A 41,977-nucleotide genomic window follows, 5' to 3' on the forward strand; every position below is an offset into this window, starting at 1 on the left:
AGCATCGCCTTGCCAAGGCGAGGGTCGCGAGTTCGAATCTCGTTTTCCGCTCCAAGCGAGCCCTAAGTAATTTTAGGGCTATGTATTTGGCGCCATAGCCAAGCGGTAAGGCAGAGGTCTGCAAAACCTTTACTCCCCAGTTCAAATCTGGGTGGCGCCTCCAGATAAATACACGTTTATAAGGGTTAGGACAGATTGAGAAAAAATCAAATCTGTCCTATTTCTGTCCTAAGGGGAAATATCTGTCCTAAAAAAATAAACTCCCTCTGACCAGGGAATTTATTTATATAAAGATTATTTTGATTGTTCTACTGCTTTGTCGAATAGCTCAGCAGTAGATTTTTTTATTTCTTCTGTAACATGGATGTAGATATCGTCTGTAGTTGATACTCTTGAGTGTCTTAGCCTTTTAGATATTTCTTGGCTATTAGCTCCTATTGAATATAAAATCGTTGCGTGGGAGTGCCTGAGGCCGTGAAAAGTAATTTTGTCTATTCCCTTCTGTTCTGAAAATTGTTTTGCAAACTTTGTAAAAGATTTTGATATATAAGTAGGTCTTAAAGGTCTACCATCTTCCCATCTGCAAACATATTCTACTTCTATTTTTGTTTTTAATTTATGTTTCTTTTGCTCTTTCAGGACAGATTTAAGGACAGACGTTAGTTCCTTAGTTAAAGCTACTTTAGCCTCACTAGCAGGGGTTTTAGTATCTTCTAATACTAAACCTTCGCCTTTCTTTTCAACCATGTTGTGATTCACCATTATATAGCCTTCTTTTAGATTGATATCTTCCCATCTTAGAGCTGAAACTTCACCTTCTCTTAATCCAGTATGAAACGCAATAAACGCAGGCAGATAAGTGGTTGTATCTTTTATATATTTAAGAAATTCTTCAATGAGTTCTATGCTCCAATGTTGTATCTTTCTTTTGTCATCTACAGGTGGACTAGCTAAGGATACAACATTTTTAGAAATCATTTCCCATTTTACAGCCTGATCTATGGCCAACTTAAACATTTTATGAGTTTTAAGAATTGTACCATTTGCATACCTTCTTTGAGTAGTTCCATTTTTAAGCGTAATCATTTCCTTAGACATTTTGTTATAAAACTCATCAACCATTTTAGTTTTCAATTTATTAAGTTTAACTTGTCCTAGGTGAGTTTTTATACAGTCAACAAATACTTTGTATCGTCTTTCTGTATTATAGGCTTTCTTGCCCTCAATAAAGGTTGTAAACCAATCATCTAAGAAGTCATTTAGTAAAGTATTTCCTTTGGCAGTTAGTTCACCATTCATATATTGCTCTTGAATCTTTACTTCCCAGGCCTTAGCTAATTTTAAATTTTCTCTGCTCTTAGGTTTAAAAGTTTTTGTTTTTCTTATTTTTTTACCAGTGACGGGATCTGCACCTAAAAACACTTCTACATAATAACCACCTTCTATTTCTCTTATGGCCATTATATTTTCACCTCCTTTCAAAAACCTATGTTCTTTATTAGCTTTATATTAAAGAGCCTTGATTGGCTCTAAACATCGTTGTTCAAATCTCAATTCAATTAATCTCTCTGGAACTTTGAAATATGAACTTAATTGTTTAGTTGTCATATTTTCTATTTCGCAGATATCTATCTTATCATCATCTGGAATTAAAAAATATGCAGCAAATATATCTGCTTGATTTTCATATCTATCAGTTATGTACAAAGTTTTTTCTAAAAAACATATAGATAGTTCAGGATGGCAAACAACATGTCCTAATTCATGGAAACATACATATTTCTTTTCATTATAATTATCTATATTATTATTTAAGTATATTATTTCTTCTTCCATTATTCTTTGAAAGAACCCTAATATATTATTACCTAAGTTTGTTTCTATAATTTTTATATCAAGGCATCTACAAAGTTCAAAAGGGTTTCTAGTATTATATAGTTCTAATAAACCATCTTTAATTTCTATTATATCTTGGCACATATGTATTCCTCCCCTGTCAACAAAGGATTTTTTATTTCTTCTCCTTTTGTTTTTTATCTAAAACATATTTCATGCCTAGCTGGAGAGCATTGGCTAGCAGTAATTTATCTTCATCTGTTAACATTTCGCCTTTTAACATTAAGCCTTCTTGTGATTCTATAATTTCTAGTGCATCTTCTACTGAATTTATTTCTTTATGTGCTAATTTGTCTAAGTTTTTGATTTTATCTTCTGGGTTTTTTATATCTGTTCTGCCTAGAAGGTAGTCTGTAGATACTCCTAATGCTTCCGCTATTCTAACAATCTCATCATCCCTAACTGGTCTTTCCCCAGATTCAATTCTACTCAATACACTGTTGTTTATTTGAATCATATCAGCAAAATCTCTCTGGTTAATATCTTTTTCTTCTCTTAGAGTTTTAATTCTGTTACTAATGCTCATACAGATGCCTCCTTTATATTTCTATTATAGCAACAATTCAATTATACACTTTTCCATAATAGAAATAAACAATTTTGTTAAAATAGAAAATAAAGCATTGACTTTTCTAAAATAGCAATATATAATGATTGTAAAAGGATTGCTAAAATAGAAAACAAAAAGAGAGGTGAAATTATTGAAAAGATTAAATCATGAATATATAAAAAATAAAAGAATAGAAAACAATTTAACTTTGCAAGAAGTAGCTAAGGAATTAGGATTCAAGAATGCATCTACGTATTTAAAATATGAGGAAGGTGATTATTCATTTAAAGCAGATATGTTGCCCAAATTAGCTAAGGTATTAGATTGTCAAATAGAAAATTTTTTTACAAATTAGTTTGCTAATTTAGCAAATCAAATAAGGTAAATAAGAGTTAATAATTTAAAAGGTATCAATTGAGAGGAGGTGAGAGGGGTGGAAGAAATAAAAGCAAATAATTTATATAAAAAGTTTACTTTGACTATTCCTGTTCCATTATTAGATGAAATAAAAACAAAGGCTAATCTTGAAGATATATCGTTAAATAGATATATTCTATCAATCATTAGCCAAAGAGTTAAAATTATTCAATATTGATTTCACCATGAGCTTTTTCAAAGTTTTCAACATGCTTTTTTATGATTTGCTCGATTTCTTTATTAGCTGATCGACCTTGAAATTCAGCAACATATTTGATTTTATCTAGTAGTTCTTTTGGAATTCTCAATGTATACCTAGGCAAGTTTGCAGACATTAAATATACCTCCTTTATAGAGTCATTGTGATGTCATAAGTATACCATGAAAATAATTTGTAAAAAGCTATTGACGCAAAAGTGACGGCATGATATTATAAAACAAAAAGAGGTGACGCAAATATGACGGCAAAGAAAAGATTAACTTTAAGAATACCAATAAAACTAGATGAAGAATTAAGTAAGAAATCAGACAAGCTTGGCATAAGTAAAAACTCATTAATACTACAAATGTTATGGAATGAAACAAACAACCTATCAATTGAGAGGAGGTGAGAGAGGAGTGGAAAAGCTAGAAACCATAGAAATTGATATTCCCAACAAGGTATATAAAATAAATGGAACGCCATTCTCAGATAAATGTCATGAGTTAGTAATTGTTTTTAAGAATGGCGTATGGGAAATCAATTATAAAAATAAGTTTTATCCCGATGGAAGAGCTTTAAGGAATTAGCTTAGAAATGAAGTCTACAACTTCAATAAGACCATTTTTAAAACGATTTTCCATGTAGACAATGGCAGAATCTTCTAAATCAAAATCAGCACCAATATAAAGACGAATATATTTTGTTCTACCGAGTTCCAACAATGTATCAGAAACATCTGTGCAGTTCCATGAAGATATATTTTTATCCTCAGTATAAAAATTTTTTTCGAATCTTTTAGCTTGAGGTTTTAAATAGCCAGATTTTCTTCTTTCTAAATATTGCTTATATATGCAACATAAAAGTTTATCGGCATCTCTGGTTAGATTTACCATATAATTTCTCCTCTCATAAATACTTGGCTTGGCAGAGCCTGTACTTATATTATAGGAAAATGTTGGGGGAAAGACAATGAAGCAAATTAGAGGAGGTGAGATTAAAAAAGAAAACATGCATTATCGGAATTCATATGTTAATAATGGGGGTGTTAAGATGTTAAAAAAAATAAATATATTTAAGCGAGTGAGAGAGCTAGAAGAGTATAGAGAAGTAACAAATAAAGCTTTTGGAGTACTTGTTTCAGAAATAAATATGCTTAAAAGAAAGGTAGGTAAAACTGAACCAAGTACTCCAGAGCCAAAGAAGTGTGAAACTCCAGAAGAGTTTATGAAGTCATTTATATCTAATTCTTAATAAAAGTATCCATAAAGTCATAAGGATTTGGAAATTGTTTTTTAATAGCATTTAACAATTCAACTAATGCAGAAAGGTATACAGATTCATCAACGGTGAGTATATTCCTAAAGGTAAAAGGAACAATTTTTAAAGTTGGATAATCATCATCCGATGAGCAGTAGATAACTACATTTATATTTTGATCATCTGAAGTAAAACTAAAACTTTCATCCCTGTTGAAAGCATATATATATTCGTGAGGAGTGAATGGATGTTCATCTGCTAAGTCTAAATTATATGCAAGTTGATGTTTATCCTCAAGGTCAAGATATTCCCAAGAGATTTCATTTTTAAGAGTTTTATCAGTTAAAGTTTTGATAAATTGTAAAGTTAATTTTTCATTATTCATTGGACTTTTTCCTCCTTTGATAATCTACCTATGATATAGGCTAAATGTTGACTTATTTTATATGAATCTAATTTATAATAATTTTTTTGTAGATACCTTATTATTACAAAATTAATTTTGAGTTTCTCTGGATAAGACAAGATTTCATCATATTGTTTTTGAAAAGAATGGAAGTCGGCTAATATGTCAGTGACTAAACCTCTGCTTTTACCAGAATTATCAATGGATGCTTTATGACCTTTAAATTTTTCACGATATCTGACCTTGTTTTCATTATAACTTTTAGCAGCTTCAATCTGTGACAATCTTGTATCTATATCTTTAGTTTTAATGGCTACAAAAATAGTCATAATGAAGCCAATAAGCCCAGTGGCAGAGACTATAAAAGTGAATAAGGCACTGCTGTTTAAATAAGTTATTAGACCAATAGAAATCACCTTCTTTAGCAATTATATAATTGAAAAACTAGTATTATATTAAACCAGTGTATTTAACCAAATTATACCATAAGGAGAATAGTGGGACAATCTTAATAAGTAAATACGAAAAATCATAATTAAATATGAGATAGGAAGATGAGAGGAGGTGAGAAGCGTGGGGAAGGGATTAAAAGGGTTGGAATCGGAAGTTAAAATCTACACTACAAAAGATTTAGCAGAAATATTTGGTGCGTCTGATGAAACCATCAGAAGAGAAATAAAAAGAAAAAGATTAAATTGCTTTTATGTAGGTAATGAGGCTAGATTTACCCAGGCTCACTTAGAAGATTATATGAATGTTAGGAATCTAGGAAAGACCACAAGGGAACTTCAACTTGAAGCAGAAAAGGAACAATTATTAGAAGTAATTAAAACTAAGGATCAGGTAATAGAAAGCATTAAAAACGTATTACTAAAAAGTATATAGGAGGTCTAACAATGAATATTAAATACCTAAAGTATTATGTACAAAAATGTCTAAGGAATGGTATTGAACCAACTTGGAAATCCTTAAGGCTTTGGTATGAAACTACAAATATAAGTTTTTAGTGATAGGAGGGACAGGCTTGAAAATAATATTTGATAAAAAGCTTTTTAAAAGACATGCACCTAAAAAGATACAGAAGGTACTAAGTCATCATGTGGATTTGATAGATGGAAAAGAAGTTAGCTTTGAAGGAGAAGAAGGCTTTGGAACTGTTGAATATGAGGATGAAGGAGAAAAGCTTGAATTATATCCAATTTATTCTGATTGGTGTAGGGAGGAGGTGTAACAGTGGAACACACAGGAATAGTTAGAAGAGTAGATGAATTAGGTAGAGTTGTAATTCCTAAAGAGATTAGAAGAACTCTAAGAATTAGAGAAGGAGATCCTTTAGAGGTTTCTACTAATTCAAAAGATGGAACAGTAACTTTAAAAAAATATCATCCTGAGAAAGTATTTGATTTTGAGGATGAAGAATTGGAGGAAATTATAGCAGGACTTAAAGAAAGGATAAAAGATAGAGACATTATTATAAGACAACACGATTTAACTGAATCATCACAGATAACTGAAGATGAAATTTTAAAATACAAGCAATCAAGATACTTATGTAGAACAATAATCAATAAAATTAATGAAATAGTTGAAAGGGGAGTTAACTATGTGGATTAGAAACCAAAGCAGAACGGGATTAGTAGACGTTAGTTTGCTTGATGTAGAAGATAAAAAAGTCATGTGTAGAAATTGGATTTTAGGAGAATACGAAAAAGAGCAATGGAAGTATTAGATGAAATACAAGACCATCTAAATGATTATAAAAATGGATATAGAGAAACATTTGAAATGCCAGAAAAATAAGGAGGTTGGCTAAATGAAAATAACTGAAAAATTGATGCAGTTAGGATTTGAATTAAAAAAATACTATGGAAATATGGCTTATGTTTTTAGCACACCAAGGGTACCCAATATGAGGTTTGAGCATGACTTTGTATATTATCCAGATGAAAATCAGTTCTATATTAATTGCCATAAAACCAGTCATACAGAAACTATAAAAGAAAAAGAATTAATAGACAATCATAATAATCTAAATGCACCTGCAAAAGATAAATGGCTTGAAATAAGAAAAGAACTCGAAAATTATAAATTTGATGTTTTTGGAGGAATATAAGTGAAATGTTTTGCAGACATCAATGGAATAGCTTGTGTAGTTTTAGTAGACAAAAAAGAAGAGCTATCAAGCGGCAACTTGAAAAGCTCAGTACACTAAAAAAATATTTAATAAATAAATTATACCATAGATTGGAGGAAATTTAAATGGCAGATTTTTGTTTAAGATGCGGAAGGGCTTTAAAAAATAAAGAATCGGTTGAAAGAGGATACGGTTCTGGTTGTTATAAAAAAATAAAAGCAGAAGAGAAAAAGCGTGATGAAGTTCAGAAATTTAATGAAGTAATGGAAGAAATAGAAGGACAAATTAACTTTGTAGATGAACTTAAAAGGAAGTGTTCATAATGAACTGTCCTAAATGTAAAAGACCAGTAACAACTAAAAAGTATGAGTTATTCTATTGTCTATGTGGAAAAGTTTTAATGATAATTGAAGTTAATAAAACAAAGATGGTTGTGGATCATACACCGAAAGAGGAGGAAAAATAATAGATATGCACGTGAATGATATGGATAGAGAAGAACTTTTAATGGAACTATGTAATTATGGATTTGCACCAGGACATGGTCCTAATTATGAAAAGATGTCAGATGATGAACTAAGAACATTGTTAGAGCGATTTAGAAAGTTATTTGAGGAGGAATAAACATGTCAAATGAGATGATGATTCAAGAAGTTAATACAATGATGATTATAGATGGATTAAAGCTAGATAGAGTTCAAAATTCTATGGAGAAAATACAACAATTTCAAAAAATAGTTCAAGGTGCTTTATCAGAAGGACATGACTATGGAGCAGCTTTCCATGGATCCAGTAAGCCAAGCCTATTAAAACCAGGAGCAGAAAAGATATTAATGCTTTTAGGACTAGCCAGTGAATATGAAATTATAGAAAAGATACAAAATTATGAAGATGGGTTCTTTGCTTATACAGTTAGATGTGTATTGACTAAAGCTGGACAAGTCATAACGGAAGGACTGGGGCACTGTAATAGCAAAGAGAAAAAGTATGAGGGTGATAAGCAAGATAAATATATGTTAGGAAACACATGTCTTAAAATGGCCAAGAAAAGAGCACAAGTAGATGCAGCTCTTACAGTAGGAAGCCTATCCAATATATTCACTCAGGACTTGGAGGATATGGCTCAATTTAATAATAATGAGAGAATTGAAACAATGAACCAAAATGATGCAGAAAACATAAAAATTAATTTTGGTAAGTATGGCAAGAATGGTGGGAAAACACTAGGGGAAATTCTTGCTATAGATAGAGGATATATAGAGTGGTTAAAAGACAATGCAAGAGATGAAGTGGTAAAAAAAGCTGCAGTAATGTTGCTGAACTCTAAAGAAGAAGCAAAAGGAAAAGTAAACAATGAAACTGGTGAAATACACGATGATATACCACTTGAATTTATGGACAACCCATTTGTTGATAGTGAAGATATACCATTTTAGATTAGGGGGAGCAATCCCCCTTGGCTATAAAAGAAGGTGATAGATTGAGTAGTTGGATTAGTAAAGAAAAAAGGTTAAGAATTTATAAAAGAGATAATTTTCGATGCAGATATTGTGGAAAGAGATTAGTTCAAGGTCAATTAAGTATAGATCATATAGTTCCTAGAAGTAAAAGAGGAACAAATAACGAAGATAATTGAATTGTGAAAGCTAGGTGATTAAATGCCTAATGATAAAGAGATATTAAAAGCTGAATTAGATGATGGATATGGAAGAGTGGCAAATTTATTACTTGAAGCTCTTTCAATATCCAAGTTAAATGGGAAACAAATGAGTATATGTCTATTTATTATTAGAAGGACCTATTCATGGAGGAAAAAGTCGGATGAAATAACTTTAAATGAATTTGCTTTAGCCTGTGATAGTTCTGAAACATATATGTCAAAGCAGATAAAACAATTAATATCTTGGGGAGTAATAAGGAGAAATAATTACTCTCCAGGTAAAACACCAGAGTATGAAATAAATACAAGGGTTGAAGAATGGGACAAGGGTTGTCTGAACAGACAAGGGTTAGTAGAAAATATAGTAAATAAGCTATATGTAGAATCTGACCTTGAACAAAAAGACAGGGGTTATCCGAACAGACAAGGGTTGAACGAAAAGACAAGACAACCCTTGAACAAAAGGACAAGGGTTGTCATGCCTTTAGATATTGAAAACACAAGGATAGAGGGGTCTCTTAAAGAAAGTAGTAAAGAAATTACTACTACTGCTATAGGGGAAATGGAGTCCCCAAAAAATAATCTTGTCGCCGATACAGATGCCGACTCTGTACAACAAGATAAAGATGATGAAAAGAGAATTAAAGATTTACAAAGAATAGAAAATTACTACAAACGTGAAATTAGGGGAAAAGCAGTCTGTGGAGGTACTGATTTAGTTAATATAACTAATACCTATGAAAAATACAAAGATGTAGACTTCATCATATCTGTAATGGAAAAAGCTAAACAAGATTATATAAGCAGATATGGAAAACTTGAAATAAATTCATTTAGTTATTTTGACTCTATTTTTGAAGAAAGATGGAGGCTTTTACATGCAAAAAAAGATGAAGTAAAAGATAAAATACCAACTAACAAAAACTATAATAAGAAAAGAGTTCAAGCAAAAAAGACCAAGTTTCATAACTTTGAAGGAAGAACTGAAAAATACACAGCTGAACAATTAGATGATATAGCAGAGAGAAAAAGAAGAGAATACTCTGAAAGACTAAAAAAGCAGAACGAAGCTCTATAAATAAGAAAAACAAAAATCGAGGATAAACCTCGATTAATGTAGAGACTAACATCTTCCGCCAAAGAAACCATCACAGTTACAGAAAATAACCACTAAAAGCAAGAAAAAGAATAGTAAAGAATTATTATTATCACAATCTTTGCCACCTAATAAACCAACCATACAAATACCTCCTATTTAGTATTTGGTCTAAGTAAATAACCTAGTAACAATATATGAAGAGCATTGATAAAGTGTTAATTATTATTTATAGAGGAGTGATAAAGTGAATAAAACTCAAATAATAACAATATCAGAAGAAGCAGCAAGATTACTAAGAGAAAACCCAGCATGGACATATAAGAAAGCTATAGATAAGGCTAAGGAGATGATCAGCAATGAAAAGGTTAGTAATGAAGAAACTAAAACTATGGAAAAAACTAATTAAAGGCACATTACTTAAAGAATATATAGCAAATAGTATTTTAAAATAAGGAGTGTATTTATGGGATATCACAAAGGAGATGCATTTGAAAAAATAATAAATATATCAAATAAAGTTTATCAAAGAAAAGGAATAGCATTAGTACAGAAAATACCTACACCAATGAAACCTATTAGAAGAGGAAAACAAATAACATCAGCTTACTACGAAGAAAAAAGCACACTAGATTATATTGGAGTATATGAAGGAGTACCAATAGCCTTTGATGCAAAAGAAACCAAAGAAGAAAATAGATTTCCTCTTAGCAATATACAGGACCATCAGATTGAATTTATGAAAAACTGGTACAACCATGGAGGACTAGCTTTCCTTTTAATCCATTTCACCAAGCTAGATGCAGTATATAGGCTAGATTGGTTAACTATAAGCTGGTACTGGAAGCAGTATCAAGAAAATAGAGGGAAAAGAGGATTTGGAAGCATAGCCTTTAACGAATTTGAATGTAACTGTAAAAAACTAAGGTCTAGAGACGGCATAATGCTAGACTACCTGGAGGGGATAGAAAGTGAAGAAATTAAGAATAACAGATGATAACACAGGAGAAATAATACTAGAAAAAGAATTCTCAGGAGGATATCACTTTATATATACAAACCTACATGATGCAGGTAAATTACACCATTAGCCAAGCAACTCAATGTATTTAATTTTCATGAATATAGTAAAGTGGATGGAAAAGATAAAAAGGCTTTATAGGAGGGATAACCTTGGACAAGCTAATACAATTATGCTTTAGAAGCATTATTAGGCAAGTCAATGGAGATAAAGATATTTCAGAACAATACAAAGAGCTAGCCATGGAAGAATATAAAGAACATGAAGACACAATAAAACTTATATATGAGAATAAAAGTTACAAAAACCACGAAAACAAAACGTATAAAAGTAAAAGGCATAAAAGCAAATGTACCTATAGAGTAGAGGACATTATTCCAAGGAAAGTAAAGAAAAAACTATATGAGATGGTGAGCTAAAGGTAGGAGATGAATATGAAGAAAATTAGATGTATTAAATGTGGCAAATTACTTCTTGAAGCAGAGGGAAAAGGCGAAACCATATGTCCTAGATGTAAGACTAAGAATACTTATGATACTAAAGAAAAGAACACTTAACATAGTTGACGTTTTAAATTTTCAATTTGTTTTTCCATATCAGATATTTGTTTTTTAAGTTCTTCTTTAGATTGTAAACTTTGTTGTTGTGCAGCTTTAGTAAGTAAACTAGCACCAATTTGTGTAAAAACATTGCCTAAAACATTAAGTTCATCACTAGTTAAATCTTGTGAAATTAAAATAGAAAATAAAGAGCTTATAAGTACTAGGGTATCAGGGCATATATTTGAAGAACTTGACATTTATATCACCTCATAAGTAGTATATGTATATTTATGTAAAATGGCACAATATGTTATTTATGTGAAGTAAGAAAGGAGAATAGTAATGGTTAGAATAATAAGTTTTGAAGATGATTGTGCTCAAGTAGATTGGGCTGATGCTGTTGATGAAGGTATAGCAATTGGGCTTAAAGTTGCAATGGAAAACAGAAACAGAGAAATAGAAAAAATTGATGTAAGGATACCTTGTGGATATGGAGTAGCTACTGATTACACTATTAAAAATGAATGCCTTAAATGTTGGGGAAAACTTATAAAAAAAGGTGTCCATAATGGGTGTTATGATGGAGAATTTACCTATGTAGATAAGTTAACTTGTAAAAATGATTGCTTCTTTTATTATTCAGAATTAAGAGAGCACAATAGAATTAAAGATTAATATATCACTGAATATGATAAGAAAAATATTCACTAAATTAAATAAGTAGAGGCTCTAGAAGCCCAAGGAAATAAAATCCTTGGGTTTTTCTTTTTTGAATAGGAATAATGATGTCAACTAAATGGAGAAAACATAAGATTTTCGTCAACCAAGGAGGGAGGATATGCAGGAACTTATAGGAGAAATAGAAAGACTAAGGAAAGATTTAAACAATACAATAACAGAGCTTAACAAAGTAGGATATACAAAAGCAAAGGCAGAGTATCTATATAGAGTAGCATTAGCAAAAGAAATTCTTTTAAATAAGGATAGAGGATTGCCAGCTACATTAAATAGTGACGTTTCTAGAGGAAATGAGATTGTAGCCAAATGTAAATTTAATAGAGATTCAGCAGAGTCTTTATATGACTCTACATATGAAAGACTAAGAGCAATTAAAGTAGAGATTGGAATAGTAACAGATCAGATGAATGCTATTAGGAAAGGGGAGTAGAACTATGCAGCTGAAAAAAGAAATAGAAATTTGTATAAAGAAAACATCGGAAAAAACAGCTAGGGAAGTTGTAGAATCATTAAAGAAACAAAGAATGATTAAAATCGATATGAATTTTTATAAAAAGACAGAAATAGTATTATATAATTATGAAAAATTAAAGTTAGCAGTAAAGCAAAAAGAAGAAGATATAAAATATATAGAGGAAAATGGATTGCCTGGAAAGTCCAAATCAATAGTATTCTATAGTACATCAGGTGGAAATGTAAGTGCTGGAGATAGATATATAGAATTAATAGAAAAATATAAAGTTGAAAAAACAGAAACTGAAAGAGATATAGCAAGAATAGATAATGCATTAGATAAAGTAAGAGGTGATAAATACTTTGAAATAATAGAATTAAAATATTTGAAGCAAGAAGCAAAAACAGATGAAGAAATAGCAGAGATATTAGAAAAGGATCAATCAACAATAACAAGAAATAGAAATAGACTTATGAACTCCATAAAAACCATATTATTTCCAGAAAGCATAAAAGAAATAATGTAATCAAAATTAATTTTGCATAATTCGCGCATAAAACGTGCCATTGAATGTATGAAAACTTTATAGTAAGATGGTATTGTGGAAAAAATGTAGAATATATACAAATTTTCCAAATCATATGTCTTATAAAATTAAATAAGGATTTACACTAAATCTCACTTGTCCCACTAGTGGGATTTTTATTATGCAAAATTATAATCTAAATAGATATACCCATAAATGATAATAAAACAATGAGGTGAGAAGATAGATTCAAAAGAGTATATAGTTTATAAATGTTTAAATTGCAATAGAAGTTTCATTCTTCTTGCCAGTGAAGTAAAGTATAATGAGAATGAATCTAAATACATAACTTGTCCTTATCATGGAAAACATAGGAAAATTATAGTCACAGGAGCTTATGATTCTGTAAAGGAATGTATGCAGGAGAGAAGTTATAGGAGGGATAAGGGTAAGATGAAGCAGATTAAATAATAGAGGTATAATTCATATTTTGTTAATAAGGAATCTATTATTCTAAATACTTACAAGGTATTTAATTGGTAAGAATAAAAAAGTAGTGACCACCGCCACTACTTTTTATATTTTATTTATTAGCTATAAGGGTGCCTAGGTTTTCTAGGAATCCCTCATAGCTATTAGCATACTTTAATAGGAAACAAAAATAATAAAAGTATGATAATAGCGATAAAGATTGTGAAACGAAGTATCTTTTTCACTATTATTCAATCCTTTCTTTTTATATTCAATTATCTATATAGTAACTTATGTAGCTAAATCAATCTATAGACCAAAATATGGAAATAATGATTGTCATAAAATGTCGAACGATTATTGAAGGGTTTTCTCCTTTCTTGTAGAATAAACAGAGGGAAAGGGGGCTAAATTATGTTTTATTTTTTTGAGAGAAATAAAATTAAGTTTATAACAGTGTTAATAGTCATATTATTAGTATTATTTTTCATCTCTAAAAAAATTACAATGGAAATTTCGAAAACTAATATGTTTGGAGGCAATCCTATTAATTATTCCGAAGAGTATGAATATAATGGGTTTGCTAGAATATCACAATCTGTAGGTGTGTTTGATTTTTTTGATATAGGAGGGATTTCTCCAGAAATGGAAATGCTAAGCTCCGCAAAAGAAATAATAGATGAAGTAAATGATGTTAATGGAAAAGCTGGAAGTTTAAATATTCCAAAAGGAGCATATTATGAAGATTGTGAAATATTAAAAATATACCACTGGAAAGAAACATATAAGAGGTTTTTTATTTTTCCTAATGTTAAAAGCAAATTTTTAGTAATAGTTAATGACATAAATGGTGGAGCTTTATTTATTGAGAATAGTGGAAATATAAAAGATTTTTTTGGGGTATCTACAACATTATACAGATGAAAGAAAGAGAATTTTCACGACTCAACTTTGAGCTGTCAAATTAAGAGCCACCATGATATGATACTTCCAAAGTAGACAGTCTAATTAATTAAAAATTAGATTGTCTACTTGATAAAGGTCAGTTCACCAAGCTCTTTTTTCTTTCAAAAAAACACACAAATAAAACAACTCAAATAAGTAGATGGTGATCATTGGATGAAATCAGGATAAAAGTAAAACTGGTCTATTTAGATTGGATGAAACAGAAGGAAATATGTTAATATGATAGTAAGTAAAGATGTAGATATCTGGAAGTGATGCCTCCTTTATTTTATCGAATTAGCAAAGGGCTTACTGTTATTGTAGATCCTTTGTTGTACATAACAGATATTAATTGTAAAAACCTTTTATATTTTACTTTATACTTTAGAAAGTAGTGTTTGAGCCTATTGCAAATTATAAAATTGTATAAAAATGGAAAATTTAGAGTGTTTTAAAATTCCTTTTATATTTTACTTATTTTTATATTTTACTTATTAGCTGGACTAAGGCCTTGGAAAGCAGCCTTAGTGTCTAGTAATATAAACTAGACAACATGGAATTGAAACAGAAGATATGGATACTATAAAAAATACCAGCCATAGCTTACGTCCTGATCCTATGTTCCAGCTAAATACGAACATATAAATCACTCCTATTAAATTTTAAATTGTATTAATTATATTATATGGCAAACAGTTAGAAAAGAAACTTGTATTTATTACCAAAACTAATTGTCATAATTTGTCGAACGATTACTGAAGGAATTTCTCTTTTTATGTCGAAGTATTTATTAAGGAAAGGGGCGATTCTTTATGAATGAAAAAATAAGAAAATATCAGACGGAATTTGGATTAAATACTTATGTTCGTAAAAATAGATTGATACCAGTCTGGATGTTAGATGAAATAGAAGACAATACTAACTATCATATTTATATGATATTATCTGCACCTAAAACATATATCAAAAATGGAGAAATTATAAAAAAAGATAATAAATTAAATTTTAAATTTATGCAGATAAAAGATGAAGAAGAGGTATTAATAGAGGTGAGGGATTTCCCTTTTAATGAGTTTTTTGCGCATCCAGAAATAGACTATAATAAGGTAAACTATAAATCAGCTCCACCTTATAATATTATAAATGTATATGGTGATGATATTGATTTTAATATACACGTTGATGATATTAAGGTTATTTATGATAATATGCAGTATAAAAAATTTGAAACAGAAATACTATATATTGGTAAGTCATATGGAGTAAAAAAGAAAAGAACTGCTATAGATAGATTAAAATCACATGAAACATTACAAAAAATATTAGCTAAGCAAACGAGTAATTTGAACAATAGCATATATCTATATTTATTAGAAATTATGCCTATTTTAAATACAACAATGGATGGACTAAATAAGAGATTCGATGTAGATGATGAAACAAATGTAACTCATATGAAAGATGTATTAGAATCAGAGATATTATATGATCAAGTTATAAATATTACAGAAGCAGCTATGATTAATTATTTCAAGCCTACTTATAATAAAGAATATATAGAGAATTTTCCTAATCAAGATCATAAAGGCTACACACAATATTTTAATTTAGATTTTAATTCAATAGTTGTAGAGATAGATACATCGGAATTTCCAAATTTAAGATTATATACTGAGCATAATAGTCTAAATTCTCCATTTGAATATATTGAATATAATTTGTTCAATGATAAAAACAGAAAAAATATGTATGATATATTCATCGAAAAAAAGACATTATCAGATGAAAGTATTGTTAATGGACTGCGAATGGATTAATATATTCTAAAAATTTTATAGGTGTAGCAATTTCATAGATTATACACAAATCATTATGTTGAATATAAGAGAATTAAAAATATAAAATGATATTAGATTAGGTTTATACCTAATCTTTTTTCTTGTAAAAAAACTAGGAGGTGGTATTAAGTGAAACTAACACCAAAACAGAAAATATTTGTTGATGAGTACCTGGTAGATCTTAATGCTACCAGGGCATATAAAGCAGCAGGATATAGGGTTAAAAGTGATAATGCTGCAGGAGTAGAAGGACATAAACTACTAAGAAACCCTAAGATTGATTTATATTTAAAAGAAAAGATGAAAGAACGTGAAAAGCGAACTGAAATCACTCAAGACAAGGTACTAAAAGAGTTGGGAAAGATAGGATTTGCAAATGCTACAGACTATGCAAGAGTGGTAGAGAAGGAGTACCTTGAACAAGTAAAAGATGAAAAGGGTAATATAATAAGTGAAATACCCAAAACTTATAAAACAGTTGAGCTTGAGGTAACAGATAACTTAGATATAGATAAACAGGCAGCTATAGCTGGAATAAAACAAGGCGCCAATGGTATTGAAGTTAAATTAAATGATAAGGTTAAAGCTTTAGAACTGATTGGAAGGCATCTAGGAATGTTTACAGAAAAGCTAGAAGTCAAAGGAGAATTAAATACAGAATTAAATAAACTAAATTCCATATTAGAACAGCTAAAGGAATGATAGTATGGAAGAATTGAAATTGCAGAATGAAAGCAACGGAGGAGAAGAGTTTTTACTATCAGAGAAATATAAAGCATTTCTTAAACATAATGCTCCTGTAGAATTTTTGGAAGGCACAACGGCAGCTGGTAAAACTACAGTAGGCGTATTTAAATTTATGCTAAAAGTTGCTCAGTCTCCAAAGAAGATTCATATAATATCTGGATTGGATTTAGGAACTATAGAAAAAAACATCATAAATAAAGATTTAGGGATAGTTGATGTATTTGGAGCATTGGTTGAATATAATGCTAATGGAAAAGGTGAACATTCTTTACCCCATATACTTTATCAAACAGGTTCCGGAGAGAAGGTTATATATGTATTAGGATATGACAACAAAAAACGTTGGAAAAAGGCATTAGGAGGACAGTATGGGTGCCTATATATAGATGAAATTAATATAGCCGATATGGATTATGTAAGGGAGGCTTCTATGAGGTGTGACTATTTATTAGCAACACTTAATCCCGATGATCCTAATTTACCAATATACAAAGAATATATAAATCACTCAAGACCGTTATATGAGTATAAAAATGATGCACCAACTGAAATAAATAATATGTTAAACGAAGAGCCAAAGCCTGGATGGATTCATTGGTTCTTTTCTTTTGCTCATAATGCAGGATTAAGTGAAAAAAAGAAAGAGCAAATTATAATCAGCGTGCCAAAGGGTACCAAACTTTATAAAAACAAAATTCAAGGTCTTAGAGGTAGAGCAACAGGATTAATATTCCCTAACTTTACTAGGAAGCATAATGTAAGGTCTACTGAATGGCTTAAGAAGAGGATGGCTGATAAAAAGGATCCATTGAACTTTATTCACTTCTCATGTGGAGTTGATACAGCTTATTCCCAAGAAAGTCCTGATACTATTAGTTTTATATATCAAGGAATAACTGACAAAGGGCAATTAATTATCCTAGATGAAGAAGTATATAACAATGCTGATTTAGAAATACCTTTAGCTCCTTCTGATATTCCTCCAAGGCTAATAGCCTTTTTAGAGAGGAATAGAAAAAGATGGGGATTTGCAAGAGATGTATTTATAGATAATGCAGACCAAGCAACTATAATAGAATTAAAGAAATATAAAAGGCAGCATGGATGCGTATATAATTTCCTAAATGCTTACAAGAAAGTAGACAATATAGATAGAATTCATTTACAGTTAGGATGGCTTAATGTTAATGAATTTAAGGTAGAAGCCAATTATATAGTATTAGATCATTGCGTTCACCATATAGGAGAATTAGAAAGTTATTCCTGGAAAGAAGATAAATATGAGCCTGAGGATAAGAATGATCATACAATTAATGCATCGCAATATGGGTGGATACCATTTAGAACTAAAATAGGGATAGGGGGTTAAGAATATGGGACTGAAAGAGGTGATAAAAGGAATGGTAGCAAAACTACTAAATATACAACCTGCAACAGACAATTCAATATCAATTAAAGAACCTTTATCTCATGCAGGAACAGTGCTAAGAAATAGAATATGGTATAGAGGGGATCCTTCTGAACTAGACCAATTTTTTAAACAATCTGCAACAGATGATGTAGGAAAGTCTAGATTTTGGGCAGCAGTACCCTCAGCAGATTCAAGTATTAGAAAATTTCATAGTGGTTTACCAGGTGAAATAGTAGACAAGTTAGCTGATATTGTTATTTCTGATTTAGATAGTATTGAATTATCTGAACAGGATCTATGGGATGAAATAAGTCTAGATAATAAATTCAGTGATGAAATATTAGGTGGAGCTATAAAAGATACTCTAATATGTGGTGATGGAGCTTTTAAATTAAGTGTAGATACTGAAATAACAGATTATCCTATAATAGAGTTCTTTAGTGGTTCAGATGTTGACTATAGATATAAAAGAGGAAGACTTCAAGAAATTATATTCTATGCTTACTATACACATGAGAAAGAGACCTATAGACTAGAGGAAATATACGGTAAAGGATATATAGACTACAAGCTATACGATAAAAATAATAAGGAGGTACCTTTATCTAAAGTACCAGAAATTAGTCATCTGAGTAAAGTTACATTTACAGGTGATTTCATCATGGCCGTACCTATGAAATTCTTTAAATCTCCTAAATTTGAGAATAGGGGAAATTCTATATTTGAAAGAAAATCAGACAATTTTGATGCACTAGATGAAGTTATTTCACAATGGATAGATGCAATAAGAGCTGGAAGAGTAAAGAATTATATACCAGAGGACTTGGTGCCTAAAAATCCAGATACAGGGGCAGTAATGAGGCCTAATCCATTTGATAACCAGTTTATAAAAATTGGGACAAATATGGCTGAAGATGCTAAAAACCAGATAGACCAGATTCAAGCAGATATAAATTATACTGCATTTGTAGAAAGTTATGCTAATACTTTAGATATGTGTCTACAAGGGATTATCTCACCAAGTACATTAGGAATTGACCTTAAAAAAACAGATAATGCAGAAGCACAAAGAGAGAAGGAAAAGACTACACTATACACTAGAGGAAAGATAATTGATGTACTTAATGAGGTTATTCCTTTGCTAATAGATACAGTATTAAAAGTATATGACACTATGGAAGGTAAATCTCCAGGAGAATATCAAGAAAATACAACTGTATCTTTTGGCGAATATGCAAGCCCTGATTTTGATAGTACTGTAGAGGTAGTAGGAAAGGCTAAAACCTTTGGTATTATGAGTTTAGAGCAATGTATTGAAGAACTATACGGAGATACATGGACAGAGGAAGAAAAGACCTTAGAAGTTAAAAGAATTAGAGAAGGTGATTCTGTAATAGATGAACCTGGTACATGGGTGGATAGATTCAATAAAGGTAAGCAAGAGGACTCAGATAATGCGGACCCAGATAATGATGTGATAGAAGATGAAGAATAAGAAAGAACAAAGAGACCAGGCCTATGATATTAGAGAAATATATCAGCAAATGGAATTAGATTTAATTAGGTCCATGAAAAGAAATTTATCAAGACATCAAGAGGAAGAGCAAAAGGTAGGGTTTAAGTTTGAACAATGGCAATCTGCTAAGTTAAGAGATTTAGAGAGATTTAGAAAAGAAAATAAAAAGATTATAAGTAAATATAGTGAACAAATAGAAGAAACAATTCACACAACTATAGTAAATACCTACAAAGAATCACAAGATAATGTTAATGAATTTATAAAAGAGATTAAAAATGAATATGTAGATAATGTATTTGTTAAATTACCAGGAGATTTAGAGCCTATAACACCTCCTGTAGAATCAGAAACTATGCAGAATATGGTTGAGGAAGTTTTAGAAAACGTAAGGGTATGGGAAGAGGCTCCTACACCTACAGATGAAGTCTTTTTTAGAATGAATGATGATAAGTTTAATTCACTCATAGAAACAGTCGAAACTGATTTTAATAAAGCCAATGCCGCAGTATTAAGAAGAATGGATGATGTATATAGGCAAACAATATTTAAGGCTCAGGTACATTATAATACTGGTGCTGTAGGTCTTGACCAAGCTATAGATATGGCTACTAAAATTTTTTTAGAAAAAGGTGTAGATGCAATAACGTATAGTGATGGTAAAAAGGTCAATATAGCATCATATGCTGAAATGGCATTAAGAACAGCTAATCATAGAGCATATCTAATGGCAGAGGGGAAGAAAAGGCAAGAGATGGGATTGCATTTAGTCGTAGTGTCAGCTCATGCCACAGCTTGTGAATTGTGTGTACCTTGGCAGGGGAAAACACTTATAGATGATGTCTATAGTGGTGGAAGTAAAGAAGATGGAGACTATCCTTTCTTAAGTGAGGCCATGGAAAAAGGACTACTCCATCCTAATTGCCGTCATAATCTAAGTACTTACTTCCCAGGCATAACTACACTACCAAAGGTACCAGATGAAGAAAAAGCTTTAGAAAACTATAAATATGAACAACAACAAAAATATATTGAGAGACAAATACGAAAATATAAAAGATTGGCTGAAGGATCTATTGATGAGAATAATAAAAAGAAGTACCAGGATAAAGTTAAAGAGTACCAAAAGGTTATGAGAGAGCATTTGAAAGAGAATCCTCAATTAAGGAGAGCTTATAATAGAGAACAAACTAAAGGTGTTCCTTATGACTTTAGTAAGTATGATGAATTAAGTGGATTAATAACCAAAGATAATATCTCCATAAAAGGAATTAGTCAGCACTTAAAAGAGAGGGTAATAGAAAGAGAAATATCAGCTAAAAGCATAGAAGATGCCTTGAAAAACCCTCTGAACATTGGTAAAATTAAATATGATAAGCAAAATAGGCCTAGCGTAGAATATATAGGCAATAATGCTAGGGTTCAGGTCAATCCAGAAACAGGGAATGTTATAACTGTATGGAGAACTTCAAGCAAATTAAGAAATAAGTATATAGGTGATAAGAATGGAAAAGATTAAGCATTTATTTAATGAAGAACAATTGAAGATGTTTGAAAAACTAGGAAAGTCTATTGAAGATAGAGCATATTCTGATGATGAGATATTAGAATTAGAGGATCTAATAGCTGATAGACTTATGTACTCTGGATTTGATGAGGATTATAATCCTAATGAAGAAGGTAAAATATGTGAAAGCATATTAGATGTCTTTGGAGATATGTGATAAGCACTTACTAAGTAAAAATAGTGGGTGCTTTTATTATGCTTAAAAATGGAGGGATAAATATGGCTACAGCTACACAAGTAACATTAATTATATGTTTAACTTTAATATCATTATCATTGATTAATAAGAACGGGGAGAAATAAAATGTTAAAGGATATTTCAACAAAGGATTTAATGGAAGAACTATCAAAAAGACAAGGAGTAAATGCTTATAATGCCGATTATGGTGCAAAGTATAAGATTATTGTTAGAAATCCAGGTTTTGCAGAGGATACAGGAACCACTACTATTAAAGAAGATAATGGACCAGCTATTATATTAGAGGTAATTGATTAAATGGATAAAAGAGAATTTGTAATAGATGAATACAACCAAGCAGAAAAAGCCATTCATGTAGACTATAACAATCTTATTATTATGAGTGTAAAGCTTAGAAATGGCTATATAGCAGTAGAACATTGCATATGTAAGGATCCTAAAGAATTTGATTTAGAAAAAGGCATAGAAATATGCAAAGAGAAAATTATTAATCATTTATTATCAATATATCATTTTAGAACAATAGAAAACCCAGAGAAGATTAAGAAGTTTTCAATGAAGACCAAGTAAGGTCTTTTTTTATTACTCTTTTTAGTATTTATGAGTATAAACTGAAAGAACCTAAGACTGGCACTGACCAGTATAAAAAAGTATGGAGGGATAAATGATGGATTGGATTTTGAAGTTAATTGAAAAACACACAAAAGATGGAGTGTTGGACCAAGAGGCACTAATGAAAGATATTAACAAAGAGTTTCCTAATCATGCAGTACCTAAGGAGCAATACAACTCAGTAGCTGAAGCCAAGACAAAACTAGAAGGTGACATCAAAGATAGGGATAGGCAACTTGAAGACTTAAAGAAAGTAGATGCTGCAGGTCTACAGGCTGAAATTGAAAGACTACAAGGTGAGAATAAAATAGCTAAGGAAACATATGAGAAGGAATTAAAAGATCTTCAATTGTATAATGCTATTAAGTTGGCCATAAATGGTAGGGTCTATGATGAGGATATAGTATCTCAATTAATAGACAAAGAAAAAGTCATAATTGGTGATGATGGAAAGATTGTAGGATTAGATGAACAAATTAATTCATTAAAAGAAAGTAAAACTTTCTTATTTAAAGAAGAAACCCCAGATCCAAATAACCCTAATTCTACACCAGGATTCCAAAAGATAGGTAATGAACCGCCTAACAATCCTCAAGCAATGGATGATGCAATAGCCGCTGCTTTTGGAAATATAGAAACAAAATAATTAAAGAAAGAGGGATGATTAATGAGTATTAATTATGCAGAACGATTTGAAAGACAGATAGAGCAACAATTTGCAAGAGAGTTAACATCTGCAAATATAGCGACAAATAACAGATATAGATTTATTGATGCACAAACAATCAGAATACCTACTGTTGAATTAACAGGATATAAGGACCATGCTAGAGATGGTTCGAAGAATAGGGGGAAGGTAGGAAATACCTATCAAGCACTTACCTTAACCCATGATAGAGATATTGAGTTTTATGTAGATGAAATGGATGTAGATGAGACTAATCAGGTTTTATCTGCAGCTAATATAACATCAGTATTTAACGAAGATCAAGCTATACCAGAGACTGATGCTTATAGATATTCTAAGCTTTATTCAGAGTTTGTGGCGCATGGTGGGACTATAAACACCACAGTATTAACAGAAGGTAATATTCTATCCATATTCGATAAGATGATGGAAGATATGGATGAGGCAGGAGTACCTCAGTCTGGAAGAATCTTAAAAGTAACTCCTACTGTTTACACTATGCTTAAGAATGCAGAGGGAATCCAAAGGACCTTAGATGTTACAGGTGGTTCTAAGGGAATTAATAGAAATGTTAGATCCTTAGATGAAGTTACTATAGATACTGTACCATCTGATAGAATGAAAACAGCTTATGATTTTAGTGAAGGATGGACTCCTGCCGAAGGTGCTAAACAAATAAATATGATTCTATGCCATACATCTGGAATATTAGCTCCTATAAAAGTAAGGGATATATATTTGTGGAATAAAGGACAAACTCCTGAGTCTGCATTTGGATATTTATATCAGAATAGATCCTTCCAAGACCTATTTGTTATAAAGGCTAAGAAGGATGCAGTTGCTATTAATGCACAAGAATAGGAGGGATAGTTAATGTATGCAATAAAAGCTAATAGACAATATAAGATATCAGAAGATGAAAAACAAAAGTTTATAGACCAAGGATATAAGATTGCCAAGTTGGAAAAGGGTAAACTTGTATTTGAGGAAGTAGAAACAGAAGAATCAAAGGAAATTGCTGAATTAAAAGCAAAAGTTAAGGAATTAGAAAAAGAATTAGAAGAAGTAAAAAAGGTTGAAGAAACTGATAAGAAAGCTAAAAAAGGAGAGGGCAAATAGCTCTCTCTTTTGAATTTGAGAGGTGAGTTATTTGGCTTATGTAGATTATAACTATTACAAAGATACCTATAAAGGTACTCTAGATGAAGATACAGCTACTAAACTTCTAGAAGAATCATCAGATCAAGTAGATAGATTAACATATGGAAGAATAAGACGCAAAGGATTTGCTAACCTTACAGAGTACCAACAAGAAATGATTAAAAAAGCAGTATGCTATCAAGCTGATTTTATTAGTAACTATGGAGAGTACCTTAATATGCCTATTGATGGATATAGTGCTGGGGGTATAAGTCTATCCTTTAGTAGGGACAATCAAGGTGCTGGCGGTGTTATAGCAGATAAGAAAACTTTAGATTATCTAAGCCAAACAGGGCTTACAGTTAGGAGGTTATAGCTATGAAACTTCCATTTCCTGATTGGTTGTTGGTTACACCTATTAAGGTTTATGTTGAACTACCTGGTGAAGATGGAGTTACTGATGAACTGATCTTTGATGGTAAATGTAACTTTAATGAAGAGAGTAAAACTGTAATGAATGCAGAAAGGCAATTAGTAACATTGTCAGGTTCTTGTATATTCAAAGGAGATATATATCCTAACAAGCCAATTAAAGGCTATATAACTCTAGTTGATGATGAAGGAAATAAGATTGAGAGCAGACAGATATATCACTATAGAAAGATTCGTAACCCAGATGGCTCAATATATTCTACAGAATTGGACTTGATGTAATGAAGGTTAGAGCAAAACTTAAACTTAATCCTCAAGCTATAAAAAAGATTGAAAATGCTACAATAAAGTCTTTATCTCTTACTATGGAAGCTATGAAAACAGAGGTAGATAATATGCAGGTAGTTCCTAAAGAGACTGGTAATCTTGAAGAATCAGCTGTAGTAGGAGTAGAGGAAGGCAAGGGATATCTAAGTTATCCCGGACCTTATGCTAGAAGATTGTATTATAACCCTGATTATGATTTTCGACAAGATAAAAACCCTAATGCTCAAGGCAGATGGCTAGATTCATTCATCCATGGAGATAAAAAAGACTGGCTAACTAAAACTTATGGGATACTTTTAAAACAAAATTCAGGCGGGGTGATTAAATGACAATAAGTGATTTCAAAGATTGGCTAAAAACTAAAATTGATTGCCCTAATTGGTTTACTGGTGGGCTAAGATCTATAGACCAAAAATCTATAGTAATTTATAATGGCAAGGCTTTTATTAACCCTATGGCTATAGGTGGTATTCAAAATAGTAGCTATGTAGGAAAGGGCATTAGAATATTAATACATTGGAATAAAAACATCAAAGAAAGCGAATTAAAAGCAATAGAAGTATATAACTCTATAAATGGATTAACTAACATAAAAATAGCAAATAAAAGGGTTATACAATTTAGAATGAGAGACACTGAACCTATCTATTTAGGTGTAGATGATTCAGGGATATTTGAATATGTAATTGATTTAGAAATTATACATGAAAGGTAGGTAATGAATATGACTAAAACTAATTTAGGAGTATATCCAGTATTTGATTTGGATTTTAAAATTGGAATAAAAGGAAGAACAAGTACTGAAGAAGATATGAAGGTTATTAAAGATATGGAAACATTCTCGCCTTCAATAGATGGCAATGTGGAAGAATGGACTCCAATGGATACTGAAGGATGGATAAGAAGGTTAATGACAGGGAAAGGATTTGCTATTGCTTTGAATGGTAAAAGACATGTAGGAGATCCTGGTAATGATTATGTAGCAGGATTAGCTTGGAAGAGTGGATTAGCTTGTTCAAGCGTGGCGGAAATAGGATTCCCAGATGGAGATAAACTGAAATTTGATTGTATAGTTAATGTAACTACACCATTTGGTGGAGATAGTACAAATGTATCAGGACTAGAACTTGAACTTCAGAGTGATGGTAAACCTGAATATATACCTGCAGGAGGTGGAGAATAATGAGTAAAATTATAGATATATCTGCTAAACTCACTAATGAAAGACCTAAGTTAAAGCTGGCAGAGGATAAAATATACGATATTGATGATAGAAAAAATACAATAATACTATTAAATCAAAAGATGGAAAAGTTAGATATGAATGATATAAATGCTATTGATGAAATGATATCTGTGGTTCTAGGTGAAGAGGCAGCAAAAGAAATTAATGATATGAATTTATCTATTATGGCTTATCAATCTATTATGATTGCAATTATGGCAGCTGTAACAGGAGAGAAATACGAAGTGATGGAAGCTCGATTTCGGAGAGAAGAGGGTATATAAAGAGGACTGGTATGATATGTACGAAGATTGGGGGTTAATTGAAGCCTCCTTTACCGCTCAATATGGGATTAGGTTAAGAAATGAAAATGATATGTCTTGGAGTGAGTTTAGTACTTTATTATCTGGAATTATGCCCGAAACCCCTCTTGGAAAAGTAGTATCAATTAGATCTGAAAATGATAAAGATGTCCTTAGGAACTTCACTAAAGAACAGCATAAACTTAGAAATGAATGGAGAAACAGGAATATAAAGAAAATAGTTACGATGGATAAAAAAGAAGTTGAAAGACAGATACAAATATTTCAGGATATGTGCAAAAAAGCATTTGGTAAATAAAGGGTTGAAACCTTTGGTTATTTTTGGTATCCTTTAAGCGTGAGATAATATTAACAAGGGGGATGGTTCAAATGGAAAATAAGAAAAAGAAACCTTTATTTAAAAGATGGTGGTTTTGGGTTATAGTCGTAATCATAGCAGTAGGAGCATTAGGGTCTAATGGGGATAAGGACAAAGCACCTACTAAGGAAACATCAAAGGTAGAGGAATCAAACCAAACTGAAGATAATAAAGGAGAAGTGAAGAAAACAGAATTAGAAAAAGTATTAGAAGAGGCAATTGAGGTTGACTATAAAAAACTACATTCAGATTATATGGATAATGCTATAAAAGCAGATGGAGAATATAAAAATAAGATGCTTATACTAACTGGAGAGATAAATGATATTGATAGGGAAATTGCAGGGAATCCTTATGTAATATTTGATGTAGATGGGTTTTTGAATAATGTTAGAATAACTTTTAAAAAGAGTGAAGAAGAGAAAGTAGCTGAATTTGAAAAGGGGCAAACAATAAAAATTGTTGGAAAATGTGAAGGAACTTTGTTAAGTACAACAGTAGCATTAAGTGATTGTTTACTTGTTGAATAATATGTAGAGATTAATAAATGCCATTAAGCACTTAGAGAAATCTAGGTGCTTTTCTTATGCTTAAAAAGGTGGTGAAGGTATGGCAGATAGCACAAGCGTAGGTTCTATACAATTAGATGTAGAGATTAATCAAAATTCCTTAAATATGGAAATAAATAAAATAAGTAAAGTCTTTAATAATAGCTTTAAAAATATGTTTAATGAAATGACAAGTAAAACGAATAAATTTGTTAAAGATTCCATAGGAGGAATTGGTGATAGTTTTAAAAATGTTGCTCAATCTGGAACAAGCTCTAGTGAAAGAGTATCTAAAAGTATAGAGAAGATGAATGCTCAATATAAGAAAACTCAGGAAGAGATAAGGAAGATACAAGAAGAATTAAACAACTTAGATACACAAAGGGACGCTATAATTAATAAATATAAGGATCTCCCAGCGTTTTCAGGTATGAGTAAAGATGAAAGTTTAGAACAAATATTGAAATCTGATACAAAGTTTCAGAAAATCACATCTGAAATAGATAAACTTACAGCTAAAATAGGCCCTTTAACAGATAAAAATAAAAAATTAGCAGATGAGATAAAAAATGCAGGAGATGAGGCACAAAAAACAGGTGGAAAAGTACAGGACTTAGGAAAGAAAACTAATAAAGTAAGTAAAGATATTGAAAAAACTTCTTTAAAAACTAAATTATTTGGTAATGAGATGAAGGAAAGTGGAGTTAAGGCTATTGGGTTTGCTACTATAATAAACAGATCCTTCAAGTCTATCTTAAGAAGACTGTTTATCTACAACCTAATTCTTAAAAGTATCAGAGGAATAATGAGTTATACAGGTGCGGCTTTAAAAACTAATAAGCAGTTTGTAAATTCATTAAATATAATAAAAACTAATTTAATGGTAGCGTTTCAACCTATATATGGCTTTGTTCTTCCTGCTCTTAATGCTCTTATGAAAGGAATTGCAACAGCAACAACTTATATAGCAGCTGCCATATCGGCATTATTTGGTAAGACCTATGAGCAATCTTTTAATGCTGCTAAAAACTTAGATAGCACTAAAAAGGCTATGGCTGGATATGGTAAAGCAGCTAAAAAAGCAGGTAAAGATGCTAAAGGGGCATTAATGGGATTTGATGAAATAAACCAATTAGATTTAAAAGATGATGCCGATGATGCAGGAACCCCTGAATTTGAAATGGAAGTACCTGAACTAGCTACTATAGCAACTCTTGGCGTTAAAGAGAAATTTGAAGAATTATCAAAGTTCGTAAGTGATTTTTACAATAACTGGGGGGTTAAAGATATTTTTGATGGGATTAAAGCAGGTGCTAAGTTAGTTAATTTTGACAGCATAAAAGAAAACTTTAAAATAGCATTTGAAGGTTGGAGCGAAATCGCACAATTTGCTTTTGAGAACCTACAACCTATTTTTCAATCTGGAGGAGAATTACTAGGTACAATATTCAAATACGGTATTGCTATGGCAGGAAATTTATTTGAGCCTATTGCCGAAGGTTTTGCCAATTTCACAGTAAATATGCAAGAACCCATTCAAAATTGGATATCTGAGACAAGCGAGACGATTTCAAGTGGATTAAACAATCTCACAGAGTATTTTGAAATGGTTGGTTCCATGTGGCTATCAAGTATTAATAAATATAAACCTATCATATCTAAAGCCGTAGAAGATACTTTTACTAATGTAGCCAATACTCTAATGCTGATTGGGACGGTTTTTGCAGATACTTTTGAAATAATAACAGGAAGAGTAAAGGATTTTGTTGTCGAAAATCAAGATGAAATACAAAGTTTTATGGATAGCATATTTGGTATATTCACAGACATTTGGGGGTTAATAAATGTTGTTTGGAATGACACTCTTGATGCTCTTTCAGGGTTTTGGGACGAATGGGGACAAGACATAGTAGATAGGGTAATGGGGGTAGCTCTAGATATATATGGTTGGTTTTTATACTTATGGAATGAATTAGTTAAACCCATTTGGGACATGATGTTGGATTGGATGAAAAAAATATGGAATGATAGCTTGAAAGATATCGTTACTGAACTATTAGGTTTTGTTGGTAGAGTAGGAGATTTAATCCTAACGTTATGGGAGAAAATATTTAAGCCTTTATTAGATAAATTGATTAAATACCTTGTACCTATATTTAAAGACTCATTTAAAGAGGTGCTTGATATAATAGGTTCAACCGTTAATGCTATTGGTGGAGTAATAAAAGGTCTTTTAAAGATATTTAACGGATTGATTGATTTTATATTGGGAGTTTTTACAGGTGATTGGAAAAGAGCGTGGGAAGGTGTAAGTAAGGTATTTGAAGGAATATGGGAAGGAATGGCCAATTTATTTAAAATACCATTTAACTTTATAATAAGAGGGATTAATGAATTTATTAAATCTTTAAATAAAATTAAAATTCCAGATTGGGTGCCTGGAGTTGGTGGACTAGGCTTTAATATAGATCTTATTCCCCAATTAGCTAGGGGTGGTATAGTAGATCAACCTACTTTAGCTATGGTAGGAGAGCGAGGAAAAGAGGCTGTGGTTCCCTTGGAAAATACTGCATTTGTAGATACTTTAGCTAATGCCGTAGCAAACTCTATAGGAAATGTTATGGCAGCAATGATGGAATTTAGTGGAGGAATGAATAGTTCCAGGAGTGAAGGAGATTCCGAAGTTGTATTAGAATTAGATGGAATGATTTTAGCTAGGGCTTTATTGCCTTATATAAATGCTGAATTGAAAAGGATGGGCTTTGATCCTATTTTACAAATGGCATAATGGAGGTGGGAGTATATGGAATCAATTAAAATAGAAGGGGAATTACTCCCATCTTTTACGAGTTATGATGTGGGTATCCAGAATATACATGAAGCTGCTGGAAGAAATGCTGAAGGCACAATGCTATTTGATATAGTAGCGACTAAAAGAAAAATAGACTTGCAGTTTCAAATGCTTACCATAGAAGAACAAAGAAAGGTTTTAAAGTTGCTTAATAAACCTTTTTTTTATGTAGAATATCATGATCCACAAGAAGGTATAAGTAATGGAATGTTTTATGTAGGGGATAGAAGTTCATCAGGATTATATATATCAAATGGTCAAATGCTATGGAAATTATTGAAGTTTAATCTAATAGAAGCATAGGGTGGTGAGAAGATGTATCCAGTGACAAACGAATTCCAAGAAAAGATTAAAAGAAAATTTGATAGGAGGGTATTTGGAAGAGTAATTATAGATTATACCAGCGGAGAAATGGATCAAAGTGTAGAAGTTTCAACCAGTGGTAATGCCAATATATCCTATCCAAACCAAGTAACTGACGGTATATCTTCTATATCTGCTAAATTTGCTTCACTTGATGGAAGTTGGAAACTTGGCGATGGATATAGATTAGCCCCTACTGATGGGAAAAGCCAAATGGGTTGGTGGAGTGATGCACTGTCTAATAGTGATGGGAGTATTTCTGTTTGGATTGCTGTAAATTTTCAACCTAGACCTATTCACAGTTTGAAATTATCTGGTGATGATAAAAGAGGAGAGTATCCTGTAGATTTTGATATCATCTTAAAAAATGAAAAAGGAGAAACACTCTTTATTGACACAATCCGAGATAATAATAAAGTCCATTGGGTCAAGCCGTTAGACGAGGTTTTCACCCAAGTAGCTAGTATTGAGTATAAAATCAAATGTTGGAGCCATCCGCATAGACAGGCTAAAATATCTGAAATCTTTACCAATATTCAGGAAATTTATGAGGATAAAGACTTAATATCAATAGATTTATTAGAGGAAGTAGGCATTACTGGTGGCACTGTTTATGAAGGTTCTATAAGTTCTAATGAAATAAGAGTAAGACTAAATAATATTGATGGTAAATTTCATGAAGGTAATAAACAAAGTCCTTTATACCAATTACTTAAACCAGATAGGAGAATAAGGGCTGAATTAGGAGTTCAATTAGATAGTGGGCAAAAGGAATTTGCACCCCTTGGAGTGTTTTGGAGTAAGCAATGGAAGTCCGATAGTAAGAAGATATATGCCGAGGTAATTGGAAGGGATATGCTGGATAAGTTAATGGAAACAGACTTTAAAATGGAGTCACCTTTAAGGAATATTAGCTTATATGATTTAGCCTTAACGGTACTAAAAGATGTCGATATTACAGAGAAATATTATTGGATAGATAATGAACTTAAAGATTATATTGTTCCTTATGTATATCTAGAGGATAAATCGCATAGAGAAGTTTTGAGAATGATAACTGAAGCTTGCTTGGGCAGGACTTATTGTAATAGGCAAGGAGTAATTAGAGTAGAAGGTTCTATAGAGGCATCAAAGCAGTTTGAAGTTGAAGTATCAGAAAGGATAAATATATCAAAGGAATACCAGATTGTTGATGAAATAGAAGAGGCTTCTGGTAAGACCGCATCTTTAGACGGTAGCTGGAAACTAGGTGAATATGAATTAGTAGGTAAGGATGAGGATTACCAATTAGGTTGGTGGGGTAATCAACTATCTAATTCACAAGGAATGTTCAGCTCACCTTATCCAAAAGCAACTATAAGTTTTTTATCTAAATCTATTAGTCAGTTATTAGTAGTTGGCGATGGTAAAAGAACAGAATACCCTGTGGATTATAATGTATATATTTATAACTCAGATGAAGATTTAATTATTACAAAAGAAATAAGGGGAAACGATCAAGTGGTAAGTCAGATAAAGATACTTGAGAACCCTACAGATGTTATTAAGATAGAGTTAGAAATATTAAAATGGAGTCATTCAAATAGGCAAGCTAAGATAATAGAATTTATTGATATACCTTTTGAATTAGAGATTACCAAAGCTGATTATTTTAAGAAACAAAATCCTGCTAAGGAAAAGAATTTTACTAACTATGTTGAGGTGATTGCTTCACCTAGAGATGAAAATGGAGAAGAATTGGATGAAGTAATAACAGTAGCTAAGGATGAAGAAAGCATAAAAAATGATAAACAATGCACTTTAGTATTCCCTAAAAACTATTTTATACAAACTAAGGAAACTGCCCAGGTAATTGCTAATAGGCTGTTAGAAAAATATAGTAATCCAGCGGTAATTAGAGAATTAAAGTTGGATTGGAGAGGTAATCCATCATTAGAACTAAATGATATAATTTCTATAGAAGAATGTGATGAGATAAACAAATATAAAGTGATTAAAAACGATATAAAATACACTGGCGGGCTTAAAGCTAGCTTGCAAGGAAGGAGGCTAATATAATGGTATGGAAACCACCAAAGACAGATTGGAAGGATAATGATGTACCGACATCAATAGATTTTAATAGGATTGAGGAGAATATAAAAGAAAATAACAATATAGCCATAGGAAGTGGAGTGCCTAAAGGAATAATTACTATGTGGTCAGGTTCAATAGCCAGTGTTCCAAGTGGTTGGACTTTATGTGATGGTACAAATGGAGCCCCAGATTTAAGGAATAGGTTTATAGTTGGGGCAGGTAGTGAGTACAATGTAGGAAACACAGGTGGAGAAAAAGGAGTAAAGTTAACAGAGGCACAAATGCCTAGTCATAGTCATAGTAGTGGTTCACTTTATACTACAAGTGCTGGAAGTCACTCCCATGGTTTTAACCTTACAAAATCAGCAGGATATGAACCTTTCGCGGGTGGGGATAATCCTAGGGACTCAGGTTCTACAAGTTCTGCTGGGTCACATACTCATGGTGTATCAGGTTCGACTAGTTCAGCTGGTTCGGGACAACCTCATGAAAATAGACCTCCATACTATGCTCTAGCATTTATTATGAAACTATAAAGAGGTGATAAAATGTTAATAGTTTATAGGAAATCAGATAAAAAAATATTATTTAATTCTGGGAAATCTTATGTTGAACCTCAAGGCATGAGTGATATAAATGGAAAACTAGCAGTAATAGAACGTATAGGTGGCACCTTTGATGATTATGGTACTTTTAGATTACATGATATAGATGATGCAGAAAAAGTTGATGAAATACTAAGATATCAAAATTACGTAAACTTAGTATTTGAAGATGATATTGCAGTTGATTATGAAATTGATTATGAAAAATATGAAGAAGATAAAATTAAAAGAGAGGAACAAGAATTACTTAATAAACTTAATCCTCCTCAAGAAGAAGTCTTAAAAGCTGAAACAGAAATACAAATAATAACTATATTAAAGGAGTGTGAACTGATATGACAATAATTCAGAAGAGATTAGTAAATGCTTATACAATACTGGTAATGGCAAAAAGGATGACACTAGAAGAAGTACCAGCTACACCTGTAAAGTTAGAGGATGATTCAGATAGTACAATTAGAAATGAAGTAGAAATAGAGAAGGCTAAAAGAGAAATAGAAATATTAACACAATAATACTAATAATGGCAATGGGCTAGAGATAGCCATTGCCATTATTAATCTTATCCATACAATATACAAAATTAAGATATTATTATATAATGATGAGAAACAAATAAAGATACTTGCTGTTACTTAGAAGTTACTTCTAATCGTACTGCATTATCCTGATTGTAAACTATAATTAGAGCTGTGTGATTTTCTTTTTCCAGTTGAAGCATGTTTGGTTTTCCATCAAGAGTAGTTTTCCATCCATCTTTATGGAGAATCGTTTCGTATTCAGTAAGTACATTTTCAAGCTCAGCATTTTTAATAGTATAAGTAACTTTTTGTAATTCTGATAATTGCTTTTCATTTTCTTGCCCTTGCTTTTCATTTTTTTCTTCAAGTTCAGCAACCATGTTCTTATAAGATGGAAGATATGGAAATTCTTTAGTATATGAGATTCTAGGGGCACAGGAAGTAAGAAATAAGAATAAAAAACTTAATAATATTAAGAGCTTTTTCATAAGTAAAGCCTCCTTTTATTATTAGTATTTCCAAAATATAAATATATATTTAATTAGGAAGTGATAAAATGAATAGTCATCTGCTTAAAGGAAATAAAGAAAAATTTGATAAATTAAATATAATAAGCTGGCAGAATAAAGGAATAACTGGCAAAGGTGTAAAAATTGGTATAATAGGATATTCACCTAAAAGTCATCATAATGGAGCGGAACTGATTAAACAGGTAGCTCCTGATTCAGAAATAATAGAATACAATGTTATGGACAATGACTCTTTCCGATATACTTGGGAAAGAGCTTTATCTCAAATGTTAGAAGATGATGTACAAGTTATTTGTAGTAGTCTAAGAACTATAAACTGGAGTGAGACTTTAAAAAAATTAACTAAAAGATTATATGATAAAAATGTGATTATGATTGATAGTAGTGATAATGAAGGTAGAGAGATAGATGCTTATCCCGCTTTAGACAAACACTGGTTTGCTATAGGAGCTTATGATGGTAAAGGTAGAGCTGGATACAGTCAATATGGTGAAAATTTATTAGGATTAGGGTATACAGACTACGCTGTTAAAAATCAATATGGGGATTATATACCATTAAGTCATACAAGTGGAGCAGTACAAGTTGTATCTGGAATAGCCGCTATGTTGAAACAAATTAATCCTAATCTAAGACCATTGGAATTTGAAGAGTTTATTATGAAAAATGCCATAAGATTATCAACTGAAAATTGGAATGAGGAAGAAGGTTGGGGATTATTGAGTCTACCTAATAAGGTTCAGACGACAATAGATATTCCTAGTGATAATAGTAATGAGATAGAAAATGACAATGTGGATTTTAAAGATGTTAAGCCTGATAATTGGTTTTATAAAGCAGTAAATTGGGCTACAAAGCAAGGGATAATGAAAGGTTATAAAGATGGGACATTTAGACCAAACCAACCAATGACGAGGGGAGAATATGCTCAAGCAGAGTACAATAAAAAACATAAACAACATTAGAAGGTATTGAATCCTTCTTTTTTTATGCAAATTTTGGAGGTGCGAAATGGAAAATAATTTTACAATATGGACAAAGAGGATTTTATTATTAATAGGAGGTGCAATAACTACAATATTAGGAGGCTGGGACATGCTTTTGAAAACATTAGTAGGCTTAGTAATTGCAGATTATATATTAGGTGTCACAGCGGCAAAAGTAAATAAAGAAGTAGATTCAAGTGTTGGTTATAAAGGGATATTTAAGAAAGCTATGCTATTTATTCCAATTGGAATTTGTTATAGCTTAGATCAACTATTTGGTACAGAAATACTTAGAAATGTATCTATATGGTTTTATATTGGGAATGAAGGAATATCTATAGTTGAAAACTTAGGAAAAGCAGGAGTACCTATACCTAAGTTTTTAGGGGAGGCATTAGTACAGCTAAAGGAATCAAGTGACAAAGGGGAAATGATAAAATGAAATTAATAGCAATAGATAATGGTCATGGACTTAATACTCCTGGTAAAAGAACACCAGTAATGCCAGATGGAAAAGTAATAAAAGAGTGGGAATTTAATTATCCTGCAGCTAAGAAGTTAGGAGAATTACTTAAATTAAATGGATTTAATATACTATTTGTTAGTGATACAGAGGAAGATACTCCTTTAAGAACTAGAACAGATAGAGCCAATAATGCTAAGGCAGATGCCTATGTATCAATTCATTTTAACGCTTTAAATGCAATATGGGGTACTCATGGAGGAATAGAAACATATCATCACCCAAGTTCAATAAAAGGTAAGGAACTGGCAGAATTAGTTCAGGAAGAACTAATTAAAGAAACAGGACTAAGAAATAGGGGAGTTAAAAAATCTAATTTCCAAGTGCTAAGAGAAACGAAGATGATATCTATATTATCAGAATGTGGATTTATGGACAATATAGAAGAAGCTAAATTAATGCTAGATGAAAATTATCAGATGAAATGTGCTAGAGCTATAGCCAAAGGTATATGTAGGTATTTTGGTGTTGATTATAAGGAAGAAATACAAAAGAAAGATGAACCTTCTCAATGGGGTAAAGATGATTGGGAATGGGGAATTAAAGAAGGCATTACTGATGGTAAAAATCCTCAAGGTATACCTACGAGGGAACAAGTAGTATCTATGATAAGAAGAAGTAAGACCTTAGAGTAAAATCTCTGGGGTTTTTGTTTTACTAATAGCATAGGCGCCCAGCATATACAAAGATGGAGCTGGTATACAAAAAATCCTGAACTAATTCATTTTAAATTTTTTAAATACGAATAGTTGTCATAACTATATAGCTTGTAATAAGAAAAAATTATAGTATAATTTATTTGAGAGCCAAATAATTTATTGGACCTTCACAAACATTTCAGGGGGGAATGCTATTTGAAGTTTTTAAAAACAGCTAAAAAAATTAACTTCAGTTATTTATCTTTAATTTTAATAGTTATTATTTCTGTGTTTTTTTATTCAAATAAAACGAAAACTTCTATACTTGAGAACTTTTCATATTCAGCTACGATTATTTCTTTAATATTTATAGCTTTTCAAGTAAGACTAGCTGTAAAGGATTATAAAATTACTAATGATAGATTGCGTAAGGATAAGGCCATTGAATTGGCTAAATATTATGAAGAAACTATTCTTCCTTTATCTACTAAGCTATCTTGGGTTTTTAAAGAAATTGATCTCAATAGACTTTACTCAAATATTGATGAGCAAAAAATGATAGATTTTGATAATGATGAACTAATCGGATTATGTTCTTCTACAGTAATCCAAGATTACATGGAAATACTGCAGAGTAAAGAATGTAAAGATGTTTACAATAAATTCTGTATTATAATTGAAGACTCAATGGATTTTAATACTAGATTTAATTTAGAAATAGATGGTATTGAAGATTGTGATATAGACGAAAGAGAATTATCATCAGCACTAGAGTCATTTACTGATATGAAGACAGGGGTATCCTTAGGTAAAACTATATCGGGTTTACTTAATAAATTAGAATTTTTTGCAATGAACTTTAATTATAATATTGCTGATGAATCTGTTGTTTATCAATCTTTACATCAATCATACAGGGGAGTAATCAAATTATTGTATATACAAATATCTTCTCTAAACAAAGATCCGAAAGACAAATACTATACTAATGTTATCGAACTGTTTAATACTTGGAATAAAAGATATTTAGAAATTGTGGAAAAAGAAAAAAGTAATAAAGTCAACTCTATACATAGAGGAGAAAAGTTAAAAGTATAAAGACCAGCATAAGCTGGTCTTTCTTTATAAATATGTCTAATTAATCTTCTCGCTTTTGGTCATCTTCCTCTTCTTGATCTTCAAGATATTTCCCATCAAGATTTACATATTTGATTACATCGTTCCACATAATATAACCTCCCCTTGTAGTATTATTATACCATATGTAATATAATATTAAACAACACTAATATAGTTTACCATAAATTTATTTCTTTTGTAAACTATATTATGTTACTTTGCATAAAGTTTTATCCCTATTTACTATATTCTCCATAAATCTAATAATTTCTTCTTTATAATAAATTTTTTATTTAATTTATATCAAAACAACGTATGTAAAGTAGATAGTCCCTAAAAAGAAGAAATTTCAAAACAAAGATAAAACTATATAATCAAAATCTCATATAAATGATGATGAGTTATGTTAGAGAATTTATTATTAATATCTAAGGACTTATTACATCTTTTAAGTATTGTAGAATTTACAGAAGATGAAAGAAACTACATAATTAGTGTACTGAAGAAAGTTATAGATGTATCGTTGATGGAAGTCAGTAAGAGTTAAATCAACAAATTCCCTCTTTACACAGAACATTGGTTCATATATAGTAAAGAGGGAACATTTATATGTTAAATGAAAAGGAGTCAGAAATATTAAATGTACTAGTAGACTATATAAAACAAAATGTATATGCTCCAAGTGTTAGGGAAATAGGTAAAATAGTAGGACTCAAATCAACTTCTACAGTACATAAATACTTAAAGGGTTTAGAATTAAAGGGATTTATTGAAAGAAAAGAAAATTTCCCTAGAGCATTAAGAGTTATTAGATCGGGAGCTTAGATCCTGGTCTGTTTTTCTGTCCTAAAATCTGTCCTAACGTATTTTAAAATAATAAAAAATGATATATAATAGTAAAGTACAAAAATAAGAAATAAGCATTTTGCTATATTTAAGACTAGATATTGATTGATAGAGTGCTATGTTTGGAGGTTGTATAGAACTGCAAAACCTTTACTCCCCAGTTCAAATCTGGGTGGCGCCTCCATAGTACTCTAGAATCTTTGATTCTAGAGTTTTTTATATTTGAGTTGAGGTGATTTTGTGAATCCATTTATTCCGTTAAAGGAAGCTAATCTAGCTATAGTAGATGGTAGGATAGATAAAGAAATAGAAAAAAATTTAAAAAAGATGAACTTAAGAATAATTAAAACCATAAAATGTAATGAAGTACATGAAAGTGTTTCATATCATCCAGATATAGTAATTCATCCAATAAATCATAATACACTAATTATTGCACCTAATGTTTTCGAATATTATGAAGAAAACTTAAGGAATGTGGGTATAAATCTAATCAAAGGAGAAAAATATTTAAATAGTAAATATCCAGACGACATTGCATATAATGTAGGAAGACTAAGAGGAATTGCAATTCACAATTTTAAATATACAGATGAAATTTTAAAATTTTATTTAAAAAAGGAAAATATTGATTTTGTAAATGTAAATCAAGGATATACAAAATGCTCCTTGGCTGTAGTAGGAGAAGATTCAGCTATAACAGCTGATTTTCCTATATATAAAAAATTAAGTTCCCTTGGTTATAAGATTTTATTAATACAACCAGGATATGTATCTTTAGAAGGACAAAAGTATGGATTTATAGGCGGTACAAATGGAAATTTATGTAATGGAAGAACTATTATATCAGGAAGTATAAATGAACATCCTAATAAAGATGAGATTTTAAAATTTTTTGCCCAAAATAATACAAATTTAAAATTTTTATCACAAAAAAATATACTAGATATTGGTACTATAATTACTCTATATTGCCATTAGAGTAAGTCTTTATATTGTATATGTCTACTCTCTAGGTACATACTACTAAAAGAAGGGAGTGATACAATGCAAGTTATAAGAATTGGTGGAGATGTAAATAAAGACGAAGTAATAAATTTAATAAATAGGTATTTTTCTAACTCCAAGGTAAGTATTCAAGAGGAAGAATATGAAGGAAGATATGAATTTTCACTTTCTTTAGGGAACAAGAAAAGTTTGGAAGATATTGCTTTTTATAGGGCGATAGCAAATTTAGTGCAGGATATTATTTTAGAAATATATATTAAATCAGTGATAAAGGAAAGAGTAATAAAAATATGTGGGGACTATTCATTAGAGGATAGAGAAGAGATAGTTAGATCAGCTCATTCTACAATAATAAGTGAAAATTATTATGTAAAAGAAAAAAACATTCTTAATGAAGAAATTCTCAATCATTTAATTGAAAATAATATTATATTAATAGATGGATTTATGAATTTCAGATTAAGAAGGTTTATGTATATATTAGATATTTCCATAGAAAAGGCCATAGGTGAGTTTGAAATAGAAAGAGAGTATCTAGAGTTTTTAAATATGCTTCAATATTTTGTAGACATACAAGAACCTAGGTATGAATTAATTAATGTTATAATTAAAGATAATGATTATTTTTTATTAGATGAAGGCAATAATATAATTGAAAATGGTTTGTTAGAGTATGCGCCAGATGATAAATGGTATGAAGATATAAGTAAAGCTGATCTTTTGGTTAGTTCACTAATAGTTCTTTCTCCTATAAAATTAATATTGCATGTAGAGGAAGGAAAAGAGAAAGAACTAGTTAATATTATTTGTCAAGTCTTTAGAGATAAAGTACAAATTTGTGATGGATGTGAAGTTTGTAAACTAAAGACAAAGTTAAAAAAGGGTAAGTAAAGAGAAGTTGATTAAGTCAGCTTCTTTTTTAGTAAATAAGAGATTGGAAAATATTAATATATTTGTTATTATAATATAAAAGGATACATATGGAGGGTTATTATGAGTAAAGATATAGTTAAACCATCAATTTTACCAGGATTTATGGAATTAACACCAACAGATCAAATTTTATTTAATAAGATGTTAGATATTATTAGGAAGAATTATGAGAAATTTGGATTTCTTCCTGTAGATACTCCTGTTATAGAGAAAACAGAGGTGCTTTTGGCTAAAGGTGGAGGAGAAACTGAAAAACAAATTTATAGATTTGAAAAGGGAAGTACGGATATGTCATTGAGATTCGATTTGACTGTACCTTTAGCAAGATATGTAGCGGGGCATTATTCTGAGCTGAATTTTCCATTTAGAAGATATCAAATTGGAAAAGTATATAGGGGAGAGAGAAATCAAAAAGGTAGATTTAGAGAATTCTATCAATGTGATATAGATATAATAGGGAATGGGACACTGGATATAATAAATGATGCGGAGATACCTTCTGTCATTTATTCTACTTTTAAAGAGCTAGGATTTGAAGAATTTACTATAAAGATAAATAATAGAAAGATATTAAATGGGTTTTTCCAAAACATCAATATAGAAGATTCAGCCTCTGTACTTAGAGCAGTAGATAAAATAGATAAAATAGGAATAGAGGGTGTAGAAAGGGAACTTGAGGATTTTGGAATTAGTAAGGATATAGTGGATAAGATTAAAGAGTTTATTAGTATAAAGGGAAACAATCAAGAAATATTATCAAGGCTTAGAGAATTAGAAATTGATAATGAAGTATTTATGGAAGGATTGGAAGAATTAACCACAGTAATTAAATATGTCGGATTATTTGGTGTACCAGAGGATAATTGTGCAATAGATTTAACTATTGCGAGAGGACTTGACTATTACACTGGAACTGTATATGAAACTTTTTTAGATAATCATTTATCAATAGGTTCTATTTGTTCTGGTGGAAGATATGATGATTTAGCTACTCATTATACAAAACAAAAGTTACCGGGAGTGGGTATTTGTATAGGTCTTACTAGACTTTTCTATCAGTTAATGGAAGCTAGTATTATTAAATCTGCTGATAATTCTCTGACTACGGCATTGGTTATTCCAATGAAAGGTTATATGGATAATGGTGTTGAAGTGACTAATGAGTTGAGAAAGGAAGGGATACATACACAAATATACCTAGAATCAGGAAAGATAGGAAAAATATTTAATTATGCAGATAAATTAAATATTCCTTATGTAATAGTAATAGGTCAAGAAGAGGTTGAAAATAAAGCTTATTCTTTTAGAGATATGAAGACTGGAGAACAAAAAAGTCTTTCACTAGAAGAGATAATTAAATGTTTAAAATAATAAAAACTATGGTATAATATGAGTAATTATCTTGACAGATAGATATGATAGTGTTAAAATATATTTTACTTTAATATTATAGGTGTTGATGGGAAGAGTAATATATTATTTCCATTTAGAGAGAGAAGACTGTGGCTGAAAATCTTCTTATGAGAAAGATATATGAAAACTACCCCTGAACCGAATCCAATTGAAGGATTTCCGCTTATTAGCGTTATTTATATATGAGAAGTAATTAGGGTGGAACCACGAATCTTAACCTTTCGTCCCTACATAGAAATATGTAGGGACGAAAGGTTTTTTTATGACCTAACACAACGAGCGTAGCGAGTTGATGTAGGTCAAACGCAACGAACGCCAA

The 41,977-nt window shown here is 30.8% G+C and carries 66 protein-coding genes, 1 tRNA gene, 1 pseudogene and 1 other annotated feature; of the genes and pseudogenes, 59 read left to right on the forward strand and 9 right to left on the reverse strand.

Annotated elements, in window-relative coordinates; translation table 11 throughout:
* Positions 1-88: 88 nt before the first annotated feature.
* Positions 89-163 (forward strand) — tRNA-Cys (locus RT714_RS13910).
* Positions 164-294: 131 nt separating this feature from the next.
* Here RT714_RS13910 and RT714_RS13915 read toward each other — a convergent pair.
* Genes RT714_RS13915 through RT714_RS13925 form a run of 3 tightly spaced genes read right to left on the reverse strand, consistent with a single transcriptional unit; the run spans position 295 to position 2,422 of the window.
* Entirely contained in the window at positions 295-1,461 is a 1,167-nt protein-coding gene (locus RT714_RS13915) for a site-specific integrase (protein WP_313758426.1), read from the reverse strand.
* A 48-nt stretch (positions 1,462-1,509) separates the two neighbouring features.
* Positions 1,510-1,980 (reverse strand): ImmA/IrrE family metallo-endopeptidase, encoded by a 471-nt coding sequence (locus RT714_RS13920; protein WP_072975917.1) that lies wholly within the window; start codon positions 1,978-1,980, stop codon positions 1,510-1,512.
* Positions 1,981-2,011: 31 nt separating this feature from the next.
* On the reverse strand, positions 2,012-2,422 hold the full coding sequence (locus RT714_RS13925) for a helix-turn-helix domain-containing protein (RefSeq protein WP_072975915.1): 411 nt from the start codon (positions 2,420-2,422) through the stop codon (positions 2,012-2,014).
* Between the two features lie 175 nt (positions 2,423-2,597).
* Here RT714_RS13925 and RT714_RS13930 point away from each other — a divergent pair, with 175 nt between their 5' ends.
* Both RT714_RS13930 and RT714_RS13935 read left to right on the forward strand, forming a co-directional pair.
* Positions 2,598-2,801 carry a helix-turn-helix domain-containing protein gene (locus RT714_RS13930; protein WP_072975913.1) on the forward strand — a complete coding sequence of 68 codons (204 nt, stop codon included), beginning with the start codon at positions 2,598-2,600 and terminating at the stop codon, positions 2,799-2,801.
* 78 nt (positions 2,802-2,879) lie between these two features.
* On the forward strand, positions 2,880-3,041 hold the full coding sequence (locus tag RT714_RS13935) for a hypothetical protein (RefSeq protein WP_165920264.1): 162 nt from the start codon (positions 2,880-2,882) through the stop codon (positions 3,039-3,041).
* Here the strand turns inward: RT714_RS13935 and RT714_RS13940 are convergent.
* Entirely contained in the window at positions 3,028-3,198 is a 171-nt protein-coding gene (locus RT714_RS13940; RefSeq protein ID WP_132983620.1) for an Arc family DNA-binding protein, read from the reverse strand. The genes RT714_RS13935 and RT714_RS13940 overlap by 14 nt on opposite strands.
* 123 nt (positions 3,199-3,321) lie before the next feature.
* On the opposite strand from RT714_RS13940, the gene RT714_RS13945 reads away from it, so the two are divergent.
* Both RT714_RS13945 and RT714_RS13950 read left to right on the forward strand, forming a co-directional pair.
* The gene (locus RT714_RS13945; protein ID WP_313758427.1) at positions 3,322-3,474 is read left to right on the forward strand and encodes a hypothetical protein; all 153 of its coding nucleotides are present in this window, start codon (positions 3,322-3,324) and stop codon (positions 3,472-3,474) included.
* Positions 3,475-3,481: 7 nt separating this feature from the next.
* Positions 3,482-3,652 (forward strand): hypothetical protein, encoded by a 171-nt coding sequence (locus RT714_RS13950; RefSeq protein ID WP_159429182.1) that lies wholly within the window; start codon positions 3,482-3,484, stop codon positions 3,650-3,652.
* Here the strand turns inward: RT714_RS13950 and RT714_RS13955 are convergent.
* A complete protein-coding gene (locus tag RT714_RS13955; RefSeq protein ID WP_313758428.1) occupies positions 3,641-3,958 on the reverse strand; it encodes a hypothetical protein in 318 nt (105 codons plus the stop codon). The genes RT714_RS13950 and RT714_RS13955 overlap by 12 nt on opposite strands.
* A 76-nt stretch (positions 3,959-4,034) precedes the next feature.
* Here RT714_RS13955 and RT714_RS13960 point away from each other — a divergent pair, with 76 nt between their 5' ends.
* Positions 4,035-4,316, forward strand: a complete 282-nt coding sequence (locus tag RT714_RS13960) for a hypothetical protein (protein ID WP_313758430.1) — start codon at positions 4,035-4,037, stop codon at positions 4,314-4,316.
* Here the strand turns inward: RT714_RS13960 and RT714_RS13965 are convergent.
* Both RT714_RS13965 and RT714_RS13970 read right to left on the reverse strand, forming a co-directional pair.
* Entirely contained in the window at positions 4,306-4,707 is a 402-nt protein-coding gene (locus RT714_RS13965; RefSeq protein ID WP_313758432.1) for a hypothetical protein, read from the reverse strand. The genes RT714_RS13960 and RT714_RS13965 overlap by 11 nt on opposite strands.
* Positions 4,704-5,057, reverse strand: a complete 354-nt coding sequence (locus RT714_RS13970; RefSeq protein WP_313758434.1) for a hypothetical protein — start codon at positions 5,055-5,057, stop codon at positions 4,704-4,706. Before RT714_RS13970 ends, RT714_RS13965 begins: the two co-directional genes overlap by 4 nt.
* 244 nt (positions 5,058-5,301) lie before the next feature.
* Between RT714_RS13970 and RT714_RS13975 the strand changes: the two genes are divergently transcribed.
* The 15 genes from RT714_RS13975 to RT714_RS14045 all read left to right on the forward strand — a co-directional run bounded on the left by RT714_RS13975 (position 5,302) and on the right by RT714_RS14045 (position 11,196).
* Complete coding sequence (locus RT714_RS13975; protein ID WP_313758435.1) at positions 5,302-5,613, forward strand: helix-turn-helix domain-containing protein; 312 nt, start codon at positions 5,302-5,304, stop codon at positions 5,611-5,613.
* 139 nt (positions 5,614-5,752) lie between these two features.
* Positions 5,753-5,959, forward strand: a complete 207-nt coding sequence (locus RT714_RS13980) for a hypothetical protein (protein WP_313758437.1) — start codon at positions 5,753-5,755, stop codon at positions 5,957-5,959.
* A 2-nt stretch (positions 5,960-5,961) separates the two neighbouring features.
* Positions 5,962-6,342 carry an AbrB/MazE/SpoVT family DNA-binding domain-containing protein gene (locus RT714_RS13985; protein WP_313758438.1) on the forward strand — a complete coding sequence of 127 codons (381 nt, stop codon included), beginning with the start codon at positions 5,962-5,964 and terminating at the stop codon, positions 6,340-6,342.
* Complete coding sequence (locus RT714_RS13990; RefSeq protein WP_313758440.1) at positions 6,332-6,457, forward strand: hypothetical protein; 126 nt, start codon at positions 6,332-6,334, stop codon at positions 6,455-6,457. Before RT714_RS13985 ends, RT714_RS13990 begins: the two co-directional genes overlap by 11 nt.
* Before the next feature lie 84 nt (positions 6,458-6,541).
* Positions 6,542-6,841, forward strand: a complete 300-nt coding sequence (locus RT714_RS13995; RefSeq protein ID WP_313758442.1) for a hypothetical protein — start codon at positions 6,542-6,544, stop codon at positions 6,839-6,841.
* Positions 6,842-6,987: 146 nt separating this feature from the next.
* A complete protein-coding gene (locus RT714_RS14000; protein ID WP_313232489.1) occupies positions 6,988-7,185 on the forward strand; it encodes a DUF6011 domain-containing protein in 198 nt (65 codons plus the stop codon).
* On the forward strand, positions 7,185-7,328 hold the full coding sequence (locus RT714_RS14005) for a hypothetical protein (RefSeq protein ID WP_313758444.1): 144 nt from the start codon (positions 7,185-7,187) through the stop codon (positions 7,326-7,328). Before RT714_RS14000 ends, RT714_RS14005 begins: the two co-directional genes overlap by 1 nt.
* Before the next feature lie 5 nt (positions 7,329-7,333).
* Positions 7,334-7,486, forward strand: a complete 153-nt coding sequence (locus RT714_RS14010) for a hypothetical protein (protein ID WP_313758445.1) — start codon at positions 7,334-7,336, stop codon at positions 7,484-7,486.
* A gap of 2 nt (positions 7,487-7,488) precedes the next feature.
* Complete coding sequence (locus tag RT714_RS14015) at positions 7,489-8,298, forward strand: hypothetical protein (RefSeq protein WP_313758447.1); 810 nt, start codon at positions 7,489-7,491, stop codon at positions 8,296-8,298.
* 20 nt (positions 8,299-8,318) lie between these two features.
* Positions 8,319-8,498 carry an HNH endonuclease signature motif containing protein gene (locus tag RT714_RS14020; RefSeq protein WP_313758448.1) on the forward strand — a complete coding sequence of 60 codons (180 nt, stop codon included), beginning with the start codon at positions 8,319-8,321 and terminating at the stop codon, positions 8,496-8,498.
* A gap of 22 nt (positions 8,499-8,520) precedes the next feature.
* Complete coding sequence (locus RT714_RS14025) at positions 8,521-9,600, forward strand: replication protein (protein WP_313758449.1); 1,080 nt, start codon at positions 8,521-8,523, stop codon at positions 9,598-9,600.
* Positions 9,601-9,865: 265 nt separating this feature from the next.
* Complete coding sequence (locus tag RT714_RS14030; RefSeq protein WP_313758450.1) at positions 9,866-10,027, forward strand: hypothetical protein; 162 nt, start codon at positions 9,866-9,868, stop codon at positions 10,025-10,027.
* A 57-nt stretch (positions 10,028-10,084) separates the two neighbouring features.
* A complete protein-coding gene (locus RT714_RS14035; RefSeq protein WP_313758451.1) occupies positions 10,085-10,615 on the forward strand; it encodes a Holliday junction resolvase RecU in 531 nt (176 codons plus the stop codon).
* Between the two features lie 176 nt (positions 10,616-10,791).
* Positions 10,792-11,058 (forward strand): hypothetical protein, encoded by a 267-nt coding sequence (locus RT714_RS14040; protein ID WP_313758453.1) that lies wholly within the window; start codon positions 10,792-10,794, stop codon positions 11,056-11,058.
* Between the two features lie 15 nt (positions 11,059-11,073).
* Positions 11,074-11,196: a hypothetical protein gene (locus RT714_RS14045; RefSeq protein ID WP_280528550.1), complete on the forward strand. Its 123-nt coding sequence runs from the start codon at positions 11,074-11,076 to the stop codon at positions 11,194-11,196.
* Here the strand turns inward: RT714_RS14045 and RT714_RS14050 are convergent.
* Positions 11,193-11,438 carry a hypothetical protein gene (locus tag RT714_RS14050; protein WP_216544093.1) on the reverse strand — a complete coding sequence of 82 codons (246 nt, stop codon included), beginning with the start codon at positions 11,436-11,438 and terminating at the stop codon, positions 11,193-11,195. The genes RT714_RS14045 and RT714_RS14050 overlap by 4 nt on opposite strands.
* Before the next feature lie 85 nt (positions 11,439-11,523).
* Between RT714_RS14050 and RT714_RS14055 the strand changes: the two genes are divergently transcribed.
* The 29 genes and pseudogenes from RT714_RS14055 to RT714_RS14195 all read left to right on the forward strand — a co-directional run bounded on the left by RT714_RS14055 (position 11,524) and on the right by RT714_RS14195 (position 33,656).
* Positions 11,524-11,856, forward strand: a complete 333-nt coding sequence (locus tag RT714_RS14055; RefSeq protein ID WP_313758454.1) for a hypothetical protein — start codon at positions 11,524-11,526, stop codon at positions 11,854-11,856.
* A gap of 163 nt (positions 11,857-12,019) precedes the next feature.
* Entirely contained in the window at positions 12,020-12,349 is a 330-nt protein-coding gene (locus RT714_RS14060) for a hypothetical protein (RefSeq protein ID WP_132983737.1), read from the forward strand.
* A gap of 4 nt (positions 12,350-12,353) precedes the next feature.
* Positions 12,354-12,899: a hypothetical protein gene (locus RT714_RS14065; RefSeq protein ID WP_313758455.1), complete on the forward strand. Its 546-nt coding sequence runs from the start codon at positions 12,354-12,356 to the stop codon at positions 12,897-12,899.
* Between the two features lie 885 nt (positions 12,900-13,784).
* Positions 13,785-14,294 (forward strand): hypothetical protein, encoded by a 510-nt coding sequence (locus tag RT714_RS14070; RefSeq protein WP_313758456.1) that lies wholly within the window; start codon positions 13,785-13,787, stop codon positions 14,292-14,294.
* A gap of 833 nt (positions 14,295-15,127) precedes the next feature.
* Positions 15,128-16,132 carry a hypothetical protein gene (locus tag RT714_RS14075; RefSeq protein WP_313758457.1) on the forward strand — a complete coding sequence of 335 codons (1,005 nt, stop codon included), beginning with the start codon at positions 15,128-15,130 and terminating at the stop codon, positions 16,130-16,132.
* Positions 16,133-16,282: 150 nt separating this feature from the next.
* Positions 16,283-16,855: a terminase small subunit gene (locus RT714_RS14080; RefSeq protein WP_313758458.1), complete on the forward strand. Its 573-nt coding sequence runs from the start codon at positions 16,283-16,285 to the stop codon at positions 16,853-16,855.
* Between the two features lie 4 nt (positions 16,856-16,859).
* A complete protein-coding gene (locus tag RT714_RS14085) occupies positions 16,860-18,269 on the forward strand; it encodes a hypothetical protein (RefSeq protein WP_313758460.1) in 1,410 nt (469 codons plus the stop codon).
* A gap of 4 nt (positions 18,270-18,273) precedes the next feature.
* Positions 18,274-19,806, forward strand: a complete 1,533-nt coding sequence (locus tag RT714_RS14090) for a hypothetical protein (RefSeq protein WP_313758461.1) — start codon at positions 18,274-18,276, stop codon at positions 19,804-19,806.
* Positions 19,796-21,346: a phage minor capsid protein gene (locus RT714_RS14095; protein ID WP_313758462.1), complete on the forward strand. Its 1,551-nt coding sequence runs from the start codon at positions 19,796-19,798 to the stop codon at positions 21,344-21,346. Before RT714_RS14090 ends, RT714_RS14095 begins: the two co-directional genes overlap by 11 nt.
* On the forward strand, positions 21,333-21,551 hold the full coding sequence (locus RT714_RS14100) for a hypothetical protein (RefSeq protein ID WP_313758463.1): 219 nt from the start codon (positions 21,333-21,335) through the stop codon (positions 21,549-21,551). The genes RT714_RS14095 and RT714_RS14100 overlap by 14 nt, the downstream gene beginning before the upstream one ends.
* A 147-nt stretch (positions 21,552-21,698) precedes the next feature.
* Positions 21,699-21,890 (forward strand): BC1881 family protein, encoded by a 192-nt coding sequence (locus tag RT714_RS14105; RefSeq protein ID WP_313758464.1) that lies wholly within the window; start codon positions 21,699-21,701, stop codon positions 21,888-21,890.
* The gene (locus tag RT714_RS14110; protein ID WP_313758465.1) at positions 21,891-22,163 is read left to right on the forward strand and encodes a Gp49 family protein; all 273 of its coding nucleotides are present in this window, start codon (positions 21,891-21,893) and stop codon (positions 22,161-22,163) included.
* A gap of 97 nt (positions 22,164-22,260) precedes the next feature.
* Complete coding sequence (locus RT714_RS14115; RefSeq protein ID WP_313758466.1) at positions 22,261-22,851, forward strand: phage scaffolding protein; 591 nt, start codon at positions 22,261-22,263, stop codon at positions 22,849-22,851.
* A gap of 21 nt (positions 22,852-22,872) precedes the next feature.
* Positions 22,873-23,754 carry a hypothetical protein gene (locus RT714_RS14120; RefSeq protein ID WP_313758468.1) on the forward strand — a complete coding sequence of 294 codons (882 nt, stop codon included), beginning with the start codon at positions 22,873-22,875 and terminating at the stop codon, positions 23,752-23,754.
* A gap of 12 nt (positions 23,755-23,766) precedes the next feature.
* Positions 23,767-24,012: a hypothetical protein gene (locus RT714_RS14125; RefSeq protein WP_313758469.1), complete on the forward strand. Its 246-nt coding sequence runs from the start codon at positions 23,767-23,769 to the stop codon at positions 24,010-24,012.
* A gap of 31 nt (positions 24,013-24,043) precedes the next feature.
* A complete protein-coding gene (locus RT714_RS14130) occupies positions 24,044-24,409 on the forward strand; it encodes a hypothetical protein (RefSeq protein WP_313758471.1) in 366 nt (121 codons plus the stop codon).
* Positions 24,410-24,411: 2 nt separating this feature from the next.
* Positions 24,412-24,747: a hypothetical protein gene (locus RT714_RS14135; protein WP_313758472.1), complete on the forward strand. Its 336-nt coding sequence runs from the start codon at positions 24,412-24,414 to the stop codon at positions 24,745-24,747.
* Positions 24,747-25,121, forward strand: a complete 375-nt coding sequence (locus tag RT714_RS14140) for a hypothetical protein (RefSeq protein ID WP_313758473.1) — start codon at positions 24,747-24,749, stop codon at positions 25,119-25,121. The genes RT714_RS14135 and RT714_RS14140 overlap by 1 nt, the downstream gene beginning before the upstream one ends.
* Positions 25,118-25,507: a minor capsid protein gene (locus RT714_RS14145; protein ID WP_313758475.1), complete on the forward strand. Its 390-nt coding sequence runs from the start codon at positions 25,118-25,120 to the stop codon at positions 25,505-25,507. The genes RT714_RS14140 and RT714_RS14145 overlap by 4 nt, the downstream gene beginning before the upstream one ends.
* A 9-nt stretch (positions 25,508-25,516) precedes the next feature.
* Positions 25,517-25,975, forward strand: coding sequence for a phage tail tube protein (locus RT714_RS14150; RefSeq protein ID WP_313758477.1), 459 nt, complete (start codon positions 25,517-25,519; stop codon positions 25,973-25,975).
* Positions 25,975-26,301, forward strand: coding sequence for a hypothetical protein (locus RT714_RS14155; RefSeq protein WP_313758479.1), 327 nt, complete (start codon positions 25,975-25,977; stop codon positions 26,299-26,301). Before RT714_RS14150 ends, RT714_RS14155 begins: the two co-directional genes overlap by 1 nt.
* A gap of 13 nt (positions 26,302-26,314) precedes the next feature.
* Positions 26,315-26,638, forward strand: a pseudogene (locus RT714_RS14160) (Gp15 family bacteriophage protein); the annotation flags it as partial.
* A gap of 71 nt (positions 26,639-26,709) precedes the next feature.
* Positions 26,710-27,228, forward strand: coding sequence for an OB-fold protein (locus tag RT714_RS14165; RefSeq protein ID WP_313758480.1), 519 nt, complete (start codon positions 26,710-26,712; stop codon positions 27,226-27,228).
* 79 nt (positions 27,229-27,307) lie between these two features.
* Positions 27,308-30,034: a hypothetical protein gene (locus RT714_RS14170; RefSeq protein WP_313758481.1), complete on the forward strand. Its 2,727-nt coding sequence runs from the start codon at positions 27,308-27,310 to the stop codon at positions 30,032-30,034.
* Between the two features lie 15 nt (positions 30,035-30,049).
* Positions 30,050-30,400, forward strand: coding sequence for a DUF6711 family protein (locus RT714_RS14175; RefSeq protein WP_072977790.1), 351 nt, complete (start codon positions 30,050-30,052; stop codon positions 30,398-30,400).
* 12 nt (positions 30,401-30,412) lie between these two features.
* The gene (locus RT714_RS14180) at positions 30,413-32,518 is read left to right on the forward strand and encodes a hypothetical protein (RefSeq protein WP_313758482.1); all 2,106 of its coding nucleotides are present in this window, start codon (positions 30,413-30,415) and stop codon (positions 32,516-32,518) included.
* Positions 32,518-33,072: a hypothetical protein gene (locus RT714_RS14185; protein ID WP_313758483.1), complete on the forward strand. Its 555-nt coding sequence runs from the start codon at positions 32,518-32,520 to the stop codon at positions 33,070-33,072. Before RT714_RS14180 ends, RT714_RS14185 begins: the two co-directional genes overlap by 1 nt.
* A 12-nt stretch (positions 33,073-33,084) precedes the next feature.
* On the forward strand, positions 33,085-33,480 hold the full coding sequence (locus RT714_RS14190) for a hypothetical protein (protein ID WP_313758484.1): 396 nt from the start codon (positions 33,085-33,087) through the stop codon (positions 33,478-33,480).
* A complete protein-coding gene (locus RT714_RS14195) occupies positions 33,477-33,656 on the forward strand; it encodes a CD1375 family protein (protein WP_313758485.1) in 180 nt (59 codons plus the stop codon). The genes RT714_RS14190 and RT714_RS14195 overlap by 4 nt, the downstream gene beginning before the upstream one ends.
* Before the next feature lie 116 nt (positions 33,657-33,772).
* Here the strand turns inward: RT714_RS14195 and RT714_RS14200 are convergent, their stop codons facing one another.
* Entirely contained in the window at positions 33,773-34,150 is a 378-nt protein-coding gene (locus tag RT714_RS14200; RefSeq protein ID WP_216541778.1) for a hypothetical protein, read from the reverse strand.
* A 68-nt stretch (positions 34,151-34,218) separates the two neighbouring features.
* Here RT714_RS14200 and RT714_RS14205 point away from each other — a divergent pair, with 68 nt between their 5' ends.
* The 9 genes from RT714_RS14205 to hisS all read left to right on the forward strand — a co-directional run bounded on the left by RT714_RS14205 (position 34,219) and on the right by hisS (position 41,616).
* On the forward strand, positions 34,219-35,157 hold the full coding sequence (locus RT714_RS14205) for a S8 family serine peptidase (RefSeq protein WP_313758486.1): 939 nt from the start codon (positions 34,219-34,221) through the stop codon (positions 35,155-35,157).
* Positions 35,158-35,203: 46 nt separating this feature from the next.
* Positions 35,204-35,620, forward strand: a complete 417-nt coding sequence (locus tag RT714_RS14210; RefSeq protein WP_313758487.1) for a phage holin family protein — start codon at positions 35,204-35,206, stop codon at positions 35,618-35,620.
* Positions 35,617-36,336 carry an N-acetylmuramoyl-L-alanine amidase gene (locus RT714_RS14215; protein WP_313758488.1) on the forward strand — a complete coding sequence of 240 codons (720 nt, stop codon included), beginning with the start codon at positions 35,617-35,619 and terminating at the stop codon, positions 36,334-36,336. Before RT714_RS14210 ends, RT714_RS14215 begins: the two co-directional genes overlap by 4 nt.
* A 219-nt stretch (positions 36,337-36,555) precedes the next feature.
* Complete coding sequence (locus RT714_RS14220) at positions 36,556-37,437, forward strand: hypothetical protein (RefSeq protein WP_313758490.1); 882 nt, start codon at positions 36,556-36,558, stop codon at positions 37,435-37,437.
* Positions 37,438-37,861: 424 nt separating this feature from the next.
* Positions 37,862-38,005: a hypothetical protein gene (locus tag RT714_RS14225; RefSeq protein WP_313758492.1), complete on the forward strand. Its 144-nt coding sequence runs from the start codon at positions 37,862-37,864 to the stop codon at positions 38,003-38,005.
* A gap of 62 nt (positions 38,006-38,067) precedes the next feature.
* A complete protein-coding gene (locus RT714_RS14230; RefSeq protein WP_313758493.1) occupies positions 38,068-38,283 on the forward strand; it encodes a LexA repressor in 216 nt (71 codons plus the stop codon).
* A 261-nt stretch (positions 38,284-38,544) separates the two neighbouring features.
* Positions 38,545-39,285: a DUF6873 family GME fold protein gene (locus tag RT714_RS14235; RefSeq protein WP_313758495.1), complete on the forward strand. Its 741-nt coding sequence runs from the start codon at positions 38,545-38,547 to the stop codon at positions 39,283-39,285.
* 66 nt (positions 39,286-39,351) lie between these two features.
* Entirely contained in the window at positions 39,352-40,203 is an 852-nt protein-coding gene (locus tag RT714_RS14240; protein WP_313758496.1) for a putative sporulation protein YtxC, read from the forward strand.
* Between the two features lie 102 nt (positions 40,204-40,305).
* Entirely contained in the window at positions 40,306-41,616 is a 1,311-nt protein-coding gene (gene hisS / locus RT714_RS14245) for a histidine--tRNA ligase (protein WP_313758497.1), read from the forward strand.
* 76 nt (positions 41,617-41,692) lie between these two features.
* Positions 41,693-41,890, forward strand: a binding site (T-box leader).
* The last annotated feature ends 87 nt before the right edge of the window (positions 41,891-41,977 follow it).

The sequence above is a fragment of the Tissierella sp. genome, assembly GCF_032104385.1.
Lineage (GTDB): Bacteria > Bacillota > Clostridia > Tissierellales > Tissierellaceae > Tissierella.

Coding starts and splice junctions, on each gene's coding strand:
- RT714_RS14035 (WP_313758451.1), top strand. CDS start 10,085: ATGGGATATCACAAAGGAGATGCATTTGAAAAAATAATAAATATATCA.
- RT714_RS13920 (WP_072975917.1), bottom strand. CDS start 1,980: ATGTGCCAAGATATAATAGAAATTAAAGATGGTTTATTAGAACTATAT.
- RT714_RS14175 (WP_072977790.1), top strand. CDS start 30,050: ATGGAATCAATTAAAATAGAAGGGGAATTACTCCCATCTTTTACGAGT.
- RT714_RS14055 (WP_313758454.1), top strand. CDS start 11,524: ATGGTTAGAATAATAAGTTTTGAAGATGATTGTGCTCAAGTAGATTGG.
- RT714_RS13915 (WP_313758426.1), bottom strand. CDS start 1,461: ATGGCCATAAGAGAAATAGAAGGTGGTTATTATGTAGAAGTGTTTTTA.
- RT714_RS14075 (WP_313758457.1), top strand. CDS start 15,128: ATGAATGAAAAAATAAGAAAATATCAGACGGAATTTGGATTAAATACT.
- RT714_RS14240 (WP_313758496.1), top strand. CDS start 39,352: ATGCAAGTTATAAGAATTGGTGGAGATGTAAATAAAGACGAAGTAATA.
- RT714_RS14125 (WP_313758469.1), top strand. CDS start 23,767: ATGTATGCAATAAAAGCTAATAGACAATATAAGATATCAGAAGATGAA.
- RT714_RS14085 (WP_313758460.1), top strand. CDS start 16,860: ATGGAAGAATTGAAATTGCAGAATGAAAGCAACGGAGGAGAAGAGTTT.
- RT714_RS14180 (WP_313758482.1), top strand. CDS start 30,413: ATGTATCCAGTGACAAACGAATTCCAAGAAAAGATTAAAAGAAAATTT.
- RT714_RS14025 (WP_313758449.1), top strand. CDS start 8,521: ATGCCTAATGATAAAGAGATATTAAAAGCTGAATTAGATGATGGATAT.
- RT714_RS14100 (WP_313758463.1), top strand. CDS start 21,333: ATGGAAAAGATTAAGCATTTATTTAATGAAGAACAATTGAAGATGTTT.
- RT714_RS14070 (WP_313758456.1), top strand. CDS start 13,785: ATGTTTTATTTTTTTGAGAGAAATAAAATTAAGTTTATAACAGTGTTA.
- RT714_RS13960 (WP_313758430.1), top strand. CDS start 4,035: ATGAAGCAAATTAGAGGAGGTGAGATTAAAAAAGAAAACATGCATTAT.
- RT714_RS14155 (WP_313758479.1), top strand. CDS start 25,975: ATGAGTAAAATTATAGATATATCTGCTAAACTCACTAATGAAAGACCT.
- RT714_RS13965 (WP_313758432.1), bottom strand. CDS start 4,707: ATGAATAATGAAAAATTAACTTTACAATTTATCAAAACTTTAACTGAT.
- RT714_RS14170 (WP_313758481.1), top strand. CDS start 27,308: ATGGCAGATAGCACAAGCGTAGGTTCTATACAATTAGATGTAGAGATT.
- RT714_RS14060 (WP_132983737.1), top strand. CDS start 12,020: ATGCAGGAACTTATAGGAGAAATAGAAAGACTAAGGAAAGATTTAAAC.
- RT714_RS14045 (WP_280528550.1), top strand. CDS start 11,074: ATGAAGAAAATTAGATGTATTAAATGTGGCAAATTACTTCTTGAAGCA.
- RT714_RS14120 (WP_313758468.1), top strand. CDS start 22,873: ATGAGTATTAATTATGCAGAACGATTTGAAAGACAGATAGAGCAACAA.
- RT714_RS13955 (WP_313758428.1), bottom strand. CDS start 3,958: ATGGTAAATCTAACCAGAGATGCCGATAAACTTTTATGTTGCATATAT.
- RT714_RS14050 (WP_216544093.1), bottom strand. CDS start 11,438: ATGTCAAGTTCTTCAAATATATGCCCTGATACCCTAGTACTTATAAGC.
- hisS (WP_313758497.1), top strand. CDS start 40,306: ATGAGTAAAGATATAGTTAAACCATCAATTTTACCAGGATTTATGGAA.
- RT714_RS14215 (WP_313758488.1), top strand. CDS start 35,617: ATGAAATTAATAGCAATAGATAATGGTCATGGACTTAATACTCCTGGT.
- RT714_RS14195 (WP_313758485.1), top strand. CDS start 33,477: ATGACAATAATTCAGAAGAGATTAGTAAATGCTTATACAATACTGGTA.
- RT714_RS14140 (WP_313758473.1), top strand. CDS start 24,747: ATGAAGGTTAGAGCAAAACTTAAACTTAATCCTCAAGCTATAAAAAAG.
- RT714_RS14205 (WP_313758486.1), top strand. CDS start 34,219: ATGAATAGTCATCTGCTTAAAGGAAATAAAGAAAAATTTGATAAATTA.
- RT714_RS14000 (WP_313232489.1), top strand. CDS start 6,988: ATGGCAGATTTTTGTTTAAGATGCGGAAGGGCTTTAAAAAATAAAGAA.
- RT714_RS14110 (WP_313758465.1), top strand. CDS start 21,891: ATGGATAAAAGAGAATTTGTAATAGATGAATACAACCAAGCAGAAAAA.
- RT714_RS14210 (WP_313758487.1), top strand. CDS start 35,204: ATGGAAAATAATTTTACAATATGGACAAAGAGGATTTTATTATTAATA.
- RT714_RS13970 (WP_313758434.1), bottom strand. CDS start 5,057: ATGACTATTTTTGTAGCCATTAAAACTAAAGATATAGATACAAGATTG.
- RT714_RS13995 (WP_313758442.1), top strand. CDS start 6,542: ATGAAAATAACTGAAAAATTGATGCAGTTAGGATTTGAATTAAAAAAA.
- RT714_RS14015 (WP_313758447.1), top strand. CDS start 7,489: ATGTCAAATGAGATGATGATTCAAGAAGTTAATACAATGATGATTATA.
- RT714_RS13925 (WP_072975915.1), bottom strand. CDS start 2,422: ATGAGCATTAGTAACAGAATTAAAACTCTAAGAGAAGAAAAAGATATT.
- RT714_RS14010 (WP_313758445.1), top strand. CDS start 7,334: ATGCACGTGAATGATATGGATAGAGAAGAACTTTTAATGGAACTATGT.
- RT714_RS14005 (WP_313758444.1), top strand. CDS start 7,185: ATGAACTGTCCTAAATGTAAAAGACCAGTAACAACTAAAAAGTATGAG.
- RT714_RS14185 (WP_313758483.1), top strand. CDS start 32,518: ATGGTATGGAAACCACCAAAGACAGATTGGAAGGATAATGATGTACCG.
- RT714_RS14225 (WP_313758492.1), top strand. CDS start 37,862: ATGTTAGAGAATTTATTATTAATATCTAAGGACTTATTACATCTTTTA.
- RT714_RS14190 (WP_313758484.1), top strand. CDS start 33,085: ATGTTAATAGTTTATAGGAAATCAGATAAAAAAATATTATTTAATTCT.
- RT714_RS14065 (WP_313758455.1), top strand. CDS start 12,354: ATGCAGCTGAAAAAAGAAATAGAAATTTGTATAAAGAAAACATCGGAA.
- RT714_RS13990 (WP_313758440.1), top strand. CDS start 6,332: ATGTGGATTAGAAACCAAAGCAGAACGGGATTAGTAGACGTTAGTTTG.
- RT714_RS14150 (WP_313758477.1), top strand. CDS start 25,517: ATGACTAAAACTAATTTAGGAGTATATCCAGTATTTGATTTGGATTTT.
- RT714_RS14090 (WP_313758461.1), top strand. CDS start 18,274: ATGGGACTGAAAGAGGTGATAAAAGGAATGGTAGCAAAACTACTAAAT.
- RT714_RS14200 (WP_216541778.1), bottom strand. CDS start 34,150: ATGAAAAAGCTCTTAATATTATTAAGTTTTTTATTCTTATTTCTTACT.
- RT714_RS14115 (WP_313758466.1), top strand. CDS start 22,261: ATGGATTGGATTTTGAAGTTAATTGAAAAACACACAAAAGATGGAGTG.
- RT714_RS14105 (WP_313758464.1), top strand. CDS start 21,699: ATGTTAAAGGATATTTCAACAAAGGATTTAATGGAAGAACTATCAAAA.
- RT714_RS14230 (WP_313758493.1), top strand. CDS start 38,068: ATGTTAAATGAAAAGGAGTCAGAAATATTAAATGTACTAGTAGACTAT.
- RT714_RS13940 (WP_132983620.1), bottom strand. CDS start 3,198: ATGTCTGCAAACTTGCCTAGGTATACATTGAGAATTCCAAAAGAACTA.
- RT714_RS14095 (WP_313758462.1), top strand. CDS start 19,796: ATGAAGAATAAGAAAGAACAAAGAGACCAGGCCTATGATATTAGAGAA.
- RT714_RS14145 (WP_313758475.1), top strand. CDS start 25,118: ATGACAATAAGTGATTTCAAAGATTGGCTAAAAACTAAAATTGATTGC.
- RT714_RS14165 (WP_313758480.1), top strand. CDS start 26,710: ATGGAAAATAAGAAAAAGAAACCTTTATTTAAAAGATGGTGGTTTTGG.
- RT714_RS14135 (WP_313758472.1), top strand. CDS start 24,412: ATGAAACTTCCATTTCCTGATTGGTTGTTGGTTACACCTATTAAGGTT.
- RT714_RS13945 (WP_313758427.1), top strand. CDS start 3,322: ATGACGGCAAAGAAAAGATTAACTTTAAGAATACCAATAAAACTAGAT.